41 protein-coding genes (1 of these 41 running past the window's edge) are annotated in these 57,671 nt (G+C 58.5%); 4 read left to right on the plus strand and 37 right to left on the minus strand.

The window, feature by feature from the left end:
• Positions 1 to 225: 225 nt before the first annotated feature.
• The 6 genes from HXS66_RS00010 to HXS66_RS00035 form a co-directional block, all read right to left on the minus strand.
• Positions 226 to 570: a hypothetical protein gene (locus tag HXS66_RS00010; protein WP_084208860.1), complete on the minus strand. Its 345-nt coding sequence runs from the start codon at positions 568 to 570 to the stop codon at positions 226 to 228.
• A gap of 838 nt (positions 571 to 1,408) precedes the next feature.
• Positions 1,409 to 2,503, minus strand: a complete 1,095-nt coding sequence (locus HXS66_RS00015; protein WP_255303004.1) for an ADP-ribosylglycohydrolase family protein — start codon at positions 2,501 to 2,503, stop codon at positions 1,409 to 1,411.
• Positions 2,504 to 2,808: 305 nt separating this feature from the next.
• The gene (locus tag HXS66_RS00020; RefSeq protein WP_255303005.1) at positions 2,809 to 3,849 is read right to left on the minus strand and encodes an Ldh family oxidoreductase; all 1,041 of its coding nucleotides are present in this window, start codon (positions 3,847 to 3,849) and stop codon (positions 2,809 to 2,811) included.
• A gap of 31 nt (positions 3,850 to 3,880) precedes the next feature.
• Positions 3,881 to 5,209 (minus strand): TRAP transporter large permease subunit, encoded by a 1,329-nt coding sequence (locus HXS66_RS00025; protein ID WP_084208862.1) that lies wholly within the window; start codon positions 5,207 to 5,209, stop codon positions 3,881 to 3,883.
• Complete coding sequence (locus HXS66_RS00030) at positions 5,206 to 5,721, minus strand: TRAP transporter small permease subunit (RefSeq protein WP_084208863.1); 516 nt, start codon at positions 5,719 to 5,721, stop codon at positions 5,206 to 5,208. Before HXS66_RS00030 ends, HXS66_RS00025 begins: the two co-directional genes overlap by 4 nt.
• Positions 5,722 to 5,800: 79 nt before the next feature.
• The gene (locus tag HXS66_RS00035) at positions 5,801 to 6,859 is read right to left on the minus strand and encodes a C4-dicarboxylate ABC transporter substrate-binding protein (RefSeq protein ID WP_176493149.1); all 1,059 of its coding nucleotides are present in this window, start codon (positions 6,857 to 6,859) and stop codon (positions 5,801 to 5,803) included.
• Between the two features lie 402 nt (positions 6,860 to 7,261).
• On the opposite strand from HXS66_RS00035, the gene HXS66_RS00040 reads away from it, so the two are divergent.
• Positions 7,262 to 7,870 carry a helix-turn-helix domain-containing protein gene (locus HXS66_RS00040; RefSeq protein WP_176502569.1) on the plus strand — a complete coding sequence of 203 codons (609 nt, stop codon included), beginning with the start codon at positions 7,262 to 7,264 and terminating at the stop codon, positions 7,868 to 7,870.
• A gap of 95 nt (positions 7,871 to 7,965) precedes the next feature.
• Here HXS66_RS00040 and HXS66_RS00045 read toward each other — a convergent pair whose 3' ends face one another.
• Positions 7,966 to 8,346 carry an RcnB family protein gene (locus HXS66_RS00045; protein WP_176502570.1) on the minus strand — a complete coding sequence of 127 codons (381 nt, stop codon included), beginning with the start codon at positions 8,344 to 8,346 and terminating at the stop codon, positions 7,966 to 7,968.
• A gap of 755 nt (positions 8,347 to 9,101) precedes the next feature.
• Between HXS66_RS00045 and HXS66_RS00050 the strand changes: the two genes are divergently transcribed.
• Positions 9,102 to 10,862, plus strand: coding sequence for a cytosine permease (locus HXS66_RS00050; protein ID WP_084208867.1), 1,761 nt, complete (start codon positions 9,102 to 9,104; stop codon positions 10,860 to 10,862).
• Between the two features lie 147 nt (positions 10,863 to 11,009).
• Complete coding sequence (locus HXS66_RS00055) at positions 11,010 to 12,491, plus strand: mannitol dehydrogenase family protein (RefSeq protein WP_176502571.1); 1,482 nt, start codon at positions 11,010 to 11,012, stop codon at positions 12,489 to 12,491.
• A 132-nt stretch (positions 12,492 to 12,623) separates the two neighbouring features.
• Here HXS66_RS00055 and HXS66_RS00060 read toward each other — a convergent pair whose 3' ends face one another.
• Entirely contained in the window at positions 12,624 to 13,520 is an 897-nt protein-coding gene (locus HXS66_RS00060; RefSeq protein WP_176502572.1) for a drug/metabolite transporter, read from the minus strand.
• 493 nt (positions 13,521 to 14,013) lie between these two features.
• Here HXS66_RS00060 and HXS66_RS00065 point away from each other — a divergent pair, with 493 nt between their 5' ends.
• Positions 14,014 to 14,778, plus strand: a complete 765-nt coding sequence (locus tag HXS66_RS00065; protein ID WP_176502573.1) for an SDR family NAD(P)-dependent oxidoreductase — start codon at positions 14,014 to 14,016, stop codon at positions 14,776 to 14,778.
• A gap of 106 nt (positions 14,779 to 14,884) precedes the next feature.
• On the opposite strand, the gene HXS66_RS00070 is transcribed toward HXS66_RS00065, so the two are convergent.
• The 29 genes from HXS66_RS00070 to HXS66_RS00210 all read right to left on the minus strand — a co-directional run.
• Entirely contained in the window at positions 14,885 to 15,517 is a 633-nt protein-coding gene (locus tag HXS66_RS00070) for a putative quinol monooxygenase (RefSeq protein WP_176502574.1), read from the minus strand.
• A gap of 297 nt (positions 15,518 to 15,814) precedes the next feature.
• Complete coding sequence (locus HXS66_RS00075; RefSeq protein ID WP_077377206.1) at positions 15,815 to 16,093, minus strand: PAAR domain-containing protein; 279 nt, start codon at positions 16,091 to 16,093, stop codon at positions 15,815 to 15,817.
• 50 nt (positions 16,094 to 16,143) lie between these two features.
• On the minus strand, positions 16,144 to 17,184 hold the full coding sequence (locus tag HXS66_RS00080) for a DUF6708 domain-containing protein (RefSeq protein WP_176502575.1): 1,041 nt from the start codon (positions 17,182 to 17,184) through the stop codon (positions 16,144 to 16,146).
• Positions 17,185 to 17,193: 9 nt separating this feature from the next.
• On the minus strand, positions 17,194 to 19,884 hold the full coding sequence (locus tag HXS66_RS00085) for a T6SS effector BTH_I2691 family protein (RefSeq protein WP_176502576.1): 2,691 nt from the start codon (positions 19,882 to 19,884) through the stop codon (positions 17,194 to 17,196).
• Positions 19,881 to 20,801 (minus strand): DUF4123 domain-containing protein, encoded by a 921-nt coding sequence (locus HXS66_RS00090; protein WP_176502577.1) that lies wholly within the window; start codon positions 20,799 to 20,801, stop codon positions 19,881 to 19,883. The genes HXS66_RS00085 and HXS66_RS00090 overlap by 4 nt, the downstream gene beginning before the upstream one ends.
• Positions 20,802 to 20,811: 10 nt before the next feature.
• A complete protein-coding gene (locus HXS66_RS00095; protein WP_176502578.1) occupies positions 20,812 to 23,409 on the minus strand; it encodes a type VI secretion system Vgr family protein in 2,598 nt (865 codons plus the stop codon).
• Between the two features lie 166 nt (positions 23,410 to 23,575).
• Positions 23,576 to 24,733: a hypothetical protein gene (locus tag HXS66_RS00100; protein ID WP_176502579.1), complete on the minus strand. Its 1,158-nt coding sequence runs from the start codon at positions 24,731 to 24,733 to the stop codon at positions 23,576 to 23,578.
• Positions 24,733 to 25,845 (minus strand): type VI secretion system protein TssA, encoded by a 1,113-nt coding sequence (tssA, locus tag HXS66_RS00105; RefSeq protein WP_084208877.1) that lies wholly within the window; start codon positions 25,843 to 25,845, stop codon positions 24,733 to 24,735. The genes HXS66_RS00100 and tssA overlap by 1 nt, the downstream gene beginning before the upstream one ends.
• A gap of 345 nt (positions 25,846 to 26,190) precedes the next feature.
• Entirely contained in the window at positions 26,191 to 26,736 is a 546-nt protein-coding gene (locus tag HXS66_RS00110) for a type VI secretion system tube protein Hcp (RefSeq protein ID WP_084208878.1), read from the minus strand.
• A 275-nt stretch (positions 26,737 to 27,011) separates the two neighbouring features.
• Entirely contained in the window at positions 27,012 to 29,504 is a 2,493-nt protein-coding gene (gene tssM, locus HXS66_RS00115) for a type VI secretion system membrane subunit TssM (protein ID WP_176502580.1), read from the minus strand.
• Positions 29,501 to 30,520, minus strand: a complete 1,020-nt coding sequence (gene tagF, locus HXS66_RS00120; protein ID WP_176502581.1) for a type VI secretion system-associated protein TagF — start codon at positions 30,518 to 30,520, stop codon at positions 29,501 to 29,503. The genes tssM and tagF overlap by 4 nt, the downstream gene beginning before the upstream one ends.
• 4 nt (positions 30,521 to 30,524) lie before the next feature.
• Complete coding sequence (locus tag HXS66_RS00125) at positions 30,525 to 34,553, minus strand: type VI secretion protein IcmF/TssM N-terminal domain-containing protein (RefSeq protein WP_176502582.1); 4,029 nt, start codon at positions 34,551 to 34,553, stop codon at positions 30,525 to 30,527.
• Positions 34,554 to 34,564: 11 nt separating this feature from the next.
• Positions 34,565 to 35,347, minus strand: coding sequence for a type IVB secretion system protein IcmH/DotU (gene icmH / locus HXS66_RS00130; RefSeq protein ID WP_176493131.1), 783 nt, complete (start codon positions 35,345 to 35,347; stop codon positions 34,565 to 34,567).
• Positions 35,344 to 36,687 carry a type VI secretion system baseplate subunit TssK gene (tssK, locus tag HXS66_RS00135; protein WP_136938001.1) on the minus strand — a complete coding sequence of 448 codons (1,344 nt, stop codon included), beginning with the start codon at positions 36,685 to 36,687 and terminating at the stop codon, positions 35,344 to 35,346. The genes icmH and tssK overlap by 4 nt, the downstream gene beginning before the upstream one ends.
• 72 nt (positions 36,688 to 36,759) lie before the next feature.
• On the minus strand, positions 36,760 to 37,368 hold the full coding sequence (tssJ, locus tag HXS66_RS00140) for a type VI secretion system lipoprotein TssJ (RefSeq protein ID WP_164850341.1): 609 nt from the start codon (positions 37,366 to 37,368) through the stop codon (positions 36,760 to 36,762).
• A 10-nt stretch (positions 37,369 to 37,378) separates the two neighbouring features.
• Complete coding sequence (gene tssH / locus HXS66_RS00145; RefSeq protein WP_176502583.1) at positions 37,379 to 40,075, minus strand: type VI secretion system ATPase TssH; 2,697 nt, start codon at positions 40,073 to 40,075, stop codon at positions 37,379 to 37,381.
• Entirely contained in the window at positions 40,072 to 41,199 is a 1,128-nt protein-coding gene (gene tssG, locus HXS66_RS00150) for a type VI secretion system baseplate subunit TssG (protein ID WP_176502584.1), read from the minus strand. Before tssG ends, tssH begins: the two co-directional genes overlap by 4 nt.
• Positions 41,163 to 42,998 carry a type VI secretion system baseplate subunit TssF gene (tssF, locus tag HXS66_RS00155; RefSeq protein WP_084208887.1) on the minus strand — a complete coding sequence of 612 codons (1,836 nt, stop codon included), beginning with the start codon at positions 42,996 to 42,998 and terminating at the stop codon, positions 41,163 to 41,165. Before tssF ends, tssG begins: the two co-directional genes overlap by 37 nt.
• Complete coding sequence (tssE, locus tag HXS66_RS00160) at positions 42,998 to 43,486, minus strand: type VI secretion system baseplate subunit TssE (protein WP_176502585.1); 489 nt, start codon at positions 43,484 to 43,486, stop codon at positions 42,998 to 43,000. Before tssE ends, tssF begins: the two co-directional genes overlap by 1 nt.
• A 116-nt stretch (positions 43,487 to 43,602) precedes the next feature.
• The gene (tssC, locus tag HXS66_RS00165; protein WP_077377255.1) at positions 43,603 to 45,102 is read right to left on the minus strand and encodes a type VI secretion system contractile sheath large subunit; all 1,500 of its coding nucleotides are present in this window, start codon (positions 45,100 to 45,102) and stop codon (positions 43,603 to 43,605) included.
• Positions 45,103 to 45,117: 15 nt separating this feature from the next.
• Positions 45,118 to 45,645: a type VI secretion system contractile sheath small subunit gene (gene tssB / locus HXS66_RS00170; protein WP_077377258.1), complete on the minus strand. Its 528-nt coding sequence runs from the start codon at positions 45,643 to 45,645 to the stop codon at positions 45,118 to 45,120.
• Positions 45,646 to 45,738: 93 nt separating this feature from the next.
• Complete coding sequence (locus HXS66_RS00175) at positions 45,739 to 46,488, minus strand: hypothetical protein (protein WP_084208888.1); 750 nt, start codon at positions 46,486 to 46,488, stop codon at positions 45,739 to 45,741.
• A gap of 46 nt (positions 46,489 to 46,534) precedes the next feature.
• On the minus strand, positions 46,535 to 46,969 hold the full coding sequence (locus tag HXS66_RS00180) for a copper resistance protein NlpE N-terminal domain-containing protein (protein ID WP_176502586.1): 435 nt from the start codon (positions 46,967 to 46,969) through the stop codon (positions 46,535 to 46,537).
• 975 nt (positions 46,970 to 47,944) lie between these two features.
• Complete coding sequence (locus HXS66_RS00185; RefSeq protein ID WP_176502587.1) at positions 47,945 to 48,823, minus strand: tetratricopeptide repeat protein; 879 nt, start codon at positions 48,821 to 48,823, stop codon at positions 47,945 to 47,947.
• A 274-nt stretch (positions 48,824 to 49,097) separates the two neighbouring features.
• Positions 49,098 to 49,970: a tetratricopeptide repeat protein gene (locus HXS66_RS00190; protein ID WP_176502588.1), complete on the minus strand. Its 873-nt coding sequence runs from the start codon at positions 49,968 to 49,970 to the stop codon at positions 49,098 to 49,100.
• Between the two features lie 159 nt (positions 49,971 to 50,129).
• Entirely contained in the window at positions 50,130 to 51,002 is an 873-nt protein-coding gene (locus tag HXS66_RS00195) for a tetratricopeptide repeat protein (RefSeq protein ID WP_176502589.1), read from the minus strand.
• Between the two features lie 3 nt (positions 51,003 to 51,005).
• A complete protein-coding gene (locus tag HXS66_RS00200; protein ID WP_176502590.1) occupies positions 51,006 to 54,230 on the minus strand; it encodes a T6SS effector BTH_I2691 family protein in 3,225 nt (1,074 codons plus the stop codon).
• A 4-nt stretch (positions 54,231 to 54,234) separates the two neighbouring features.
• Positions 54,235 to 55,125: a DUF4123 domain-containing protein gene (locus tag HXS66_RS00205; RefSeq protein WP_176502591.1), complete on the minus strand. Its 891-nt coding sequence runs from the start codon at positions 55,123 to 55,125 to the stop codon at positions 54,235 to 54,237.
• A 1-nt stretch (position 55,126) separates the two neighbouring features.
• On the minus strand, positions 55,127 to 57,671 hold the 3' portion of the coding sequence (locus tag HXS66_RS00210) for a type VI secretion system Vgr family protein (protein WP_176502592.1). The gene runs 62 nt beyond the window's last position; the window shows 2,545 of its 2,607 coding nt (coding positions 63-2,607); its start codon lies off the right edge, out of view; its stop codon occupies positions 55,127 to 55,129.

A 57,671-nucleotide genomic window follows, 5' to 3' on the forward strand; every position in this document is an offset into this window, starting at 1 on the left:
GCCTGAGCCGTCGGGGCCTGCTGGGCGGTGCCGACGACGACGTCCTGGCTGACGGACTGCTGGACACGCTGGGCGGCCGGGCTGTCATCCGCCGCGAAGGTGGCGGTGCTGACGGTGGCGAGAGCGGCGGCGGCGATCAGGGTCTTGATGGTGTTCATGATGATTTCCTCGATGAAGATGAAGTGATGATCAGTCCTGGAAATGCAGGTCAGGGATGATGGTCAATCAGACGTTGCTGTCGCTCAGGGCGTGCTGAACGCGGGTCGCGGCGACGCTCTTGCCAGCGTCATTGTCGAAGGCCTGTTCACGACTGGCGGTAGCGCTGCCTTGCCCTTCAATGGAGGACTGGGTCAGGGCGGTCTCGACACGACCTGCCGCGACGCTCTTGCCGGTCTCCGCGAAGGTGGCCTGAGCCGTCGGGGCCTGCTGGGCGGTGCCGACGACGACGTCCTGGCTGACGGACTGCTGGACACGCTGGGCGGCCGGGCTGTCATCCGCCGCGAAGGTGGCGGTGCTGACGGTGGCGAGAGCGGCGGCGGCGATCAGAGTCTTGAGATTCAGAGTTTTCATTGGGTTTTCCTTTCTATGTCCTGGGCAATATTGCCCTTGTGATGTCGTATGCAGTCTTGGCTGCATCCGTCTAGCTTGTTAACAGACTAATGATTATTGCGCTATCACACTAGCCGTGCTGCTGGCAGCTCACTGTTTCCATCAAAGAACCAGATTGCATTGCCTGGGCATTGCCCTGCTCCTGAGGAGTGTTGGTGAACCTCAAGATGTACAACCTTCAATCCTCTTCTGCATCACTTCTGTACAATCTTGAAGGTGCGGACATCCCATGATCGAGAGCGGATCAGATGCTTGGCACTGTCCAGGACACTGCCGTATGACGTTTAAACTTTGGTCGCAATCATCAGAAAGGCATTCATCAGCAACTTGTCCTCTTACCCTGCTGAAACCCTCACCGTTGTGCTTGATGAGTATTACGCTTGAGCAAACGGGTTGGATGCATGCCATCTTCAAAAAAGTCGCAGGCGTCTTGACAGATGCCTGCCGTCGACCAGATCCAGACTGCCGTTTCGTGCAATGTGGAGTGAGCGCATTGTGGACGAATCCCGCATCGGCACATATCCCCCCACTGGAACAGCATTGATTCCACTGGCGAACCAATAAAAGCCTGTATTGAACGTCTGGTCAGGCAGCAGTCTACGACTTTGGTAATAACCTCAGCGTTATCAATCGCTTACGAAACCCTCTGATGCTGTCCTCGGATCGCCCACTTGAGGCATGCCCTCACCTTTGCGCTACCGACGTTTCGTGACAGCCGGCAAAAAGGCATCGTCAGACACGAAAACGCGGGGCAATCCAAGGATTGCCCCGCGTTCAGTCAGCTAGCGTTGCGCGTATCTCAATAGCCCGGGTATTTCTCCCAGACCCACCGCTCGTCCTTGCCACCCCCGTCGGTATAGAGCTCCCAGCGAGCGCAATCGTGCAGGTCCTTGGCGACCTCGCCGATGACCTCTCGCAGTTCAAGCGGCTCCAGCCAATCAGCAGGTATCGCCTCTTCTCCCCATTGTGCCCCGAGCAGGTTGCCCGTGATGGCCCCCGTGGAATCCGAATCCCCATCATGATTGACCGCGATCTGGATCGCGGAGCGGAAATCCCGCGCGGTGAGTGCGCAATACACGGACATCGCCAGGGCCTCTTCCGCGATCCAGCCCAATCCCAGCATCACGACAGCCACCTGCGGCGCAGTGTCGGACTCGGCAAGCTCGCAGGCTTGCTTCAGGGCCTGCATGGTCTCTTCGCAACCTGATTTGCGCTCGAGAATGCGCATGGCGTGCGCAAGTGCCTGTGTCATCGAGTCACCCGCCACCAGGCATTGGGTCATCACCGCCAGCACCCCGCCCGTCAGCTGACCGGTCACGTGGCCATGGGTCAGCGCGCAGACCTCTTCCCCGAGCGCGAAGCACATCTCATGGGAGGCTCCCATCACATGCGCGAACAAGCCGACGGGTGCCACGCGCATCACACCCCCACAGCCCTTGCTGTCGTTCTGCGCGGTGTCACTGTAGGTGCACACCTGCTTGAGCGCGGACAGACACGTCATGCCCGGGGCGCGGCGCGAATGCAGTGCCGGCTGCTTGATCAACCAGCCACTGTCCAGCCATTCCTGTTCCGTTGCCTTTTGCGTGCGTTCCCCTTGGGTGTACAGCCAACGTTCATAGGCACTGTTGACCAGGCTACCTTGCGTCGTGATGCCTCTCAGACAGCCGCGTACGTGGCTACGCAACAGACCCTCGGCGGTAAACAGTGTCATCTGCGTATCATCGGTAATCCGCCCCAGCCCGCCATAGGCCGGTGCGTAATCGCGTATTCCTTCACTTCCGAAGCGCGCCTGGATCTCCTCGTGCGACAGGAACTCCACTGCCGCCCCCAGCGCATCTCCCACCGCACCACCCAACAGGCAACCCCGAAACCGCGATGTCGTTTCAAGCGTCATGTCCCTTTCCCCTTCAATGGCCATCAAGATGGCATCAACGACCCTCAACACGGCTTACGCTAGCAGCAACGGCACCTTTGCGGAAAAACGCCCACATCCGGTGGTGCACATAATCAGGCAGAACTGGATAGGCCCCCAGTATCGGTGAGCACTGAGGATGACAGCGACGACGATGGACACCTTATATAGAAGAACGGCCGCCCAGGGGCGGCCGTTCTTCTTGCGGCAGTCATGACCTCATGCCCTCATGACGTCCTGCCGCGTGCCTGTCAGCGATGACTCGGCTGCTCGGCGCAGGCAAATTCTCAGGAGGCAAGCTCGAGAATGTCGTCATACAGCGCCCGGGAGAGTGTGACGCCCTCCTCCAGATGCTTCTGGCGAGCCTGATAGCGACGCTCGGAGGAAAGACGCGCGCCCTGCTGCTTGACCAGGTCGAACAGCCGTTCAGAGCGCAGCATGTGCTGCTGGGGGCTACCCCCCGTGAGACGCGCCGGGTCCATCGCGATGATCATCTCCCCATGATACGGCAGGCTGCCCTTGCCTTGATCATGCTCGCTGGATTCGATACTGAGCATGTCACCGATCAGCGGCCCTGCGATCAGCTCGATCATGATCGCCAGCGCAGAGCCCTTGTGCTCACCGAACGGCAGCATCGCGCCATGATCCAGCACCTCGGCCGGGTCACGGGACGGCGTACCGTCTCGATCAACCCCCCAGCCCAGCGGAATCTCGTCCCCCTGACGACGATGCAGCTCGATATCGCCACGTGCGATGGCACTGGTCGCGAAGTCGAACACGTAGGGATTGCCATCCCCGCGCGGCCAGCCGAAGGCAATGGGGTTGGTGCCCAGCAGGGGCTGGCTGCCTCCATGCGGCGCCATGTACGACTGGGTCGGGTTGCAGGCGATGGCTACCAGCCCTTCCCGCGTCAGCCGCTCGATCTCGACCCACAATGCCGTGCCATGCACGCAATGGTTGATGGCCAGAATGGCAATCCCATTGGCTCTCGCCTTGCTGAGCAACTCAGGCACGCCCTGCTGGAAGGCCAGCGATGAGAAACCACCCTTGGCATCCACCTTGACGACGGAGGGCGCCGTATCCTCGACCACCGGCACGGCGTCCGGCACCACTCCTCCATTGTTCAGCGTGGCCACGAACCCCATCAGGCGATAGAGCCCATGGGAGCGACAGCCATCCATCTCGGCCGCGACCAGCGCATCACTCATGGCCTCGACATTCGATTCGCTGAAGCCATGGCGTGTCAGCACCTTGTGGCATAGCGAGGTGAGCGCCTCTCGATCGAGATTGATGTCCATTTCAGTATCTTCGTGCTTTGCATCACTCATGCGAACGCGTTCCTTTTCGATAAGGCGACCATCATTTCCAGGACGGCCCGCTGATGGCATCAGGCAACCACAGCGCAAGCCCCGGGAATGTGAGAATCAACGCCAGTACCACCAGCTGCAGGACGATGAAAGGCACGACCCCCTTGTACATGTGCTTGAGCGTCACTTCGGCAGGCGTGATGGCGCGTAGATAGAAGATGGAGGGGGCAAGCGGCGGGGTCAGATAGCTCGTCTGCATCACGATGAGGAAGGCCACGCAGAACCAGATCTCATCAAACCCGAGCAGACCGATGACCGGCATGGCCACGGGGATGACGATCAGCACCACCGAGATCATGTCGAGCACGAAACCGGCCAGGAAGGCGATCAGCAGGATGGCACCGAGAATGAACCATGGGCTCATGCCGGTATCCAGCAGCAGCGACTGAACGGTCGCCATGCCACCGGAGGCGAAGAAGACACCGGCGAACATGTTGCCACCCAGCACGATCAGCAGAATCATGGCGGTGATGTTGAGCGTGCGTATCGCGGCATTCCACAGGATGGACAGCGTGAGGTTGCGATAGCCCAGCGCCAGCAAGACAGAGCCTAGTGCACCACAGGCTGCCGCTTCCGTCGGCGTGGCGATGCCCATCAGAATCGTGCCCAACACCACCATGATCAGACTCATGGTCGGCAGCAATGCACTCAGGGTGATGGTGAGCAGCTTGCCCCAGCCCGGATGTTGCTCATCTTCCTTGAGTCGCGGCGCAAGCGCAGGCTTCAGCGCACAGACCACGACGATATAGACGAGGAACAACAGCGCCATCAGAAGCCCCGGAATCAGCAGACCACTGAACAGTGAACCGACGGAGACACCCGCGACAGGCCCGAGAATGACCACGGTAATGGAAGGCGGAATCGCCGTGCCCAATGAGCCACTGGCGCAGATGGTGCCGGAGATGAGTGACTTGTCATACTGATGCTTGAGCATGACCGGCACTGCCAGCATGCCGATCACTGCCTCGGTCGCCCCGACGACGCCGCTGGCAGCCGCGAAGATGGTCCCCATGATGACCGCACCGACCCCCAGCCCACCCGGCAACCGGCGCGTCCACAGATGGATGGCACCGAACAGCCGCTCGGCGATGCCGGAATTCTCGAGCATCGCGCCCATGAAGATGAACAATGGCACGGCCGCCAGAATGGAGTTGGACGCCGTGTCTTCGATCTTGGTCAACAACTGATAGGCAGCGGCATCACCGAACTGAGCGACGCCGAAGACCGTCGCGACGACGATCATCGAGAAGGCGATCGGGAAGCCGAGCACGATCAGCGCGATGAGGGCCGGGAACATGATCAGGGCAAGGAAATCGCTCATGAGGACACCTCCGCGCCATGATCATGGCCCAGCAACGTGCTCCAGAGTTTGAACATCTCCGCGATCACCTGCAGCGTCAGATAGACAAAGCCCAGCCACCACACCCCGAAGACTGGCCAGATCACCGGATTCCAGGCCGAGCGACCAGAGCGCTCATTGCTGGAGAAGGCCTCGATCGCATAGAACGAAAGCTCCCAGACCAGCCAGCCCAGTACGGGGAGCAATACGCCATAACAGGCCAGATGCACCCCGGCTTTCAGACGTGGCGAAAAATTCTGACTCAACACATCCACACTGACGTGCTGGCCCACGCGAAGTGCATTCGCCATGCCAAACATGAAGATGGCGCCCATCACCATGTAGCTGACCTCGAACGCCCACAGGGTGGGCCTTCCCAGCACATAGCGACTGAAGACCTCATAGACCAGCGCAAGCACCAGCGGCAGTATCAGGACAGCCCCCAGATACCCCGCCCAACGGGTTTGACGCTCAATGGCATCGACTATTTTCATGACAACCTACCGAATGACAGTCAGGGGGAAGCACAGGCAAGGGCCTTGCCTGTGCCGGAAACGTCAGTTCCTGCGGGGTTCAGCGCCCCATTTCCCCGATCGGCAGACGGTAATCCTGCCAGGTGGTCATGCTGTCCTTGAAGGCACGTTGTGACTCGAGCACGCGCGCGAACCACTCGTTCTCACCCGCCTTCTCATCTTCCCAGGCACGTGTCTCTTCGTAGATGGCATCGATGAAGGATTGATCCAGCTGCACGATTTCGTTGGGTCCCTCTTCCAGCTCCTTGAAGGCCTTGAGGTCGGCATAGGAGCTGTCGAGCCAGGATTCGAACACGCTCAACTTGCCGGCAAGACGCAACTGACTCTGCTGGGCTTCGCTCAGGCCATCCCAGGCATCGACATTCACTTCGCACTCGAGGATGCCACCGGACTGGTGGACGCCGGGCAGGATGACGTACTGCGCCACGTCCTGGAAGCCGGTCGGCTTGTTGAGCTCCGGGCTGCCCCACTCCGCGGCATCGATGACGCCACGATCCAGCGCCGTGTAGATGTCACTGCCCGCCATCACCACGGTAGAGGCCCCCAGGCGCGAGGCGATTTCCGCCCAGGCACCGGATGTTCTCAGTCTCAGTCCCTGGAAGTCTTCCAGCGTCTGTACCTTCTTGCTTGAGTGCAGGAATATCTCGGTGCCCAGGGTGGAGCACGGGAAGGCCACGACGCCGAAGACTTCACGACGGAACGCTTCATAGAGCTCGACACCGCCACCCTCGTACATCCACAACATGAACTCTTCCGGCGTCAGGCCACTGGAGTGCCCAGCCAACAGCGCCGCCGTCGGGTCCGTCCCGTAGTCATAGTTGATGTAGTTGTGGCTGACCTGCGCGACACCGGACTTCACGGTATTGGTCACGCGCAGCGCGCCACCCAGCGTACCGCCCGGGAACACCTGAATGCTCACGTCACCATTGGTCAGCTCATTGGCATAATCGGCAAACGTCTTGGCATCTCGCTCAAGCCAGGGGCCGCCCCCCCAGGGAGTTGCCATCTTCCACTCGATATCGGCGGCCTGGGTGGTCGCGGTGACCAGCAGACCGGCTGCGATGCCCATGCCGAGCACATTTTTCGTGAGGCTATGCATTCTTGTTTTCCTCGTATTGTTCCAGTCGAAGGTGATTCCGTCTCTGAGCGTCTTGCACCGCAGTACGGGCATCCCCCATCTCACGATGCCCGCGATCACACATTCTCTCGCAGGAAGACCTCCACCGGGCGCGACATGACGTCCACGAAGGCGAGCAGATCCACCACCAGCAATTTCACTTCAGGAACCAGAGTTGCATATACGCAACATTGCGTCAAATGTGAATATTGGCTCGACATTTTGCACGAGGAAGCTCTAAATGAACCCTATCAAGACCTACGAGCACGCCGCTTCCCCATGACTCGGCACGCGGTGGCAAGCGCTTTTCAGTCGACAGGCGCTGCGCACTGACAACGCTCAGGGACCCGACAATTGCAGACGATCACGATGGAGCACGCTGACATGACATCTCACCAGGAAACGCCGATCGCTCTGAAGCACAGAGAACGCAAGGCAGGCGCCATTGGTGACAACCTCAAGGCGCTACGCAAGGAGAAGGGACTGACCATCGCGGCCGTGGCCAGCGCGTCAGGAATCTCGGCGGCCAGCGTGTCGAGAATCGAGAATGGACGTATCTCACCGACCTTCGAGGCGATCGTGAATCTCGCCAAGGGCCTGAAGGTGGATGTCAGCGAGCTGTTCTATCACACGGAAGACACGTCATTTCGGGGGTGGCTCGCCCTGACGCGAGCGCAGGAGGGAGACGTCATCGAGACGCCCAACTACCGGTATCGGCCGCTTTGCAACAATGTGGCGTCCAAGGAGTACATGGTATTGGAGACCACGGTGCTCAATCGCAGTCTCGAGGAATTCGGCGGCCTGCAGAAACACTCCGGCCAGGAACAGATCATCGTGACCAGCGGCGAGGTGACCGTCTGGACCGAGCTTTACGACCCCATCCATCTCAAGGTCGGCGATAGCCTGGCCTTCGACAGCACCCTCGGACACGCCATCACCTACAACGGCGACACCCCGGCGACCATGACCTGGGTATGCAGCGCCTACGCCTGAAGCCACTGCCGGCAAACGGCGCATGCAAAAAGGGCCTCATGAGAGGCCCTTTTCTTGAAGCTGGCTTGAGCAGCCGAGAACAACGATCCGAGTGATCAGCGATTGAGGATGATCGCAGTGATCGCGCCCCCGGCAACGGCCGCCAGGACATAGCGCCCATCAATGTTCAACCAGCGATGTCCGCGCGGCGGCTTGGACAGGTGACGGTGATGCCAGTCCTTTACCCAATAACGCTGATCGGAATAATAGTGACGCGGCAGGTGGTCGCCACGACGCCAATGATGATCACGGCGCGCCTCGTGGCGGCGTTCTTGATGCTTGTGATGTTTCTTGTAGTGCTTCTTGTGATGGTGCTTGTCGTGATGACCATGTCCATGTCCATGGCCATGACCACGATCATGCGGCCCGGCCTGCGCCAGGGGAGCGCCCATCAGGGAAACGATCATCATCAGAATGGTCAGTGTGCGTGTTCGCATGGCTGGCCTCCTCGCAATGCCCCGCCGCCCTGTCGGCGCCGGGTGTCAATAAGGGCATTTCCTGATTAGGAAACAGTGTTGCATAACCTTATCGACATCCCGAGGAGGCCGCAAGATGTCTCAATTTTCGCGATCTTTGTCGTTATTTCGTGCATATTCCGTCGCCTGGCGCCGAAGTTGATGTCGCTTCTACCCAACACCCTACTGCCTTGCACCATCTCTCTCGGTGAGCGGTCACGGTACCGCCATGCCTGTCTTGCGCACTTCGCTCGCTCCTCCATTGCCTCCCCCATTGCCTCCTCAGTGCCCGAGTACCTGCCAGGGAATCGATAGCGAGTCATGCACCACATTGGTTCACCCAAACCCTGCTCGACCCGGTCTCTCATCACCTTCTCTATAGGCAGGTTTCGCCAGGACACCAGGTTTCCATCGCCGGACAGAGCGTGAGAACGGAAAAATCCACTTTGCTGAATCGTGTCATTGAACACCGACATTTCCCCGTAACCCCACGTTTCATGAGGCCTTCAGCCCCTTCGAGACCAGAATCTCCGAGATCACCCGGGGACATAGCCCAAAGTTCAAGCACGCGGGCTTTGCGTTTTGATGACCATTCATCGATCATTTGCACCACACCTGAGTCATTTGATCGATAAAAGACGATCTACCCCTGTCATCGCCGATAGGAACGCCAAGGCGGCTGCGTGACACCTCGGGTAGGAGCAGCAAGACAAGCCGTAAAAAAACAGGAGCCAATCATGGCCAGTACTGCGCCAGATTTGGATCGGCAGATCGCCCATATGGACGACGAGCTACTGCCGGTACCACGTCACAAACTGCACCGGTGGCCGCACTTTGCCGGTCTCTATGCCGCCGAGCACGTTGCCGCGACCGAGTTCGTCATCGGTGCCACCTTCGTGGCACTCGGTGCCGGTATCTGGGATATCCTGCTGGGCCTGCTGATCGGTAATGGTCTGGCGGTACTCAGTTTCTGGTTGATCACCACACCGATCGCCATCGAGACTCGCCTCAGCCTCTTCACCTATCTCCACCGCATCGCCGGGGATTCGATGTCTCGGCTGTACAACTGGGCCAACGTGATCATATTCACCGCCATCTCGGCGGCCATGATCACCGTCTCCGCCACGGCGGTCAGGCTGTTGTTCGACATACCCGCCCAGACCCAGGCCTACCCCACCAGCTTCGAGTTCATCCTGCTGGCGCTGGCCGTTGCCGCCATCGTAGTACTGGTTGCCGTCTATGGCTTCAATGCCCTGACGGAATTTGCCAGCATCTGCGCTCCCTGGCTGATGCTGATGTTCACCGTCGGCGGCCTGGTGCTGCTGCCGGAACTGGCCGAGTCCGTCACCGGCAACACCAGCCTGGACAGTTTCTCGAGTTTCATTGATGTCGCTGGCAGTACCGTCTTCACCGGGATCAATTCCCAGGGCGAGGCAGGCATCGGTATCTGGGAAGTCATCGGTTTCTCCTGGGCGGCCAACACCTTCTCCCACTTCGGTCTGATCGACATGGCGCTGCTGCGTTATGCCAAGCGCATGCGCTCCGGCCTTGCGACCAGCACCGGCATGATGTTCGGTCACTACGTCGCCTGGATCTCCGCCGGTCTGATGGGCGCCGCTACCGCTGCCGTCGCGGGTATCAGCATCGATGTGCTGGAGCCGGGTGAAGTGGCACTGCACGCCCTTGGCGCCGCCGGCTTCGTGATCGTGGTCGTCGCAGGCTGGACCACCGCCAACGCCAACCTGTATCGCGCGGGCCTTGCCGCACAGTCGGCCATGCCGAACCTGTCGCGCAACAAGGCGACGCTGGCCGTGGGTATCTGCGTTGCGGTACTCAGCTGCTTCCCGTTCGTCTATCGCAGCATGCTGCCGCTGCTGACCTACGCCGGTCTGGTACTGGTGCCGGTCGGCGGGATCATCTTCGCTGAGCATCACCTGTTCCCGAAACTCGGCTTCAGCCGTTACTGGGCGCGCTACAAGGGGGTGAAGCACAACACGCCGGCGCTGGCGACCTGGGCGCTGTCTCTGATCTTCGGCTTCGGTCTCGAGATGGTCGACGTGATCCCGTTCTATTATCTGTTCCTGCCGACCTGGTTCGTCTCCATCATTCTCTACACCCTGATGGCCAAGTCCGCCGGCGCCGCTGAGTCCTATCCGGAAGCTGAAGCCACCGAAAAGCACTTCCAGGAGCGAGTCGATGCCTTCCACGCCAAGCAGGCCGACACGACCAATCATGCCCCGGTCAAGGACACATCAGGTCTGACCAAGGTCATCCGAGCCATCTGGATGGTGATCGGTCTCGTCATTCCCCTGGTGCTGGCGCTGCGCGTGCTGTTCGGCAGCCCGGACCTGGCAAGCTACGAAGCGAACCGCGAGCTGTTCTATGACGTGACCATCTGGTCGACGATCATCTACTTCATCTTCGCGTACTGGGAACTGCAGCGCAGCAAGGCGCTGTTTAACAAGCAGTCCCCGAAGCAAGCGGCCACCGCTGGCTGAGTCGGCAGGGGACACGCAAGTCCCCTGCCTGGTCCGCGGCGAAGGTAGCCTGACTCATGAGGGCAACCTTCGCCGCTGGCCGTTACGACCTACCCTTTCTTTACCCATCTTGACCCGACCGCGATATGCGGCAGGAGACCTCCCCCCATGACTCGTCTCTCCAATGCCAGTCTGACTCAGCTGGACGCCAAGGTTGCCACCCCGAACTATGATCGTGCTGCGGTCAGCGCCGGCATCGTCCACTTCGGCGTGGGCGGCTTCCATCGTGCACACCAGGCCATGTATCTCGACGAGCTGATGAACCAGGGCAAGGCACTGGACTGGGGCATCGTCGGTGTCGGCGTGATGCCGGGCGATCGCCGCATGCAGGAAGCCCTGTCCTCTCAGGACCACCTCTACACCGTCGTGCTCAAGCACCCGGACGGCAACTACGAGCCGCGCGTGGTGGGCTCCATCATCGATTATCGCTTTGCCCCGGACTCCCCGGATGCCGTGATCGAGCTGATGGCCGACCCGGCGATCCGCATCGTCTCGCTGACCGTCACCGAAGGTGGCTACAACTTCCACCCGGTCAGCGGCGAATTCAATCTCGAGAACGCCGACGTCCAGCACGACCTGGCCAACCCGGGTGAGGCCAAGACCAGCTTCGGCCTGATCACCGAAGCCCTGGCACGTCGTCGCGAGCGCGGCGTTGCCCCGTTCACCGTGATGTCCTGTGACAACATCGAAGGCAACGGCAACGTCGCCCACAAGATGTTCACCGCCTACGCGCGTGCACGCGATGCCGAACTGGCCGCCTGGATCGAAGCCGAAGTGCCCTTCCCCAACTCCATGGTCGACCGCATCACGCCGGTGACCACCCCGGATGACATCGAAGAGCTGTCCTCACGCTTCGGCGTGGAAGACGCCTGGCCGGTGGTCTGCGAGCCTTTCACCCAGTGGGTGCTGGAAGACCACTTCGCCAATGGCCGCCCGGCCTTTGAAGATGCCGGCGTGCAGCCGGTGGAAGACGTCGAACCCTATGAGCTGATGAAGCTGCGCCTGCTCAACGCCGGCCACCAGGCACTGTGCTACTTCGGCTATCTGGCCGGCTATCGCTACGCCCACGAAGCCTGCAACGACCCGCTGATCGTCGACTTCCTGCTCGGCTACATGAACGAGGAAGCTCGCCCGACGCTGGCCCAGCTGCCGGGTATCGATCTCGATGCCCACTGCCAGACGCTGATCGAGCGTTTCGCCAACCCGGAAGTGAAAGACACCCTCGCGCGCCTGTGCGCCGAGACCTCCGACCGCATTCCGAAGTTCCTGATCCCGGTGGCCCACGCACAGCTCAAGACCGACGGTGAACTGCGTCGTACCGCGGCTGTCGTGGCCAGCTGGGCACGTTATGCCGAAGGCGTCGACGAGCACGGCGAGACCATCGACGTGGTCGACCCGCTGAAGGACGAGCTGATGGAACGCGCCAGCCGTCAGCGCGAAGAGCCGACCGCCTTCCTGGACAACCGTGAACTGTTCGGTGATCTGGTCGATCAGCCGCGCTTCCGCGATGCCTACCTCAAGGCCCTGAAGAGCCTGCACGACAACGGTGCCCGCGCCACGCTGGAAATGCTGGTGGCAGACGCCAAGTAAGCTTCACGCGAAGTGAACTGGCCTGTGGGGGATGACGAGACTGTCATCCCCCACAGGCGTCAGCAGAAAGACAAAAAGCGAGACAGGCCACCGCCTGTCTCGCTTTTTTTGTGCCTCATGCCACGCCTTTCCTCACACCAGCGCGACGGTCCACAACCCTGCCAGCATGACGCCGATGCCGACCCACTTGACCATGGCCGCACGCTCGCGCAACCAGACCACGCCGAGCACCACCCCAAGCGGGATCGACAACTGACGCATGGCGACCACAAGGCTGACCTCTTCCGTCAGCGTCATGGCGATCAATACCAGCCCATAGGTCGCCATCACCATCACGCCGGTCAGCAACATGCTGCCCCGCTCGCCCCGCCACAGCATCGGCAGGCGACGACGCTCAGTCGGCAACAGCATCACCATAGGTGCGCCCCAGGCGACCGTCATCATGGCCTGTAACACCAGAAAGACAGCGCCTGCAGACGTCGGCGAATATCCGACACTCAGCATGATGTCGAGCGCCTGCTTGTCGATCAGCGAATAGCCGGTGGTCCCCAGCGCTGCCAGCAACGCGAACCCCAGCGCGGGGGTCAGATAGGTTCTCGCTCGCAAGCTCTGCGGACTGCTCAAGGGCAACATGAGCGCACCGAGCACGATCAGCCCCATGCCGGTGAAATCCGACACTGTCAGCGCCTGGCTATCCAGCAGGCTCAAGGAGACCAGCGGCACCAGCACTACGGGCAAGGCACGCGCGATGGGATATAGCACACTGACCTCGCCGCGCGCATACGCCCAGGCGAGCCCGCCCATGTAGAGCGCCTGACACAGCCCCGTGGCCACCAGCCAACCCCAGAATTCAGCGGGCAGCACGGCAAACGACGGCCCCAGCCCCAGCAACGGCGCAAAGATCAGCGCACCACTGGCCATGGCCAGCATGAAGAAGGCCAGCGACGGCGCTCGGCCCTTGCCCAGCAGGTTCCAGCCGGCATGCAAACAGACCGAGATCAGGATGAGTCCCAAAGCCAATGAACTCATGAGACACGCATTGCGTTCAGGATTCCCCAGGCATGGGTAATCGCCTGAACACTGTGACGTGAGCGGCAAGCCAGGCGGCGATTATGATTACGCATGTCTTCTTCCTTGTACGAGAAAAACGCCATCAGCTCGCAGAGACTGGCTCCCACGTGACGGCAAGGATGAGGCGCTTTCTGACGGAATGCCGTCAGCACAGCTCGTCCCCAGGCAGTGGACAGGTGATCGCGGAAGACACCAGCGCGAGCCATCATCAGGCAAGGTCACCAGCCAGAGTGCGTTACCAGCCTTCAGCTGTGGCGTACTGGGGGCATCGGGCCGCCGAGGAGTTGGATTTGCCAAGACGCTATCACATTCGCAAGGTTCGCACTGATCGGGCATAGCTTGGCCTCACGGCTTTCTGGCTCGCCTAGCAAGCGCTCCCCCGCGGGCATTCGTGGTCGCCCTCTTTCTGCAGTAGGCTTGCGTGAGACTTTACTGATATGGGAGCCGCGACATGCATGACGTCAAACCCTTCGACCTCAGTCATCAGACCGCCGTGGTGACCGGTGCCAGTCGCGGTATCGGGGCCGCCATGGCGATCGCCCTCGCCGAGGCCGGCGCCGATATCATTGCCATCAGTGCCAGCATGACCGCCGACGGTGGTGATGTAGGTGAACGCATCCGCGCCCTCGGGCGCACCTTCCAGGGCATCGCATGCGACGTTTCCGACCGCAGCGCCATCCAGCAACTGGCTGTGCAGTTGAGTTCGACTCGGGTGGATATCCTGATCAATAACGCCGGCACCATCGAGCGCGCACCGTCCACCGAGCACACGGACGCGCAATGGGATCGCGTCATTGATACCAACCTCTCCGCCCCGTTCATCCTGACCCGCGAGATCGGCAAACAGATGGTCACGCGCGGCAGCGGCAAGATCATCTTCACCGCCTCACTGCTCTCCTTCCAGGGCGGCATCACCGTGCCGGGCTACGCGGCCAGCAAAGGCGGCATCGCTCAGCTCACCAAGGCTTTCGCCAATGAGTGGGCCGCTCATGGCGTCAGCGTCAACGCCATCGCACCGGGCTATATCGCTACCGACAATACCGAAGCCCTGCGACAGGATGCACAGCGCTCCCGCGACATCCTCGCGCGCATCCCCGCCGGGCGCTGGGGATCACCAGACGACTTCAAGGGCCCGGTAGTGTTCCTCGCATCATCCGCCTCGGACTATGTGCATGGCACCGTCCTGACGGTCGATGGCGGCTGGATGGCACGCTGACGCTCATGTCGACTGGAAACTACTGAAACAGACAAGGCGCAGCCTGAGATGGCTGCGCCTTGTCTTCAAGATGGAGATGTAGAGAGCGCAGGTCCTGCCAGTCAGCTCAGAACTCGCTGACGATGTTCAGGTACTGCTTCATGTCCCCAACCATGGCCTGCTCCAACAGCTTGCCTGTCTCGATGGCATAGGGCTGATGGAAGTGAATGTCCCACAGGTCTGACTCCGTGCGCCAATGCTCGTATATCACCAGCGTGTCGTCCTGCCCGTCGAGGGTATACAGATCAAACACGAGATTGCCCGGCTCCTCACTGCGCGTCTTCGCCACATGCGTGGTGAATTGCTGCAGCAACCGAGCGCGATATTCTTCCTTGATCTTGAAGATGAAGAAGATACTGAATACCTCATCTCCCGGCTGCACGTGCCTGGGGTTCGCCTCATGCAATGGCGCCGGGTCAGTATCGTTCAAGGGCATCACCTCGAATGGCGATGCCAACGCCGTGTCAGCCAGTTTCAGCAGGGCTCGCGCGTAGGGCTGATTCACATGTGCCTGATGCGCCTCAGCACTTGCCCAGCGCTCGTAGGCGAAGATGGTGGTGGGAGAATCCTTGGCCGCGAAGAAACGCATTTCCAGCATCCCCGGTTCAGCCGCTGAGCCCAGCTTGTTGTCAGCCAAGGCCTGCTTGAAGGTATCGAGTTGTTCGGGCTTGACGTCAAATTTCACGATCAAGGTGAGCATGGGAGATGCCCCTTATAGTCAATGGTTATCATCGGCCCAACGGCAAGAGCTGTTGCGTCACGTGGCAGCAGGCCTGTCTCGGGAAGTGACTGACACTATCTTTCGCTGCCTGGCTGAAAAACCCGCGGCGCGGAGAAAGACTTTCAATGAAACCTTGAACGTGAATGCAGCCCCTCCTCTGCAATGCGCCGCTTGAAACATGAAACCACGGTACTTGTGCAGATCCAGAACGAAAAATCCCGCAGCCAGGGCTACGGGATCATCGAACACAGATAATTCATCGACCAGCTCACGCCCTCACCCCAGGCCGTGCTTGCCACTCGCCGCAGAGATCAAGGCCGCCCCACATGCCGTATGGCAGCCGTGAAACGCTACCGGCTTCCCATTCAAGCTGATGGTGGGATGCCCCTCGATAATGCTGCAGGTGCTGTGGCCATCCTTGGGGCACGTCACCATGTCCCCCACCACTGCCACCGGCTTGCCCTCCAGCAGATAGTTGGACTGGGCAGACACCACCTTGCCGCCATGTGTCGTGCTATCACCGAGCACGATAACGCCATCGCCGGAACTGAACATTGATGATACCTATGCTTTACTGAAAATTAATATTGTCAAACAGAATACAATTATTGATACATTATCCAATATTTATATCCAGCCCATAAAACTAAAGCGAGCGACACTAAACTACCGACAACAAAACAAATCGTTGGCCACGTTTCTTCCCAAAAATTATTATCTGCATTGTCTTTGGATTGTTTACTATATTCGTCGTATGCAACATTTTTATGTTGCATATTAATCCATTCGGGCCAAACTGGAAGCTGGCTAGTTTTAACTGATAATATTCTACACCAGATAAACAATACCATGATCGGAGAAGATAGTAATTGCAATACATAGTTTGGAGCTAGTAATGACATGCCTCTTATAATACTAAATTTAACGCTTTCTTTTTTATGCTTTATAGGCATGCATACTTTTATAATCTTTGAGCATTTCTTATATCCATCACCATCCTCCATATACATGCGAATGAATTCCCATAAAGCTAAGGCTTCTTCATAACCACCCCACGGTGGATAACCTAAAGTTACACAATGCTTTATTTCCCCACTTTCTTTATCTAATATATAGCCACGAATTTCATAAAAAAAACCAGATATCATTGATATCTTATTCTTAGCGACATGTATGACCAGATCATCCCAGTCAGCTTTTAAAAAACCTCCCTTGGGAAGAACAACATAAATTTCTTTCTTAATTCTATCTAACCTTATAGGGTAATATGTTTTTTGAAACCCCTCTAATAAAAAACCCTTTATACCCATGTACAAAAACGGAGTGGTGATGACAACCATGGCAGAATAGAAAAACCAAGCTTCAACTTGGTTTTTAGAAATAGTAGCAAATAGAAAGAGCAAAAGTCCAAACATTAAAGCACCAAGTAAACATATAGCATATAGCAAAGTATGACCTTTATGCGCATACCATCTATCTACTAACTCCATGTAAGTATTGTTAACTTCAACTACAGAAAGAAGATCACTTGGGGTATCATGTCCTTTGCTAGACTTAGATAAAATATTACTTAACTCGTACGCATTCATCTTTCTATCACTAGGCATTCTCAAATACTTAGATTCACTTAATCCTTTGATATCCATAAACCCCCCCTATATTTTTTTTAGTTCTTTGCTTTGAATTTCGAGGCTTAAATATGGCTCATCTGAATCTCCAAAATAAGATCGGCTGATCCAACTCTGTACGTCATCATCGAAGAACTTACCAATTGCCCAATTAATGCCAATCACAATGGCCGCAGCAAGTAAACTCAACCAAAGAAATGAACCACCTAAGCTAAGTAGGTAAATAGAGCCTAGACCCAACACGGCAGACGAGAAGTAAGCTAAACTCAACATATATTTGTCTTTTGTATACGCTTTATATGCAGACTTAAAATCAAGTGCCGCAAACAATACACCAGAAATAATGCCAAGTGCTCTACCTAACATTTCTGAGTATCGGTATAGTCTTGTTTCTTTAAAAGTAGAGAATTTGTTTAAAGAAATAGATCTTTTTGTAAACACAGCCTTAACAACATCAGCCATAGCACCAATTATACCGAAGCCAATAGCTGCCAACTTAGTATATAGTAATATTTTTTTCTCTCCAGGCTGCGTTTCAGACAATGCCCTCAGTTGAGTACCTAAAGACAATGAACCTATAATCAAAGAAACAGCACTTAAGCCTACGTCGTGGCTTTTTATATAATCCGAAAAAGCGCCGTTCTTACGCTCAGAAGCCATATAATCAACGCCATTACTGTCTATCATATTTTGAGAGATACTTTTTAAAGAACTCCCTGAATGAATATCCATATTTACTAAGGCGTAGTGCTCGTAAGTTATATGGTAATCCCACCTGCCATTTCCTACATGTTTCGCACCACGTCCCTCTCTACGTGTCAACAAATCCATTTCTCTATAAAACTGTTTAGCCGGTATTTTTTCTATATCTGGATTTGCTGAAATCATACTTCTCCGTAACACCTTGTACAACTCGCGCTTGTTACTAGCAGAGACTTTAACATTAACGATTGCTTTTTTAGAGATTGCACCAAGGAGAAGAAAGATAGGCCTCTTAAATTTATTTATATTCTTTTCTGATAAACTATGCACGCATGAAGAAGATATTATACCAATCAACTTTGAGCTTACCTCGCGAGCATCTGTTATTTTATCTAAAATAGCTGATGTTCCATCAAGTACACCGGCCCAAGGTAAATTGACAGCATCCTCACCTGATATTGTCGTTTTTTCAATTCCAGACTGAATTATATCTTTCAATTCAGACTGATCTAAAACCAAAGATCTTAGCAAGAGATTACTGTGCGATATTTTTTCTGACTGCAACCAATCGACATATTGCTGGCTAATATTAGAGTATTTTTGCGTATCTGAAACGCACCTTAATATAATCAATCCAAAAGATATCCCTGAATAAATATCTTTATTATCATGATTAGAATCTATGCATAATAGTAGACTCCTTGAATTTATCCAAGCTAAATGCACCATAGAAAGAGGCTGTATCAGCTTACTCTCTAACTCTTTTGTCTTCCTGCTTAATATGTCTCTCTCCCAAACTTCTTTCTTGGTATTTCCGTCTTTATCATCCGCCATGCGATCACTATAACTTTTCCAAACGCTATCTGAGTTGTATTCAGCAGAGTCCCCTAGGTAAGTATCAATTACTCTTTGCTCAAGATACTCATCAAAACCAATATCAACATTGCTTTCTGAATATTGCTCACCTATATATTCTATAGCTCTAGTTTTTTTTACACTTGTCACCGCTGCTTCAACTGTAGAGTCTAAATATGCACTCCTTGCAGCACCCTTTACGGCTCTTTCAATTGAATCAATTTGTATGGATGTTGAGAGAGGCCACTTTATATCAGGCTGTTCATTAAATTCATCCAATAACTTGTTCATCAACATTGCGACATCTGAGGTGATTCCAACAGGATCATCTAAAGCAATCATCACAGCAGGGACGTCATCTACAGATTTACTATCGGCCCAGCTCACCAAATTATCGACATCACCAGCTATCCCATTGACTGGATCCAAGCTAAATTCGAGACCAGTCTCATCAATGGAGTCTTTCACTTGTTTATTTGTCAGCTCCTCAATCGATGCTTCAGCAACATATTGGGATACTGTACTAATTGATGAAGCATGACTGGCTTGTCCGCCACGCCATTCAGAAAGAGAGAGTTGGCGCATCTGATCACGTCGATGAGTCGATGTTCCTTCTATCTCCGCATTTGTTGCATGTTCGTGCCAGACCCGATTTGTCCAGGCAGTATCAGAAAAAGCAAGATAGATATTATCGGCGTTGGCAGCATCCGGTATGGTGATACAGCGCCCTGGGTATTGATGTGCTGAGTTATCCGTAGCACAAGAAAACTCTACTTCATTGGAAGGGGACTTGAGCTTATTGCTGACACCTTGTGTTGGATTTTCAGGATCCATTGCCACCAGCAATGAATGCTCTATCTCTTTGACATAGGCATAGAGATATCCCTTCTCTGTGACCACATAACCCGACCATGTCCCCGCCGCTTCGTTGTAGACGTAAAGGAAGCCAGCACGCATCAAGCGTAGCGTGTAGTCCTGCCCATCGGGCAACGTCGCGACATCTGTTACTCCTTCACCAAAGGGGCCATTGACGACTGGTGCGCGTGGCGCAGGGATCTTGCTGTCAGTGCGTGCGATGGCGTAGCGCACTGGCAAAATGGGCAGGCCTTCTCCACGGCAGAATGAACAATTGGCGATGGATGTCGTGTCGTCGGCGCTCATGGGGCCTCCTTGCGGGTAATGCGGGAATTCATGTCGGCTGCCAGGCGTTCCAGCACGGCAGCGTCGAGATCTTTGCAGGCTGTGATATAGCTGCCGCCTTGCTCACGAATGCGCTCAAGACGGGCGCGCAGTTCTGGATGGGCGTGAATATCGGGATGGTGGCAAACAGCCTGTTCTACGTAGCGCTGGCAGTCTCTATCGCTGGCCAGCGGAATGTTTCTGGCGCGGACGATCAGCTCATCGACCCAGCGCCACAATCTGGGCGTCTGAGGTTGCTGTGGCGCGAAGACTTGCAGATTCATCAGGCAGGCATTCAACAGGGTGATGCGGTCAATCTTTGCCCAGTGCTGCGGCTCCAGGAACAGATAACAGAACCGTGGAGGCGTCTCTGCTTGATAGCGCCGTCGCTGCCATTGACCGCCCTCGCCCTGCCAGCACCATGCAGAAATTGGCCCTAGCAGGCGATCCAGGTGCTCGTCTTGCCATTGCCAGCACAGGTGGCGAAACACGAGTGGATCGTAGAAGCGCAGCCACCAGCGCCGTGAGTCACCCTTGCGTCGTTGGACGAGGTGTTCTTGAAGATGCCTCGCCACACGTTCAGCCGAGGCTTGGGTCTCGAGAAGCGCACAGAAGAACGCACTACCCCGCTTTTGATAACGCTCGATGCGCGCTATCAGCGCGAGGCGTTGTTCCTTGTTGAGTTCATGGAGCCGAACCAGGCGCGGCATCAGATGCGAGCGTATCTTGGCAGCGGGATTCTCCAATGGCTGAGATGGCAGATCGCTCCAGTCCACCTCTTCCACCGTCAGCGGATTGAGCAAGGCGAATCGCTGCCGGGTCAGCAAATCTGCCAACGGCTCGCTGACCGTCTCGGTCGCAGGTTCGGCGAGAGTGCCGTCTCTCATCACTTGCGTCATGACAACTTCCTCATAACTCGACAGCGCCGGCGTTATCGTCATCGGCCCCTATCATCTGTGTCTCGCAGCCACCTTCGGGTAACTCAGGCATGGTGCCCTCCAGACTCGCAGGCCCCCCAAAACTGTGCTGTGCGCCTTTGACATCGACCTTGCCCGGCCCGTGCACTTCGATATTGCCGCCGCTCAGGCGGATATAGCCGCCACCACTGGTGAGCAGAATCTCGTTCTTGGCCTGGATGGTGACGGTGCCTTCGGTGGAGGTGATGGTCATGTCCTTCTCGGACGTGAGTTCCATGGCGTCACTCTGCGCCTGCACTTCCACCTTGCCCTTGGCGGCGAATAGCTTGATGCCGGCGCGCTGCACGAATAGCGAGAACTTTTCGGAGAGCGAGGCAATGAGGCTGCGGCCGGTGGCCAGATTGATGTCTTCGCCGCTGGTGATGCTGAGTGACTTGCCCTGCGCCAGATGGGTGGATTCCGGCGTACTCAGCGCGATGCCTGCCGGTGAGCTGACATGCAGCCAGGGGGCATCGAGACGTGCGGCTTCACCACGCCCGCCCGCGCTGGCGCTTGCGGCAGAGCTGCCATCGAAGTTGGTGCCGCTATCTGCCGCACCGTAACGCCCCTGGGCATCGTCACTGGCCTGCTTGAGGTTGATGCGCGACTCTAGCGCTTCTGCGTTGTGGCTGGTGGCACTCTCGCTGAGCGTATTGGAGAGCTGATAGGCGCTGGCCAATTGTTGCTGAGCGGGCGTGAGATCGAGCTGCTCGCCACTGGCGGCGATCTGTCCCCAGCTAGTCAGCAGCAGGCCCTGGTGCGCGCGGATGGCCCCATAGGCATCCGAACGCAGCTCGAAGCCGGTGCCGCGGAAGCTGCCGCGCGTATTGCCCTGCTGGTGGATCAAGTAGCCGAGGTTGAGCTGGGATTTCTCGTGTTCCGAGTTCAGGCGCACACGCTCCTGATCGGTGGCGTCATCGAACACCAGCTCGTTGTACTTGTTGCCGCGGTAGGTCTTGCTCTTGAGGCCGGAGAGCAGGCCGTTGGAGTGCCATTGTGGCGTCTGGTCGCCGTTGTAGACCCGCCCGGTGATCAGCGGTCGATCCACGTCGCCTTCGAGGAAGTCGACGATGACCTCCTGACCGATACGCGGCACGAACACGCTACCCCAGCCGGCACCGGCGTTGGGTTGCGCGACACGCAGCCAGCAGCTGGCGTCAGCGGCACCCTTCTCGCTGCGGTCCCAGTGGAACTGCACGCGCACGCGGTTGAGCGAGTCGGTGTGGATCTCTTCGTTCTCGGGGCCGACGACAATCGCCGTCTGCGGGCCACCCAGATTGGGGCGCGGATGATCGAGAGGCGGTCGGTACGGCTGACTGAGGCGCTGGCTCTCAAAGTCGATCAGATACTGGCCGGTGCCGACATCGGCGTAGTCTTCGTGGGCGCTTTCATTGAGGCCATGCGCCTTGCGTGCCTCGGCCATGCGCGCCTGCAGGCTACCCGGTAGCGCCTTGAGGTGTGCCGACACCGGCAGAGCATTCTCGGCACAAACGGTCAGGCCCAGCACCAGAAATTCGCGCTCACTGGAATCGCCGTCTTCATGGCGGGCGTGCTGGCTGAGTTCGAACCAGCGGCCGACCTTCAACTGGCGGGTCCCGCCGGCGCCGTAGAAGCGCTTGGCGCGGGATTCATGCGCCTCGAGGCGATTGACGGTCAGACGTTCGCCGCGCGAGTGATCATCAAAGTAGTACTCGCCGGGGTAGTCGTAGACTTCCTGCTCGCTGAGGTTGCCCTGATCGCTACGCGTGTCCTGGCCGGAACGTTTTTCCAGGCCCGGCTGCTTGTAATCGAAGGTGCCGAGGCTGACGCGGGTCGGTTGCTGCTGACGGCGGCCGCTCCACTGGGTGATGGAGTCTTCCAGTTCAGTGGCGTCCTGGCGATGGAAGCGGATGACTTGTGGCTCGACCGGTGCGCAGGTCGCGACATCGTCGGTGATGACGAGGCGGTGGCCATTGAAGTCGCTATCGTCAGTGGCATGTTCGAAGTAGTAGAACAGCCCTTCCTGCTCCATCAGGCGATTGACGAACTGGAAGTCGCTCTCGCGATACTGCACGCAGTAGCTGCGCGCCGGATATTCGCGGCGCAGGTCCAGCCGCCAGCCACCCTGGGCTTCGCCTTGCGCGATGGCGTGCTTCGAGAACACCGACTCGATCACCTCAACCGCAGTGAGGTCCTGGAAGATGCGGCTGTCGCGCCCGAGCTTGAGCATCGCCATCCACGGCACCAGCGTCAGCTGGTAATAGAAGACGCCGCCATCCTCACCGAGCAGTGCGGCGGACTCGACCAGCCCCGAGAGCTTGCGGTAACTGCCGTCGGCCTGACGCACCGAGAGCGCCGCCGGCTGGGCCATCAGGGTCTTGAGTTCGATATCACCGTTCTGGGAGATGCAGTCGAGGGTATAGGCGAAGGGACGCGACATGCGCTCTTCCCCCACCAGGCGATGCGGGATGAAGTCCGCGCCGCTCATCTCAAGCATGAGCAGGCGCTCGTTCTGATCCAGTGAAATCTCGAACGACTCCAGCAGGCTATCCAGCCAGGAATTCTCTGCCATCCTTAACATCCTCACGGTGCGCGCGCTTGTTCGCTCGGCAAGCGAGTGCACCGGCTTGTTCAGTTCGGGTCATGCGTCTCAAGACGCAGCGATGTTCAACATAGGACGAGCACAGTCAACACAGGACGAGCACAGTCAGCACAGGGCAAATGCAGCGCCGTCAGCGCTAACCGGCACAGGGCATGAGTGCCAGTACCTGAGTCTGAGTATCGTCTCGCAGCGACACGACCAGGGCGCTGTCGTTGTCTTCCAGTTCCGCGATCGCCAGCACCAGCGCCAATGCCAGCCAGGCATCGCCCGGCCAGCCGCAGAAGCTGTCGAGCGTGGTGCCATCCTCGATCATGTCCAGTCCCGGCCAGCGGTTCATCAGGCTGGTGCCGGCTTCCACCGCGCGGCCAGGCAGCCCGAGGCTATCCATCACCACACGCATGGGCTCGAACGGCTCGCGGGTAGAGGCATGCTCGTCATTTTCCGCCTGCACGGGCCACTGGCGCTCGATCAGCTGCATCAGCGGTGCCGGCGAGCGGCGCAGCTCGCGGCTACCCCGCGCCGCATGGGTCAGCGTTGCCGCCAGCGGCACCTGCCAGCCCTGCAAGGGAGCCGGTGAGTCAGGCGCGAGGCGCTCGAAGAGCAGCGCCGCGACAGCCTCACCGGGAAACAGACCGCTCGGGCGAGAGGCATACGCCAGCTGTCCGCGCCGCGACAGTTCCGAGACGCTGCTGTCGAACAACAGCGAGTCGACACTGAGCCAGATGACATGCGGCATGCCACCCGACGCTTCGGCGGCCAGCAGTTCATGCAGGTCCTGCTCGGCCGCCGCGCGATGCGTGACGCTGCCCAGCGCGTCGGCGAAAGGCGTGGCCGCCACCGTCTCGCGCAGGCGTGCGATGAACCCCTCCACCAGGCTGGCATGACGGATCGGCGCACTCAGCACGATATCGAAGGGCGCGCCCTCCGGCAGCGCTTCCAGCATCAGCAGCGCGTCGATGATCAGGGCCTGGATCAAGGTCTCGAGCCGTTGATGGCGGCGATCGAGACGTGCCACCTGCTCGCCGGAGGCAGGCGATGCGCCCGCCTGCCCCAGCGCGATTTCGTGTACCAGCAGGCCATAGCCATCCGGGCCACGCAGGGTCGCGGAGATCTCGGCCGCCGCCGATGACGGCAGCTGCCCCTTGGCCACCGCCCCTGCCGAGGTCAGCGCCACGCCATCCAGCAGACACAGGGTGTCGGTGCGGTAGTCGCTGCGCACCTTGACGACCGGCGCCTCGGGCTCTGCCGGGCGCACCTGCTGCAGGCGGTCATAGATCGAGCTCTTGAACATCATCAGTGATCATCACGCCGCTGAGTGCCCAGGGTTTCACGGATGCCATCCACGACATGTTCCTCGCGGATGACATCACGCAGCCATTCCTCCAGCGGCATGCGACCCCAGCGCACGGCGCGTTCGACCAGATACGGCACCGGGCTGTGCGGCTCGCTGCCCTTGAAGTACTGGGCGACGCCATTGAGCATGTCGAAGGCTTCCTCGCGGGTCTGCGGCGTGGTGCGCAGTGCCGCCGGTGCCATGCCCGCCTGAGCGGACGGCGTGACACTCGCATCCCCGGTGGAGGCATCACCACTTGCGGCATCCGTCACTTCTGCATCGCTCTCGGCAGATGCCTGGGCCTCATCGTCCAGACTGACCCCGCGCTCGCCCAGCAGTCGCTCGATCAACTGGGTGCAATCCGCCAGACCACGCTGCAACTGGCTGAAGGTCGGCGCGCTCACCCCCAGTTGGGCATTGAGCTGCGCCACCAGACCGGCCAGCGCCTGCTGGCACTTGACGATCTGCTGATGACGCTCGCGAAAGGTCGCCGTCTCGGTCAGCACCACGGAGCGCTGGAAGATATCGGCGTTGATCTTGCCATCCGCCAGCGCGCTTTCCATGGCATCCACGTCGGTACGCGCCAGGTTCTCGACCTGACGCGACTCCTCATAGCGGTCGAGCCCGTAGAGCTGCCCTTCCACCAGCGGCAAGGTGCCGATCATGCCGGCGAGGGTGTCATCCAGCCAGGTCAGACGGGCGACACGCTCTTCATCACCTTCCTCGAGCGTCGGGTAAAGCGTCTCCCAGTACTGCTCACACAGCGCCGTCATCAGCTCCAGCCCCCAGGCCAGACCCATGAAATGATCCCGGTGCGCCAGGCCTTCGCAAAGCCAGCCCGCCAGCGACAGGTCCTTGCTCTGCTCGGCCAGACCGTCGGCAGTCAACGAGATGACGGCATTCCAGTCGGACTTCTTGAGATCGGCCTGCCATTCGCCCTGACTGAGGTAGGCCGGGTCTGCGCGACGCGCTTCCTTGATCTCGTCAAAGAGCAGCGAAAAGCCCAGGTCCTCTCCTGTCCCATGAGCGCCGATTGGCGCGAGCAGTTCGTCGCGGTCCCATTCGTCGGCCATCTTGTCTCTCCTGAATCACGTGTTGATCGCGTTGCGAGGCAACGCCTGCGAAATCACTGTGGCGCAGTGTTGTCGGCAATGAGCCTGTTGGCGCAGAGCTGTTGGCAAAGAGCTGTTGGCATAGAACTGACAGCACAATGATTTCGCAGGCGCTCATCGAAGCAAACGGGGATGCACAAGGGGAAAACAGACATGCCGGAAGAGCCTTTCGCTCCCCCAGCATGTCTTCTACCCGGACGTGATATCCCCTGAAAACGAGCTCACGCCAGCACGCTGGCCAAGCCCCGGGATGCCACCCTCCTGTTCATGGACGACGGCTCACGCCGCCGCGCCATGAGCCGATACTCAGGAGTAGACGCGGTTGCGCGTGCGGTCCCAACCACCGGTGATGTTGCCGCCACCCTGGCCATCGCTGCGCTTCTGCTGGGTGTAGGTGACCTTGATACGCGCGAAGTTCAGCTTGATCTCTTCAGACGGCAGATCGTGACGCGCATCGTGCACGGAATCGGTCGCACCGCCACCGCCGGCCTGGGAGAAGGACGCCATGCCTTCCAGGTCCACGGAAGACACGATGACTTCCTCAAGCTTCACTTCCATGTAACGCACCTGCTCGCCACCGGCACGGTGAACCTGCAGGGTGATTTCCTTGATGTGCTGGCCGCGGCAGCACGCTTCGAACAGCTTCGGAGAAGCCTTGTCGATGAACTTCTTGATCGCGAACTCACTCAGGTTGACGCGCTCGGCAGACGCACCACCGGCGGAGCTGGCAGTCGCGGAAGTCGCCTGGCTGGCGCCGAATTCGAAGCTCAGCAGCTCGATCCAGTCCTTGTGGTTGGTATCCAGACTCTCGCCCGGGATGCCGTCGATCTTGAGGTAGGCGTCAAAAGCCATGGTAAAACTCCATTTCCGTCATGTGATGGGTGGGCATCACGGGTAGCAGCCCTCCCTGGCTGCCACCTGCAACGCGTGTTCGGACACGCTACCGCCAGGAGATGCCATCCAGGCACCCCCACTGCGTATGTCCATGCTTCTCCGCTCTCTTGCGCCGGGCCTGCCTTCAGGCCTGTCATCCAAGAGCTCGACTCCTCCGTGAGTCGGCAAAATGAAACCGGTTGGGCGCTGCCCGTCAGTTCTGTTGTGTTCTGTTCAGGTCAGGTCTGGACTGATCAGTTCAGTGCACGCACTTCAATCTCGACACGACGATTGGGGGCCAGACAGGCGATTCTCTCCGCTCGTGACATCTGGCCATCGCACTTGACCAGCGGACGATCGCTGCCGGCCCCTTCCGCACCGATCAGCTCACCCGGCAGCCCCTTGCCCACCAGATAGGTGCGCACGGTCTCGGCACGTTGCAGCGAGAGCTGGCGATTGACCACGGCCGAGCCGATCGGGTCGGCGTGGCCGGTGATGGTGATGCGGCCCAGATTCGGCGTGTTGGAAAGCCGCTCGGCGATGGCATTCAGCTGACGCTGCCCCTCGCCCTGCAGGCCCGAGTAATCCGCACGCCCGAAGGCGAACAGGGTGTCGGATTCCAGCGTGATGGTCTCGACGGTGCTCAGGGAGCGGTCCAGCAGACCATCGATGTAGTTGCGACTGGATGACACCAGGAAGGTGTTGTCTTCCAGACGCGGCACGTCCGGGCGCACCACCTGCTCGGCATAGAAGTTGACCTGACGGCTGGCATATTCCAGATCACGGCTATCGCGCGGCACATCCTCTCCCTGGGTGATGGCCGGGTACCAGTAGACCGGCATCTCGCTGCGCAACCAGTCCGCCTCGATGTCCTCGCGCGGCGTGCGCGACAGGGACAGGTAGGTCTTCAGGGTGTTGTTGCCGAAGTCCGCCAGCGCCTGGGCCGAGTTGTCACGCGGCTGAGCGTGGTCCTCGACTCCCGGGACATGGATATCCGTCTCGCGCGGCCCGTCCTCGCGGTCATGCACGCTGATGGTCGGCAGCATGAACAGCGACTGGTTGAGGTTGCTGGCGATCGGCACCAGCATCATCTGACGCAGCGCGCCGAAATAGACATCGCGCAGCGCGGGTTCCAGCGTCTCGCCTTCATAGAGCCCGAAACCGAGCGACCAGGGCACGCCATGCTCGTGATGGCGAGCATCGTAGCGGGCCGCGCTGTCACGCAGGGCATCCAGCGTCGCCCACTGGGCATAGGCATCGGGCTCGCCGGCATCTTCCTCGTAGGCGGCATCCAGGGCCTGATCCAGCGCCCCGAGCTCGTGGGTGTTGGCGGTGAAGGACACCGCCCAGGCCAGACACATCGCTCCGGCAAGTGCCAGCGCCAGCCACACCCAGCGCAGCTGACGCCGACGCTGCAGGTTGGCGCCGCCATACAGGCCGACCAGATGCTGATCCGGCAGCAATACCCGCGAGAACAGCCCCGAGACGAACAGCGGCTTGCCATCCTGATGGCCCGGCGCATGACGCTCGGTGACGGCAAAGCGTGACGCCACGTTACGCCCATGGGCTGCCGTGCTGGCCTGCCCCTCGGAGAGCGCACTGGTGAAGTAGAACCCGCGCAGCAGCGGCGCTGCCTGATAGGGATTGACCTTGAGCAGCTCGGTGACGAAATCGGTCAGATGCGGTGCCAGCGCTTCAAGCTCACGCGGGAATTCCACCGCCGCCGGGGCCTCGCGGGTGCGCACGATGTCGCCCTCCACCAGACAGCGCTCACCGGTGCCCGCACAACGTGCCACCAGGCGAGTCATCGCCTCACTGAAACGAGTACGCCAATCCGCCTCGGCATAGCCCTGGTGCGGGAAGCTCATGCCCAGCACTTCATCGCGCTGCGCCGGTGCCAGCTGGGCATGGAACTCGCGGAAGCCCGGGATGTGGTCACTCTTGGTGAACACCAGATAGATGGGCAGCGCGGCGCCCAGACGCTCGTAGCTTTCCTGGATACGCTCGCGCAGCTGATGGGCCAGGGCCTCGACGTCATGGCGGTTCTGGAGCACCTCATCGATGCTGACCGCGACGATCAACCCGTTGAGCGGCTGACGCGGACGATAGCGACGCAGCATGTCGAGGAAGGCACGCCACTTGCCGACTTCCTCCTCGGAGCTGACATAACGCCCCGCGGTATCCAGCAGCACGGCCTCACTGCTGAAGAACCAGTCACAGTGACGGGTGCCGCCGATGCCCGCGACACGTGCGCTTTCCCGCTCCGCGAAGGGGAAATCGAGTCCGGAGCGCGACACCAGCGTGCTCTTGCCCACGGCCGGCTGACCGATCACCAGATACCAGGGCAGCGTATAGAGCAGATCACCCTGACGAGTGAACCAGCCACCGCGTTTCTCGCTGGCACTCTTGCGCATGCGATCCAGCGCGGCCAGCAGGCGCTCGCGCAGCAGGCTGACTTCCTCGCGGTCCTGGGGTGCGGCGCTGAGCACGGCGTCATCGGCGTTCTGGATCAACAGCGACTCGACATCCTTGCGCTCTCCCACCCCGCGATAGAGCAGCAGCAGATACAGGGCTGAGGCCACCAGAAACGCCAGAATGCCGACCAGCAGACTGTCCAGTGACGAGAAGCCGAGTCCGACACCGGCGCCCCAGACCACGAAGATGCCAAGGAAGAACAGCACGCCCAGCCAATACGGGCGGTACTTGAGGAGGTAGTACTTGAGAACGTGAAGCTTGAACTTGTTCATGTCGGTGCCGATTCATCCTTGGGTATGTCGCCGAATACCGTGTCGTCACTGCCCGCCCTTGTCCCCTGCGGCCCCGGGTCATCTTTCCGGTCATCTGACAGAGCGGCGATGTAGGCTCCCATGCCCAGTGTCGAGGCGTGAGACGCCTCCAGCGGGCCAGCGTGAGGCTCCCCGCTGCCAAGCAGGCGCCAGGGCCCGAGCACCTCGAAGGCGGAGCCCGCCAGAATGCGCAGTGCGTCATGATCGTCACGCGTGAAGCGCATCAATGTCGGGCGCATGAAGTCATCGACGATCACGCTGATCTGCCCCGGCGCGCCATTGTCATGCTCCAGCCAGTGCAGCCACAGGTCCGCCGCGGGACGCTTCAGCGCGCGCTCCGGTGGCAGTGGCAATGCCGCCTGCCCCCGGGTGTCATCACGCGCGCCCCCTGTCGCCAGCTGCCGGCGCGATGCCTGCATGTCCTGCGTCAGTCGCTGGGCGCTCACGTCGGGGAAGCCACTGGCCAGCGCCCGCGTGAGGTCCCCATAGCGCACGTCTTCCAGAAAGCGCGCGAACAGACGCCGATGCAGCTTGAGATCGGAATCATCCAGCGGGCGTAGCGCCTCGATTCCCGTGAGCAGACGCTCCTGTGCCTTCAGGGGGTCTGCGCAATGCATCACATCGCGCAGCAACTCCCGCACCTGCCCGGCGAAGGTCTCGCCGAGGGTATGCACCCCGACACTGCCCTCCACCACCGGCGAGACGGCCAGCCGCTGGAAGACCAGCAGCGGGTAGCGTCGCCCGGAGGCGTCCTGCGAGGGCGACATGGCGCCCATCAACCAGGCCCCACCGCTGGCGCGGTAGTGAAAGAAGCACAGCGGCAAGGCATCGAAACGTGCCTGCCAGTCTTCGTCGCGCTCGGCCATGCGATTCAGCGCCCGCTGCCACCAGCCATCCAGTTCCCGGATGTCCTTGTGGCCCGCGTGATGGGCGATGAAGTCAGCGCTGCCGGGCAGCTTGCCGAAGAAGCCGATCATGCGGTCATCTCCCGGCGACCGAGGGCATGGACAGGTTGCGCACCTGCTTCAGGTCCGTCAGTTTCACGCCACCGAAGTTGCGCGCCTCGAAGCTCACCGGGCCCACCGGGGTGTACCAGGTGAAGCGCTGACGGGCGGTATCCAGGTCTGTCACGTCCGCGGACTCGATCAGCTTCAACAGGCTCCAGCGATTGGGGAAGTTGAAGACGGTGATGCGGCGGCCGTCACGTGTCACCACCTCCAGTCGGGCGCCGGAGACTTCCGGATCACCCGGCCAGACGAAGCGCTGCCAGTGCTGACGACCATTGCGATAGGTCTGCTGCTGACCGTCCAGCGTCAGCTCGATCGAGATCAGCCGGGAGGAAGGCCGGATCATGATCTCGAAGCCGTTCTCCACATCCGCCAGACTCTCCAGCACCCGGCCCACTGCCGTGCCCTTGGTGATGGTGGCGGTGATCTTGGGGTCCACCAGCGGCGTACCGTCCTGCTCACCCTCTTCCAGGTTGCCGACTTCTTCATTGTCGAAGCGGGTCAGCAGACCGCTATCGGGGTCGATGAACTGACGCAGGTCACGCACCGAGGTCTCGTTGGCGGAATCGCTGACCGGATAGCGGCCACTGACCATGCGATGCCAGGGTGAGACGACCTGCTCACCCCAGGCGGCGGCCAGCTGTGAGGCCACCGGTCCCTGCAGACTGGCCACGGAGTAATCGATGGGCGCAAGGAACAGACGTTGCAGTGACTGCACCAGCGGCTCCTGCGAGGTATCGACATTGGCGGCCACATAATCACGCGCCGCCGAGATCTCATTGGGCTTGCCGCCGATCATCTCCGCCAGCAGCTGCTTGGTACGCTTGCCGACATCGCCACGCTCCAGTCCGTCGAGACGTACCTTGAGCTGACGCAGGCGCAGCTGGTAGCGGTTCATGACCGAGGCATCGCCATCCTGCCCCTCATCCTGGGCAAACAGGCTGGCGACCGGCGCGAAGTGGTCCGCCAGCTTCCCGTCGTGCACGTGCGGCAGGCCCTGCAATGCGCCGGTACGCTGTGCCAGCTGACTGCCATCCTCCTCGACCCACGCCAGCGCCTGATCCCACAGGCCCGCCGACTCGGCCGCCGGGGCCGGTGCGTCACCCTCGGCTTCGCGTGGCTGGGGCGTCTTGCGGGCCTCGGCATCGCGGCTGTCCCAGCGGGTGTTGTCATCCACCACGGCCAGCAGTGTCTTGAGCGGTGAGCGCTGATAGTCGCTGAAGCGCGCCAGACGCTGACGCGAGAGCGCCAGACCTTCGAAGCGACGCACGCCGACATCGGCCAGGAAGCGCTCCCAGGCCTCGGCATAGTCACGCTTGTAATGCGCCAGAATCGCCTCGGCGAATTCGGTCTTGCCCTGCTCGGCATCCGGGTTCTCGTCTTCCAGCACCCAGTCATGCTCCACCGGCAGGTCAGAACTCAGCGTCTTGAGCAACTCGGGACGCACGAACTCTTCCCACACGCGACGCGTGAAGAAGGCCGGCACGGATTCGCCGGCGTACAGCAAGCCACGTGCGCCCTCTTCGGGCAGCATCACCGAGAGCGTCATCGACGGGAAACGGGCTTCGGCCGCCAGACGCAGACGCAGGTATTCCCGCTCCGCCGGCGAGTTGTCGAGCAGGAAGGCCTTGAGGTCACGGCGGGAACGCGCGACGCGATCCTCATCCCGCACCAGAGCAGGAGCCTTGCCCTGCGCCAGATATTCGCTGTAGAGCGCGACATTGTCGGCGATGCGTTGATCTCCCCCCGGCACACGGCGGTGACTGTCCGCCAGCTGATGCCAGGCGCGCGGCAGGGCTTCGCGCACGAAGGCGACGTCCGGATGTTCCGCAGGCTCGCTCAGGATCAGATAGAGCTTGAGCGCATCGTAGGCATCGATCAGCCCGGCGACCTGCTCCGGCGTCAGCTGGTTGAGCACTTCACTGGAGAAGGCCGGACCGCCCGGCATGCCGCCGTCCGGGCTGCCCCCCTCACCCGCCACGGTGCCATCGCCGCCCAGTTCCGCGGACGAGCCACGGAAATTCTCGGCCTTGTCACGCAGCGCTTCACGCCCCTGCTGTCGGGTGCTCCAGTAGGCGTCATTGACGCCGCCGCGCAGGCGGTAATCCGCCTCGCCCTTGAGCTGACTGGCCAGTTCGCCCGGTGAGCGCGGCACGCTGCCCAGCGTCGGGCGCTCGGTGAGACGCTGACGCAGGCGCTCGCCGCTCGAGGTCAGCAGTGACTTGCCATCGGCGACCAATGTCCGCGAGGCATCGCCCCCGGATCCAGCGCCCTCACCTACGTCCTCGCCACGGGTGCGCCGCGAAGCGGACTCGGAGACGATGCCCAGCGAGACCGCCAGACGCCCGACCGCCCGCAGGCGAGCGTCGAGATCTTCCGCCAGCGGTGCCAGAATCTGCTGCTTGAGGGTCGCGAAGTACTGTGCTTCAAGCGTCGCGCTCAGACGCTCTCCGCCATCCAGTCCCATGTGCTGATACCAGGGCAGACCGCCCTCTTCGCGGGCCTGACGCACACGCGACAGCTCAGCGTGGAGCAGGTCGAGCTGCACGCTGGGGGTCACGGCGCCATCAAGCGATGTCAGCTGCGCATCGACGGCCTCGAGACTGGTGCGACTCTGGTAATAGGCGTTGCCGAGCAGGCCCAGCGTCACCGCACCTGCCACCCCGCCCACGCCGATCAACAGCGGGTTCAGGGAACGCCGCTGACCATCGCGCGCGTAGTGACGCACCAGGTTGCGGTCCGGAATCATCACGTCACGGAAGACACCGCCGACGAAATAGGGGCGATCACTGACCGTCGCCGTCGCTGAGGCTGGCGTCGCCGCCTGGGTGCCCGCCGGTTCCTTGAGCGCAAAGCCCTGACGGACCTGCTCATCGAGAATCGCCGGCATCGCACTGCCGTCCTGCAGCGCACTGGTGAAATAGACGCCACGCGTCAGCGGCCCGCGGGCACTGTTGCGACGCAGATCGAAGGGCTCCAGGAAGTCGGCCAGCAGGCCTTCCATCTCGGCGATGTATTCCGGGAAGTGCAAAAGCTCGCTGTCCGCCTGCTGGCCACGCTCACGCAGGGCGGCTTCCACATGACCACGCAGCCCCGCCACCATCTTGGGGAAATGCCGGGAGAAGGCTGCCACGACACCCTCGCGACGCGCCTCGGCCACCGAGAACGTCATGCCCCACGGCGCATGGCGGGCATCGCTGTCCAGCGTATTGAACGCGGCGGTGAAGCCCGGCAGCTGATCCGCCTTGGTGAACATCAGATAGACCGGCGGCGAGGCATCCAGCGCATCACGGAAGTCATTGATGCGCTCGATCAGCTGGCGTGCCAGCGCATGATTCTCGTCACGCGGCGCATGCAGCAGTGCCGGCAGATCCACCACCACCACCAGGCCATTGATGGGCGCACTCCGCCGACGGCGTGCCAGCAGACGCAGGAAGTCGGCGAAGGCACGCGCCGGCTGCTCTTCGGCCACATAACGCCCGGCGGTGTCGATCATCAGGGCGTCGTTGCCGAAGTACCAGTCGCAGTACTGGGTGCCGGAATCCCCGCCTAGCCCCGCCACGCTGGAGCTCAGGCCGGAGCGCGTCAGCAGCGAGGTCTTGCCGGAGGACGACAGACCCAGCACCAGATACCAGGGCAGATCGCTGAGCGAGGCACTGCCACCCTTGTGCAGACCACGCTGGGCACGCAGCATGCGCAGCGCCGACTTGAGACGCTCACGCAGCACTTCGTAATCGCCGGCTTCGGTGGCAGCATCCGCGGCTTCGCGGTCCACTTCCAGCTGGACGAGGTCTTCCAGATCCCGCTCGGCGCGCACCTTGCGATACTTGCGCAGCACGATGGCCAGCAGCCACACCGCGGTCAGCAGCGCCACGGCGATGGCCAGGCGCTCCAGCGAGCCACCCAGACGTGGCACCCACCAGACGCACAGCACGACACCGGCCAGCCACAGCAGTGACGACGCCAACCAGAAACTCTTGAGGAACCCCAGCACCCGTTTCATTCCGTCACGCCTCATGTCGTTGCGAACAGGGACGACAGTCGCTCGATGAGCGCCGTGACCTGAGTATCCAGCAGGTTGTCGAGCACCAGATAGACCGCCCCGCAGCACAGCGCGATCACCAGCAGATAGACCCAGACCGGAATTTCATAACGCAGCAGCTGACCGACCTGGTCCGGCAATTGCCAGCCCGGTGCCAGCACGTCGGATGTCTGACGGTAGCGCGCGATGTCCTGGCCCAGCGTGCTGGCCACGTAGCGCAGCTGATCACGGTGTTCGAGGCGGAACTTGCCCTCGAAGCCCAGCGCCAGACACAGGTGATAGACCTCCAGCACATCCAGGTTGGCCTTGACGTCGGTGCGCAGTGCCTCGAGACGCTCGAAGAAGCCCTCACCCGCCAGATGCACGCCGAAGTAGGTGTACTGCAGCGGATGCAGCTCCAGATGCTGGCGAATGTTGCTGGCACCGGCCCCCAGCACGCTTTCATCGAGGAAGGCGCACAGCGCGTACTGGGCGTCACGCACCTGATCCATGCTGTAACCGACCGCCAGTGCCTGGGCTTCCAGCTCGCGGAAGTAGTCGGCGACCCGGGTCAGGAACTCATCGACGTTGCGCGCTTCACTGCCGCGACGAATCATCAGGATCAGCGAGAAGAAATCCTGGGACAGCGTGCGCAGACGCGTGTCCGCCGGGACCGATGCGCCGGATCTACCCGCGCCGCCACTTCCTTGGGAAGGCGCCCGGGAAGGATGATGTGCCGCCGTGTCGCTCGGCTGGGTTGCCGTGGTCTGGGTCATTTCAGCACCGCCATCAATTCAATCTTGAGGTTGTGGAAACCGCCGGGCACGTAGAAGGCGATGGCCTGCGCGGCCATCATGCGTTCATACATGCGGCCCTGGGGTTCCAGCGCGAAATAGTGGTTATCGAGGCGCGAGGGAATCGCGGTGGGCAGACGCGAGGCGTGTACCAGCGAGCCGCCGGGCATGGCGCTGTTGACCACCACCTCGATGTCATCCGGCGAGCCGACCTTGAAGGCACGCGGCACCAGCTCCAGCAACTTGGCGCCGGGCATGTCGGCATGCACGCTGATGTAGAAGTCGGCATCCACCAGACGCGCATCGTGCAGGTGAGCGATGTAGTAGGACGGCTTGGTCTGTTCCAGCGCGATGGGGATGTACTGGTTGGGCACCACGGTGTCCAGCAGCTCGCGCGCCATGGTTTCCAGCGTCGTCAATGACTGGACCGGGTCTTCATGGCGGTACGGCGGCAGGTCACTCAGGCGGTAATCCATCGAGAAGGTCATCAGGCTGGCGACCAGATCCGACAGGAAGGTGTAGAGCTTCTCAGGATGCTGCTGCGGGTGTTGCAGCAGATGCGCCAGCGCCGGGTAGGCACGGTTGACCGTATGCAGCAGCCAGAACAGCGCCACGTCGCTTGAGCCGAATTCCGCGACCTGATCGGCGCGCTCGCGGCGACGTCCGGACAGCGTCTCGTGCTTGGCCTGCAGCATGCCGGCCAGGCGCTGGCCCATGGCCATCAGCGTCTCGCTGCTCGAGAGGTGAAGCGCAGGCGGCACGAAGCGCGGCGAGACCGAGAAGCCACCGGCGGCATTGCGCGTCAGCACGGCCAGCGGACAATGCGTGCTGCCCTCCAGGTCATCGCCTTCCAGCAACAGACGCACATTGAGTTCCAGCAGGCTCAGCTCGTTCTCGCCATCGCCGTCCAGCAGGTCCGGCAGGGAATCGAAGCGCTGACGGAAGCGACGACGGGCACCGCGCTGCTGCTCATCTTCCTGCACATTGCCGGCGTAGGGTTGTACCAGGCTCAGCGCAGCATGCACCTTGATCTCGCTGTGGCCGGCCAGCTCTCCCAGGTCACGCGCCCGCGGCAGGCTATCGTGCTGGGGGGCATCGAACAGCGTGCCATCCGGGAAGACCAGTTTGAGGCGACTCAGTTGCAGGCGGCCCTGGGCCAGCGCGCTTTCATCGATCTCAAGCTGCTGTACGCCAAAGGCAAAGGGCCCGCTGCGCGTGCTGGCCTCGCCGAGCTGCCACTGGTGATACTCGTCCTGATACTGGAAGTGCTGGGGCAGCAGGAACATGCCCTCGGACCACCTCACGCGATTATGCTTGCTCACGAATCCATCCTTTATAAAGTCCGTCCGGTGTCGCCAGTGACGTGCCGCCCGTCAGGCGGAATGGCTCACGCCTCATGGCGGTGTCGTCGTCGCCAGCAGGTCTTCGCTGTCGGGCGCCACCGTGATGTAGTGATCGGCCAGCGTCAGTTCGACGCCGTCCGGTGAGGTGAACAGGCCGTCCTTGCGCATCGCATCGGCATCGAACAGCACGCGCCAGCGCGCGTCCGGGGTCTGGCGGAAATAGGCCGCGACCGCCACGTACCGCGCGCCCGGCTTCAGCGGCGCCTCATCGACGACATGCCCGCCCGGCACCATCACCACTTCGCGGGTATCCAGCAGGGAGTCGCCCAGTACCTTGTCGGCGTGATCCCAGAGGCCATCGGGCGAGGCGCTGGTGAAGGCCTCACTCGCATCCAGTTGGTAGATGCGCACCACCACCGACAGTGACGCCTCATCGACATCCGGATTGAGCGAGTCATCGGCATCGAGGGTGAAGGCGACCGTCTCGTCCTGACGGAACAGGATGTCCCCCACCGTGCCATCCATCTGCTGGCCAAGACGGCTGCCGACCCCGCAGCCGCCGAGCAGCAGGCTGGCGCACAACATGACGGGCAGCCAATGGCGCGGACGCAGAGACGTGGTGCGCCGCTCAGCCTTCACGTGATATCCCCGGAATGACATGTGGGCTTCCTCACTGCATCTCGTAGGTGAACTGGCCGGCGTCATCCAGCGCGATGCTGACATCGCCCACCGGCTGCTGATCGGCCATGCGTTCCAGCACCCACTCCACCAGCGGCGGCATCAGCGAGCCACTCAGCAGGTGATCGATGCTGCGCGCACCGCTGTCGGTCTGGGTGCAGCGCTCGGCGATATGCGTCGCCAGCGACGGGGCGAAGCTCAGGTGGGCGCCGTGGTTGCGCGTGAAGCGTTCCGCCAGACGCGACAGCTTGAGGTCGACGATGCGCGCCAGGATGTCGCTGTGGACCGGGTAGTACGGCACGACCTTGAGGCGGCCGAGGAAGGCCGGCTTGAAGACGCCATTGAGGGTGTCGCGCAGCTCCTCGACCAGCGCTTCCGGTGCCGGCGGCGGCGCCACGCCCAGGCAGCGGTTCATGATCTCGTCGGTGCCGACGTTGGAGGTCAGCAGGATGACGCAGTTGCGGAAGTCGATCTCGCGCCCTTCGCCATCCTCCATCACGCCCTTGTCGAACACCTGGAAGAAGACTTCCAGCACGTCCGGATGCGCCTTCTCGACCTCATCGAGCAGCACCACGCTGTACGGCTTGCGACGCACGGCCTCGGTCAGCACGCCGCCTTCGCCATAGCCGACATAGCCGGGCGGCGAGCCTTTCAGCGAGGAGACGGTGTGGGCTTCCTGGTACTCGGACATGTTGATGGTGATGAGATTGCGCTCACCGCCGTACAGGCTGTCGGCGAGGGCCAGCGCGGTTTCGGTCTTGCCGACACCACTCGGGCCGAGCAGCATGAAGACACCGATCGGCTTGTCGGGGTCTTCGAGCCTGGCGCGCGACAGGCTGATGCGCTGGCCGATCTCTTCCAGGGCGTGGTCCTGCCCGAGCACGCGCTCGCCCAACAGTGCCGGCAGACGACGCACGGTGTCGATCTCGTCACGCTGCATCTTGCCCAGCGGGATGCCGGTCCAGGCGGCGACGACCTCGCCGATGGCGTTGCCATCGACACAGGCGTGCACCAGCGGCGCCTCGCCACCGGCGGCTTCCAATACCTCACGCGCGGCACGCAGCTCGGCCAAGGCAGCGTCACGCCCGGTGGCATCATCGGATTCGTTGGCCGCGTTCAGGGCGGCATCAGCCTTGAGCACCGCCTCGACGGCCTCACGCTGACGTGTCCAGTCGGCTTCCAGCGCCGTCACCTGCGCGGTGATCGCCAGCACTTCACTGTCGATCTCGTCCAGACGCGGGGCATGGCGGTCATCGCCGCGCTCGTGCTCGCGAGCCAGTGCCGCACGTTCGGCCTCGAGATCGCGCAGGCGCTGACGGGCATCTTCCAGCGGTGCCGGCGTGGTCTGCTGGCCCAGCGCAACACGCGCACAGGCGGTATCCAGCACGCTGACCGCCTTGTCCGGCAGCTGACGGCCGGTGATATAGCGGCTGGAGAGACGCACCGCCTGCACGATGGCGTCATCGAGAATCTCGACCTTGTGGTGATCGCGCATGCGCGTCGCCAGCCCGCGCAGCATGTCGATGGCCTGCGGCTCGGCCGGCTCCTCGACCTTGATCACCTGGAAGCGACGCGCCAGGGCAGCGTCCTTCTCGAAGTACTTCTTGTACTCGGCCCAGGTGGTGGCGGCGATGGTGCGCAGCTCGCCACGCGCCAGCGCGGGCTTGAGCAGGTTGGCGGCATCGTTCTGGCCCGCCTGACCGCCACTGCCGATCAGGGTGTGGGCTTCATCGATGAACAGAATGATCGGGTGCAGGCTGCGCTTCACTTCCTCGATCACGTCCTTGAGGCGCTGCTCGAATTCGCCCTTCACGCTGGCGCCGGCCTGCAGCAGGCCGAGATCCAGGGTGCGCAGCTCGACACGTGCCAGCGGCGCAGGCACTTCCCCGGCGACGATCTTCTGTGCCAGCCCTTCGACCACGGCGGTCTTGCCGACCCCCGCCTCACCGGTGAGGATCGGGTTGTTCTGACGACGACGCGTCAGGATGTCGATCATCTGGCGCACTTCGTCATCGCGCCCCAGAATCGGGTCGATGTTGCCGGCGCGCGCACTGGCGGTCAGGTCGATGGTGTATTGATCCAGCGCCGGGGTCTTGTGACTGCCCGGGCGTGCAGCGCCACCGCCCTCGCCTGCCGTCTGCTCGCCGCTGCTCGCGGCGGATGGCGTCGGCTGCGAGCGCTCGGCCTCGGGACTTGCGGCCAAGAGGCTGGTGAAATGCAGGCGCAGGTCTGCGGCATCGATACGCGCCAGCGGAGTGTCGTGACGTGGCTCGAACGAACGCTCCAGCGCGGAAGCTCCCAGGCCTGCGCGCTGGGCCAGTTCCGGGTCTTCCAGCAGGGCCAGCAGCAGGTGCCCGCTGCGGATATGCGCGACTTCGTGGTCGATGGAGGCGATCAACCAGGCCTTCTCGATCAGCCGCGTGATATGCGGTGAGAGTGCCGGCGTCGCGGTGCTGCCCGTCTTCAGACGCTCCAGCGAGCGGTCCAGCTGATCGGCGAGTTGATCCAGCCCCAGCGAGTAGTGACGCACGATGCGCAGCAGGTCGTTGTCGTCACCGTCCAGCAGCTTGATCAGCAGATGCTCGACATCGACTTCATACTGGCGCTTGGCCAGGCACAGGCCAGCGGCCTCTTCCATGGCACCGCGGCTGACATCATTGAGCTTGGCGAATAGCGTCTTGAGACTCACGGGGTCACTCCATCGAAGGGGATTCGTAGCAGCACATTGCCTGTGGTACTGCGGGGTGTCTGGCCCAGCCAGCCGAGGCGGCCCAGCGAGATGCCACCGGCATCTCCCAGGCGGGCCGGCGGCACTTCACTGGGCTCGAGCTGCAGTTCCAGCTCGAAATCGAGCTCCGGCCCGACATAGAAACGGATCAGTTCCGTCATGCGCAGGTGGTCCTCACCGCCGGGCAGAAAGCGGCGGAAGTCCGCCAGGCGCAAGGGGCCGACCGCGATGCGCACGCAGGACTGGTAATCCCAGGCGCGCTTGCCGGCCACGGCGCTCTGTCCCAGCCGGGCATTGGCCTGCCCCAGGCGCGTCAGCTCCGGCTCGCTGATCTCGAGCCAACGCCCCTGAAAGGGCTTCACCTCACACGGCACGCCGAAGAAGCTGCCCAGCAAGGTGGTCAGGTTCTGCTGATTGCGGGGCCGCTGACCGAGCAGCCCGGCGAAGAAGGAGAACAGCTCGCGCGGCAGTTCTCGGCCGTCCTGATTGCCGAGCCCCCGGCTGGGTGCCGCGTTGTCGCGATTCTCGTCGACAAGGGCATCGTCCCCCGCGAACAGCAGCTGCGCGGAGCGCCCGGAGACACCGCTGAGCGCGAGCAGCTGGCGCTCGAAGTCCGTCTCGCCGCGACGCTCATACTCGATGTGGAAGCGATACTTCTGCCACGCCTGATAGAACAGCGCCGTCATGCGGTGCGAGAACAGATCGAAGAAGGCATGAGCCCCGTCATCGCGCAGCTGCACGTGGCGGTCGATCAACGTCTCGGTGTACGGACGCGGCAGGACACCGGACGGGCCCACCAGCCCCATGAAGGTGACCTGCACCTGGGTCAGCGGCTGGTCGGTCGGCGAGCGCGATGTCTCGCTCTCGAACACGAGATCACTCACTTCGCTGGCCGGGAAGTTCAGCGACAGCTGGCTGCGAAAGCGCAGCGGGTCCTCGTGGGGGCGCAGCTCGGGTTCGAGGCGTCCGGCACGGCTATAGTGCAACCGGAGCAATCGCACCAGCTGGAAGAAGCTGAACCGGTAAGGCTCAGCGCGCGCCTGGTCGATCAGACCAGGGGCTGAGTGCCGGTTCTGGCGGGCCATGTCACGACGTCCTTTTCGCGCTGGCGGCTGCGCAATGTCAGCCGGGTGAAACTGTTGAGCGAGCAGTACTGCCCGAAGAAGTGATCCAGCACCATGCCGAACACGAAGATGCCGCTGCCGATGAACTCCTGTTCATCCAGCTCCAGCGTGATGCCGGTTCCGCGCACGAAGGCCGGGCGTGGATGCCCGATACGTGTCATCGCCGGTGCGCTCTGGATGCTGGCGATGCCGTTGATCTGGCGACGCGTGGCCTCGAGATCGCGATAGTTGTAGAGCGAGAGCATTTCCAGCAGCACATCGCGGCCACGCTCCACCAATGACAGATGGTTGAGCGAGAGATGCGAGATCAGGCGCCAGATGACGCCCTTGCCCATCGGCGGCCGCGCCGAGGGCGTGGGCTTGCGCAGGCAGCGAATAGCCTTGACCACCTGCTCGCGCGGCAGCGTGAAGTCACCGCGCGGATGGCCGAAGCTCAGTCGCTGCGGCAGGTCACGATTGCTGCAGGTCAGCTTGAGGCTAAGCACGTCACTGGTGGCGTCGATGGCATTGAGCTCACGATCCGCCAGGCGCAGCAGCAGCTCGGTGCCGGCATCCCGCTCACGGGCGGACGGCACCCGCCGCGACAGCCAGTAGCTGGTCTCGCGTGACGGCGCACTGCCCTGCGGCTCGAAGAACGGCGGGCAATAGCGCACGTGATCGCGTTCGGCGGTCTTCTGTACGCGCGTGACGCGGTCGATCGAGATCACCTCGGCGCCGTGCGGATTGCGCACATCGGCCACCACCGGATATTCCGCCTGGGTATGGGTGAGCAGGATCGGCTCGGCCTGACGCTCGAACAGGTTGATCACCGGCGTGCAGCCGAGGCGGAAATGATTGCGCCCCAGACTCTGGGACAGCCGCGACAGACGCTCGTCCAGCGCATAGTCCGCGAAGTGGAAGTGCAGCTCGAAACGCGTGCCGCTGGCGCGTGCCAGCAGACGTGTCAGCCCTTCGACATCGAAGAACATGAACTTGTCGGGGAAGGTGAAATACTCGTGCAGCAGGCGATAGCCGAGGAAGGAGCGCTCGGGGTAATCGATCAATCCTTCCTCGGGCGCGAACCCGACCGGCGTGAGCGAATCCGTCGGCAGCGCGACTTCTCGGCGCTGGCCGCCCTCATCGAAGCTGACGCTCAGGCGGGTCAGATTGTTGAACAGCAGTTCGTACATCGGGTGCATCAAGGCACCCTCGCCGTCCAGGAACAGGCGCAGGCGGTCGATCCCGAAGCTGCCCACCGACTGGTCGTTCAAGGCCTCGAAGGCCAGATCCAGTCGCGCGACGCTGTCCTTGTCGCGACCATTGAAGGCCGAGCGTTCCAGCAGCGAGAAGCCGGCGCTTTCCACGCGCAGCGGCCACACATCCACCGGATAGCAGGTACGGAAACGGCAGGCTACGCCTTCCACCGGACGCGAGAACATCTCGGTGTGCCGCGCGACCTGATAGCGCCCGGTCAGCGAGGTCTGCTCGCCGGGGTCGAGCTGTGCGATCGACAGCGAAGGCGTCGGTCGCAGGTAATGGGGGTAGAGCACATCGAGGAAGGCCTCGACGATTTCCGGCAGATCATCATCCAGCTTCTTGTGAACCCGTGCCGACAGGAACGCGAAGGACTCGACCAGACGCTCGGTGTGCGGGTCTTCGCAGTGGTCGCCTTCCAATTGCAGTCGTGCGGCAATCTTGGGGTACTCTCGTGCGAACTCCCGGCCCAGAAAGCGCAGGTGCGAGATCTCTTGTTCGTAATAAGGCAGCAGTTCATCAAGCATCAGGAAAGGTTCTGCACTTTGTATTGCTGAGTGTCGGCATGCAGCACGGCATCGAAGGCCACTTGCCGCGTTGCATCCTTGAGGACGAGGAGCGTCTCGACGCGAAAGCGCAGGAGTCGATCCTGACCATCCTGGTCCAGCAGCTTGACCTGCACGTTGCGAAAGCGACGGTCATTGCTTTCGATGGCGTACTCCAGCTGACGCTGGATCAAGCGGCGGTCTTCACTGCTGTGCAGGCCTCGGCCGAGAAAGTCCGGCAGACCGAAGCCCAGCACCGTGCCGCGCAACCCGGGAAAGTCATTCAAGCGCCCTCCCAGCAATTCGCTGCGCGTGTTCACCAGAATCTCGAGGTCACGCACGATGGTGCGCTTGTACTCGTCGAGACTGACGAAGCGTTGCTCCTCGGCGGCTTCTCCCTGATGCGGAGCATCGTCCTGCAACCGATCCCACAAGGTGGGAATGAGGCGGCGGGTGCCATTCGTGCGCATGTCGCCTCCTTCATGGCGATAAGCCGCACCGTCAGGCCGGCGTTGGCCAGTCTGACGATGCGGGCGTGCAGGACACGCAGGGAAAAGAGCGAGGGGTCTTCAGTGACGAGACGTCATCAGCTACGAGTGGACTGCGGCAGCTCTGCGACCAGGCGCAGCGAGGCGGTCAGTTCATCCAGCTGGTAGTGCGGCCGCAGGAAGGTCACGGCCTTGAAGACACCCGGCTTGCCCGGGACTTCCGCGACTTCGACACGTGCTTCACGCAGCGGGAACTGCGCCTTGGCTTCCTGGCTGGCGTTGTCGTCCAGCAGCACGTACTGGGACAGCCAGTCGTTCAGGTAGCGCTCGACACTGGTGCGCGAGGCGAAACTGCCGACCTTGTCACGCATGATCGCCTTCATGTAATGCGCGATGCGTGAGGTGGCGAAGATGTACTGCATCTGCGAGGACAGCCGCGCGTTGGCGTTGGCCACGTCGGTGTTGTACGTCTTCTGCTTCTGGGCGGACTGAGTGCCGAAGAAGGCGGCGTAGTCCGTGCCCTTGCAGTGCACCAGCGGGATGAAGCCCAGGTCTGCCAGCTCCTTCTCGCGACGGTCGGTCACGGCGATCTCGGTCGGGCACTTCAGTGCCACTTCACCATCGTCGGTCTGGAAGGTGTGGGTCGGCAGGTTCTCGACCAGGCCACCGCCCTCGACACCGCGAATGGCGACACACCAGCCATAGTTGGCGAAGGCGTCAGTCACGCGCGAGCCCATGGCGTAAGCCGCGTTCATCCACAGATACTTGTTGTGCTCACGGCCATCGACGTTCTCGACGAAGTTGAATTCCTCGACCGGCGTGGTGTCCGGGCCATACGGCAGACGGCCCAGCACGTGCGGCAGCGTCAGACCGACATAGCGCGCATCTTCGGAGTTGCGGAACGACTTCCACTTGGCGTATTCGACGGTGTCGAAGATCTTGGACAGATCACGCGGACCGCTCATCTCGGTGAAGGAGTCCCAGCCGAACAGCTCCGGAGACGCCGCGGAGATGAAGGGTGCGTGCGCCGAGGCGGCCACGTGGGAGATCTGCTCCAGCAGATAGATGTCTTCCGGACTGCGCGAGAATTCGTAATCGCCGACCAGCATGCCGAACGGCGCGCCACCGAAGGTACCGTACTCTTCTTCGTAGACCTTCTTGAACAGCGCGCTCTGATCGAATTCCGGCGCCGATTTCAGGTCACGCACCAATTCCTTCTTGGTGGCGTTGAGCATCTGGATCTTCATGTTGCTGCCGGTCTCGGTCTGATCGACCAGATAGCGCAGACCGCGCCAGGAGGATTCCAGCTTCTGGAACTCACTGGCGTGCATGACTTCGTTCATCTGCTCGGAGAGCATCGCGTCGATCTCGGCGATACGCGCATCCAGCACGGCGATGAGGTCCTTACTGGGCATGACTTCGCCATCCAGCACCTGGGCGACCAGCTCTTCGATCAGGTCGCGCGCACGGGTGCGCTCGGTCTCGGAGCGCGCCACGCGGCTCTCGGAGATGATGCTGTCGAGCAAGGAAGACTGCGGCGCGAAGACGGTATCCTGTGCCTGCGGTGCCACTGCTGATTCACTACGATTGTCACTCATGGTCTGACTCCGCAATCAGTTGTCGTCTTTGCGCACGGCTTGCTCGCGACCGAACTCGTCGCCCAGCGTCTTGAGCTTCTCGCTGTTCTGGAGCACGTCCATCAGCAGCTCTTCCAGCTTGTCGTTGCCGCCCATCTTGTTGCGCAGATCGGCGAGCTTGTTGCGCACGTCCAGAAGCTTGCGCAGCGGCTCGACCTGCTTGACGACATTCTGCGGCTCGAAGTCTTCCAGCGAGTTGAAATTCAGCTCGACCGGCAGCTGGGTACCATCCTTGCTCAGCGTGTTGTCGACGCGATAGGCAAGGCGCGGCTTCAAGCCCTTGAGGACGCCATTGAAGTTGTCGCGGTCGATGGCGACGAACTTGCGGTCCTTGAGCTTGGGCGGCGGGCTGAGCGGGTTGCCGGTGTAATCACCGACGGCACCGACCACAAACGGCAGTTCCTTCTGCTCCTGGCTGTCACCGATCTCGACGTCATAGGTGATCTGGACACGGGGTGCGCGAATGCGTCCCAGCTTGTGTTGTGTGCTATCCCTCTCCGCCATGGGGCATTTCCTTATGTGCAGTTGTAAAGTGGTTGCGCGAAGCAAAAATGGGGTCCCGCTGAATCAGCCGGAACATCGCCGCTGACACGCCACTCAGACAGCGGCGATCGCCCTGAGCAGCCGCTGCTTGACGGCGTCATCCATTGACTCGATGTCCGCGACATCGATCAGTTCTTCAAAGGTGTCATTGCCGGCGATTTCGGTGCTGCGCAGGATGGTGTCCTGCTCCGGCAGGTGCGAGGTGATGGGAGACCCCACCACGCAGAACGGCATGCTGCCGAACTCGCCGAGCTTCTCGAAACTGACCGGGAAGCGCAGCCCCAGCAACAGTCGCCCGAGGCCCGGGGCACGATTGACGCAATAGAACAGCATCAGATAGTGCACCACGTAGCGCAGCAGCTCGGCGGTGCTGCGATTGGGGTCCTTGATGATGTGACGGAAGCGTTGCAGCGAGAAGCCATCGAAACCCACCACCCAGCGGGTCGGGCTGGTGACGCGAATCACCTTGCCAGTGGACTCGAGACGTACATCATATTCATGCGGATAGAGACGCGGGGCCGTGCTCAGAAGCTCCAGCGGCACATCCAGCTCCTGCAGCAAGCGGAAAGGCTCGGCATTGGCCGTGGAGTCATAGAGAGCGGTGAATTCCTTGAAGGCATGCTGGGCCTCACGGCCGCTACCGCGCGGTGCCCCTTGCAGGTATTCGCCAAAGATCATCTGCGGGCGAATCAAGGCCCCCAGGGTCGTCAGATAATCCGAGGCGTTCTCATACAACAGGTCACTGACCACACGCGTCTGCTTGCGCTGTCGAATGAAGGCTTCAATGTCAAAAGACGAATCCATGTCAGATACTCTCCGTGCGCAGGTCCTGCGCAACGCGTGGTGAACCTCAGCCAAGCGGCTCGGCACGGGTGAACTCGTAATCGCTGTCAGCGCCCTTCTGCCCCATCAACTCCAGGGTATCGCCGCCCTCCTGCATCTTCAGGTTCAAGGGCGTATCCCGCTCGAGATGCAGATAGGTGGTGCTGTCGGATGTCTCGGCCTCGAAGTCGCCCCACTGCGTGGTCACGAAGTCTCCACCCACGGCATCTACATGCGCTTCCTGCAGGAAGAACGCCGTGGGCTCGCCACTTTCGGGATCACGGTGCAGGGTCAGATCCGCACGGATGAGGCGGCAGTCCTGGCAGGGAAGCGTGCCGACGAAACGCTCGATGGGCGGGGGCGTGTAGTCGGCAGGGCCTGTGTCCGGTGTAGAGCTGCAACCGCTCAGCAGCAGGAGCCCCACCATCAATGACCCGACAATGGCAATAAAAGGAGTCTTCAAGGTTTCACCGCCTGGTAAGGACATGCCGCCATTTCTTGACATCAATCTGCTTCCCTGTCAGATAAATCAAGACAACGTCTTGCCACCACTCCCCTCTGATTGACGTGCTCGATACCGTAAATAGGTGACATCTTGCGGCGGGCATACAGAAGGAAAAGCGTTGACGATACATAGAAGGTAAATCTGTATATTTGTTCTAGCGCAGACGCGAATATGGAAACATATTGCAGGTAGAGATTCCAGCAAGAAAAGCAACACAAGTATCGTTTAAATAACGATTAACACCATGTTTGCCACGCCGTAGAGCTAACGGCGCCATCTTCCATGGTGTCGCAATCATATGACGGTGAGGCCTGCCGTACCTACCCTGTAGCGATAGTAAGGACTCAATACTGCCCCGCCACTCCCGACTTACCACCACCTGGCACGCAGGTGGGGAAAACACCATCAGAACAATGACATGCTGCCCTATACCATACTGGAACAAAAGTGTTACAAAAATACCGAGATTGGGTAACACAAATATGACAAGACAGTTGCCCATTACGCGACGCCATTTCTTCTGACACTTTCAATCAGCTTAAACTAATATTATAAACGATCCCTTCACTGAGTAAAATGACAGGGTCATCATGTTGATGAAAACCCTCATTATTGACCAGCGATGTCTTCTTTTTTCGCTTGCCGCACTTCCTGACCTCTCAGTCATGCAGGCGACCATTGCGCACCCATGCAGCCTCTTCACGCTCATTCATGGCGACCAGCGCTAGCAGAACCGCAACCAGCCTCTCTCGCCCATGCGCTAGCGAGTCATAGGCCATCCTGATCGCCTTGCTTTGCTACAAACTCATCCCCCCCTCCCTTTGGTCGGAACTGACTCACGATCATCAGCAAGCATTGAAAGCCCCAGCACGAAAAGCCCGAGACCTGGAAGGGCTCGGGCTGCCTGCACAACACTGGAGTCAAGAGAGTCTACTAGCGGTAGCTACCGTCGGATTGATGCTCAAGCCCGTTGTAGCCGGGATTGAAGCGACGATTTTCTTCTTGCCAGTGTTTAGATTGTTGCCTGGCTTCAACTATCTGCTCATTAGTCATTTTTTTAGAGACTCGTAAACGTCCTGCGCCACCGACACTACCGCTTAAATCATAATACTTATAGGCTTGTACCAAGTCGGCTTCAGTACCGTAACCATTTTCATAATAACGAGCCAAAGGCTGAAAGTATGCCATTGCAAATTCACCATATGGAAGACTACTTGCCTTTCGTCTCCATTTGAAAGCTAACTCTGGATATTCATCTCCGCCTAAGCCATGCTCATACAAATAGGAAAGTCCTATAGCAGAAGGAGCGTCACCATTATTAGCGGCTTTCTCCAGCCAATGCCTGGCTTTTACAGTATCCTTCGCAAAAAGGTCTCTGGCATTCTCTCCCCAATATGCTCGACCTAGTAATGCTTGAGCCTGCACATAACCACGACTTCCTGATAGTATTAGAAACTTTCTAGCTTTCTCTAAATTTCGATCAACACACAATCCATTGTAGTACATAATAGCCACAACATAAGAGGCATCTGCAACATCATTTTTTGAAGCAATTTTAAACCCATCCATCGCCTTGCAATAATCTATATCATCAAAGACATTATTTTTATTTCTAAGATATGCATAAGATAAGAAATATTCTTCTCTAGCTGCCCTTGCCTCCCCTTTTTCAATCAGGTCGCTATAGTTATAGGATGCATACTCTTCACTAAAAGCTTTCACATTATTAGTCTGATAGTAAACCTTTGCGCTAGCGGGATTCACGCTAAACAAAATAATACAAATAGAAAAGAAAATATGTTTGACAATCAAATCACTAGCCTCATAAAACTGTCACTCCTATAAAATATATTGGGACTTAAAATTAAATTATCAATAAACCTGATAGTAGAATAATCCGTAATATTGAGTTCTGAGCATAAAATAAGCTCAATACTCTACAAGTTAGCTAAAACATTACACCTAGGTTCCAAAAACTAACCCTTTCAAGTATTGAAGAGTATTAGTAATTAAATTTTAATTCATCACAAGTAACTCAGTAGAAGGGCACATTCGATATGCCCCCTTACTTTAAAACAATAATTTACTACCTAGGCATAACGTAAGTATTAGTTTCTTCCTGCAGCTCTAAAGATAGTCGCTTTGCTTTAGCTATTTCTTCATTAGTCATGCTTTTCATGATTCTAATTTTATCTTTATCTTTAGCAGGCTGCAATTGGTCATAATACTTATATGCTTGCACTAGATCAATATTAGTACCGATTCCTTTTTCATAATATCTACCTATGGCCATATAGACACTAGTATTACTACCTGCTGGCATCTTAGTAGCCTTAAGGAGCCATTCAAAGGCTTTTTTATCACTCTTCTTTACACCCACTCCGTTATATAACATATAAGCAACATTGACCGCTGATAACTTATCATTATTTTTTGCAGCTCTAACGAACCATGCAAAAGCTTTTTCTGAATCTTTAGTCAATAGATCATCTATATACGTATCATCTCCCGAATATAACAAGCCTAATTTCCTTTGAGATGCAAAATACCCTAACTCAGCTGACTTAATCAGGTAAGATAAAGCTTTTTGCTTGTTCTCATCCACTAACTCACCTTGATAGTATATGTTAAATAAATTAAACCCCGCATCTACCAACCCATTTTCCCACACGTCTCTAAGTACTTTTAGGCCCTTTTTTTTCTCATCTATGTCATTTTTGCTTTGAAGCAAAAGTAACGCATAAAAATAACCCTTAACCATATTTCCGCTAAGGTATTCCTTTCTTACGTATTCAATATCTCTCAATTTATCGTTTTTAAAAAAAGAAGGCCCTGTATTATCAATTTGAACCACAAAAGGCTCATGGATCATTTTTTCGGCTGTTGAACTTTTATTTTCTATATCGTTTGAACATCCTAACAATAGCGTCAAAAGCACAATAGAAATGAATAGTTTCACTATAACCTGCGCAAAATAAGTTGAATTATATGTTTTCAAGATAATATTGTATGAACTTTGTCACAATATCACCAATGATCTTAAAATATAGCATCTATAAAAGCCCGAGGCCTAGATAAACTCGGGCTTTATGTACAACACTAAAATGGAATTAGTCCACTAGCGGTAGCTACCGTCAGATTGACGCTGAAGGCCATTATAGCCGGGATTGAAACGACGATTTTCTTCTTGCCAGTGTCTAGATTGTTGCCTGGCATCAGCTATCTGCTCACTGGTCATTTTTTTAGAGACTCGAGAAAGTCCTGCGCCTCCGACACTACCGCTTAAATCATAATACTTATAGGCTTGAATCAAGTCGACTTCAGTACCGTAACCATTTTCATAGTAGCGTGCCAAAGGGAGAAAATAACCCATAGCAAATTCACCATAGGGTAAACTAGAAGCTTTGAGTCTCCATTTGAAAGCTAACTCCGGATTTTCACTCCCTCCCAAAGCATGTTCATATAAATAGGAAAGCCCTATAGCTGAAGGAGCATCGCCATTATTCGCTGCTTTTTCAAGCCATTTTCTGGCCGCTGCATTGTCAGTTTCATAAAGATCTTCAACATCCTCTCCCCAATAAGCACGCCCAAGTAGCGCTTGGGCTTGAACATACTGTTGTTCTGCTGCACGAGTTAGGAAACTACGTGTTTTATCTAAGTTACGCTCAACACACTGTCCATTATAATACATTATTGCAACATTAAAGGTCGCATCAACAATTCCACTTTTTGATGCGCTTTCGAAACCATGAAAAGCTTTACATACATTAGTTTCTTTAAGCACATTATTTTCGTTTATCAAGTACGCAAATGCTAGAAAATACTCTTCTCTAGGGGTTCTCTTTGAACCTTTATCGATGAGCTGATAGTAATTATAAGATGAATATTCTTGTCCAAAGCTGTCAGACAAATTATCTTGATAAAGAATATCGGCTTTAGCACAATTAATACCAGCCAATAATATAAAAATTGACACAGCCACTTTAAGCATCGCTTAGAGCTCCTCTCTTTTAATATAGATTGTATCTTCTAGCTGGGATTCACCCTGTGATAACACTACTCTAAGAGCTAGATCTTGAGCATCTAACTGACTATATATAGATTTAGAGCCAATCACATATCGATTGTTACTATTAGAAACATCTACCTTTATACCATTATCTGTAGATGATCTACTATTTGGAGTTAAGACTCTATTGTTATGACCTTTTACTTCCTCGATCGCATCCTCAGTGTACTCAAGATTTATACTTGCATAAGTTTTAGCTTTATCTAAAGAAATGTATTGAATACTCAGGGTAGAATCGTTCATATCAGGAGTTTTGATCACAAACTCAACAATATAATAAACCGATAACTCGCCACCCAATGTAACGGCTAGTTGATCTCTCACATCTTCATCTATGTCTGATGATATATCTTTTATGTAGAACTCGATTTCAATACCACTAAACACCATATTCAATCCGTTTAGCTCAGAACTTGCGTTCTCATACTTCTGAATACCGCCGGTATCATACCCGATGAAGCTTCTACTAATCCAAGTCTCAACAGCACCAGGGACATAGGTCTTATACCAATTAATACCGATGGCAATTACCGCGAACGCTATTACAGCCCCTACGAGCAAACTTGCCATAACTCCAGCGATAAGATAGCCTGCAATTAAACCGACAGCTGTAGCGCTTGCGGTTACTGAAGCCATCATATTATTATTTTCTTCGCTAATAGCTCTGCCATTATGTTTATCGGAGTTGGCTTGATCAAATTTATCGACTATATCATAAAGAGCAATCAAACCAGAAACACGCCCTAAAAAATTCCCAAGTACAGTCCATCGTGTACTCAATGAGAAGCTGGCCCAAGAATTAGCAGGAATATGGGCCGAAACACCTTCTGCCAACTTTATTGATGCAGCACCTATTGAGGCTATGTTTGATACTATCGCGTGAAACTTTATTTCTTCACCTTCCACCTTATTCTTACTGACAGATAATGCTACTCCGGCCATAGCGAGTACAGCAGGTATAATTTTGCCATAGCTACTAGAGGTTATTTTTTCTTCTGTTATGCCTTCTAATACAGTGGCCGCAGCCCCTGCATATTCAATATAATTTCCTGTATCATTAGATAGGCTATAGGCCTGATTGATATTATCTTTCTGTTTAAGCGTATGGGTTGGAATTACTACTTCTATACACTTACTTGTACCAGACATACATCTCAGAAGAGGAATATTAGACTTTCCACCATTGCTAGCTGGTTCTGATTTAAAATTCTCAGCTTTCTTTTTCGAACTATTTATAATCTTATCCTGATAATCATGCAACCATTCTTCATAGTTTGATAGTGTCACCGTCTTACGCTCAAGAAGAATAAATGAAACTTCTTTCGAAGAGGCATTTCCTCCTGCCATACATGACATTTGCACTAACTTCATGAATTTATCAAGTGCTTTTTCTTCTACTGTTTGATTAGCATTCGAATTAAAGAGATTAACGTTAACAGAGTGCTGCAGAAAATAGACAAACGAATACCCAATAGATTGGATATTTAAAACTTGAGAATTGATAATCGTCTCGTATAATTCTTCTTTATTTTTTGTCTGATATGAACAACTTTCAAAGATAGCATCGAAGACTGCAAGCCATTTCAGGAGCTTACTTTCATCCAAGTAGGTACCGTCACTCAGCTGCGAAGTATCCAACGAGGCATCAGCGATCAAATCCTTATCGAACATGAAAAGGACAGATATAACAAACGAATCATCTTTCAGTACATCTTCCGTTAGCTCTTTCCAACAGGATGCACTGGCAGGTGACAATATCCCACCCTTGATTAGCCGTGAGACTATATCTGTGTATAACCCTCCAATCTCCAAGTTATTGAAAAAACACCCGGGAACTAAGGATTGTGAATATTTGTACAACCACTGCGCATAATCATCATCATGCACACGCATCAAAAAATCACATTTCCGAGTATGATCTTTATACTTTCTATCAAACTCTATCAGCGCTTTAGAGTCATATATTCTATCAATCTGCTCGTTAAAGTTCTCATGGGTGCTCTCCTGCCTAGACTTCAGTATGTCATAATCTATTTGTTTGGCTACAGAAGCAGGACCAGTCACCTTAGGACGATTTTCATCCACAAGTTTATATGATGTAGCAAAACTATCCTTGAATTCCTTAATAGCATTGCTACACAACTTCATCCTACGACGCTCTTCATTTCCTTTCTCAGGATCAAAATATTCATCAATTGCAGCAAGCGCCTGGTGACGATAAGCGTTGAGCTCTTGGATAATACCTATTTCGTCATTGACCGCGAGGATCAAGCCTCTGCCCTCGTAGTCCGTCGAGGCATATCTGAGACGCTCGCTCATCGTCTGCTTCATTTCTTCTGGGCTATAGAGATCACGCTTTGGTCCACTGGACCAGAATTGCTCATCCAGCCCTGCTGCACCGGGACTATATTCAGCGACCTGATCCAGCTCTTCCAAGCTGAAAGCATGATCTTGTGCTACCCCTGCTTTCCAGTCAGGAACATTGAATTTCTGCAGATACTTGTCACACCAGGGATCACCGCTGAGAATTCTGGATTTCACCTCATCCAGAAACCCTTCAGGCCATGCATGTTCCGTATAGGCATAATACACATCACCGCTCTTGTCAGGAGTCGTGATAGTGACCAGAGAGGCTTGTAACGATTCATTCTTGACGCGTGTGACTTTTTCTTCATCACTCTCGCCATCTCTATTGCCTGACTCGAGCGTACACGGCATCGCCATCTTGTCCAGAGATGGGGGCTGCTTGACGGGGAACTGGTAATATTTTCCATCGGCGGTAATCGCAAATGCGGACCAATACATGCCATCGGGGTTGTCTTTATCGAACAAGTAAAGATAGCCGCTGCGCAATTGGCGAAGGATATATTTATTGACCTGACTGGAGGTGCTATGAGCTATCTCTTCCTTGACCTCAGAGGGAACCACGCGCGTGGTGCGCTTACCGTTTTCAAGTGTCTGATCCAGCTTTATGTCAGTAAAAGCCTTCACCCTATCTTCTGACAATTCAGGGATTTGCTGATTGGCATCATTACGTTGGCAGACAGCATATCGAACAGGCAGGATCGGAAAGCCAGTACGCTTGCAGAAACGACATTCGCCATTCACGACACTCATAGCGACATGCTGATTTACTATTTGACCTGACATGAGGTTATACCTTTTCCCTGCTTTCCATGATCTTGTCCCAATCGGCGCTCTCAAGCTTGCTGGTCAAGCTGATATAGCTGTGAGTGCTGCAATCAGGTATCGCTCTGGCGCTCAGTAACTGGCGCATGATCGGATGCTGATAGAACTTCGGATATGTGACCATCCCATGGAGCACGAAGACCGAGATATCCTGTCGCTCTTCCAGACCACACTCCTTTGCGGCGACCAATAACGCATCGGCAGTTGCGGCATCCACATAACCGGCCTTGCTCTCTTTCGGCAGCGTGCGATAGAGCTCCAGGCAATGATTCAGCATCCCTATCCGTCTAATGGCAGACCACTGCCGCAATGTCAGGTTCAATCTCCCGAGGTGACGCTGCTCACTGTGTGGTGCGATGCTCTGCAGCGCGTGGGCGTTATCCAGGTAGATCCACTGATCGACAGGCCCCAGCAATGCCGATAGCTGCTCGCGGTCAAGAATCGCCTCGAGGCGCTCCAATACCCTGGGGTCATGAAAGCGCAGCAGCGCCTTCTTGCCTTCCGGGGTCGTCTGCTCAAGTTGGCGCTGGAAATATGACACCACGCTGGAGAGCGGCTGGGCTGTGATGACCCAGCCACCGAACGCGACCGGAGTGCTGAGGCTTGCAGAGCGTTGCTGCCTCTCCTTCTCCAGCTCTTTGCCCAGGTGCGTTTCTGGCGGCACCGGTTGTAGATAGAGTTTCTGCGATGGCGTCTGGGCATAGAATCCGTTGCGTACCAGGCCCACGGATTTCTGGTCCTTCGCACTCAATGCGCGCTGCGGCGTATTGCTCGGATCTACCACGCGATATAGGCGTGACTCGGTAGCCGCTTGTCTTGCCACCTGCAGGAATTCCGCCTCATCCAGCATGGCCATATCAGGACTCCACCACACCGTCGCCATTGGCGGCAGCGCTTTGTCCTTTACTCGGACACAGCAAGTCTTCGCCTTCCGGCAATTCCGTCATCGCGGCATTCAGACTCGTCGGCCCACCGAAGCTGTGCTGCGCACCTTTGACATCTATCTTGCCCGGCGCGTGCAGTTCGATATTGCCGTCCTTGAGGCGGACATAGGCACCACCACAGGTGAGCAGAATCTCCTTGGCGGCATTGATATCGATGTCGTTCTCGGTGGAGGTGATGGTGACGTCCTTTTCCGCCGTCAGGTCCATCGCATCGCTTTGCGCCTGAACTTCGACCTTGCCCTTGCCGGCAAACAGCTTGATGCCGGAGCGCTGCACGAACAGCGAGAACTTCTCGACCACGGCGCCTACCAGACTGCGCCCGGTGGCCAGGTTGATGTCTTCGCCACTGGTGACGCTGAGCGAGCGGCCCTGTGCCAAGTGCGTCGATTCCGGCGTACTGGTGGCGATGCCGGCGGGGGATGTGAGATGCAGCCAGGGCGCATTCAGGCGCGCTGCCTGCCCTCGCCCGCCATTGGTGGCGCTCTGGGCTGAGCTACCGTCGAAGCGGCTACCGCTGTCATCGGCGCCATAAGTGCCTTGGGTATCGTCGCTGGCCTGCTTGATCTGCGTGCGCGCCGCGAGCGCCTCGGCGTTGTGGCTGGTGGCGCTGTCGCTGAGCGTATTGGCTAGCTGATAGGCGCTGGCGAGTTGCTGTTGTGCAGGAGAGAGATCCAGCTGCTCGCCACTGGCCGCGATCTGCCCCCAGCTACTGAGCATAAGCCCGCTGTTGGCGCGGATGGCGCCGTAGGCGTCCGAGCGCAGCTCGAAGCCAGTACCGCGGAAGCTGCCGCGTGTGTTGCCCTGCTGGTGGATCAGATAGCCGAGATTGAGCTGGGATTTCTCGTGCTCCGAGTTCAGGCGCACACGCTCCTGATCGGTGGCGTCATCGAACACCAGCTCGTTGTACTTGTTGCCGCGGTAGGTCTTGCTCTTGAGGCCCGAGAGCAGGCCGTTGGAGTGCCATTGCGGCGTCTGGTCGCCGTTGTAGACCCGCCCGGTGATCAACGGCCGATCCGCATCGCCTTCGAGGAAATCGACGATGACTTCCTGACCGATACGCGGCACGAACACACTGCCCCAGCCGGCACCGGCGTTGGGTTGCGCGACACGCAGCCAGCAGCTGGCGTCAGCGGCGCCCTTCTCGCTGCGATCCCAGTGGAACTGCACGCGCACGCGGTTGAGCGAGTCGGTGTGGATCTCTTCATTCGCGGGCCCGACGACGATCGCGGTCTGCGGGCCGCCGAGGTTGGGCCGCGGATGATCGAGCGACGGACGATACGGCTGACTGAGGCGCTGGGATTCGAAGTCGATCAGATATTGACCAGTGCCGACATCGGCATAGTCTTCGTGGGCACTTTCATTGAGGCCATGCGCCTGGCGCGCCTCGGCCATGCGCGCCTGCAGGCTGCCCGGCAGCGCCTTGAGGTGCGCGGAGACCGGCAGTGCATTCTCGGCACAGACGGTCAGGCCCAGCACGAGGAATTCGCGCTCACTTGAGTCGCCGTCTTCATGGCGGGCGTGCTGGCTGAGCTCGAACCAGCGGCCGACCTTCAACTGGCGGGTACCCCCGGCGCCGTAGAAGCGCTTGGCGCGCGATTCGTGAGCTTCAAGGCGATTGACGGTCAGACGCTCACCGCGCGAGTGATCGTCGAAATAGTACTCGCCGGGATAGTCGTAGACTTCCTGCTCGCTGAGGTTGCCCTGATCGCTGCGCGTGTCCTGGCCTGAGCGCTTTTCGAGGCCCGGCTGCTTGTAATCGAAGGTGCCGAGGCTGACGCGCGTCGGTTGCTGCTGACGGCGGCCGCTCCACTGGGTGATGGAGTCTTCCAGTTCAGTGGCGTCCTGGCGATGGAAGCGGATGACTTGTGGCTCGACCGGCGCGCAGGTCGCGACATCGTCGGTGATGACGAGGCGGTGGCCATTGAAGTCGCTGTCGTCAGAGGCGTGTTCGAAGTAGTAGAACAGCCCTTCCTGCTCCATCAGACGATTGACGAACTGGAAGTCGCTCTCGCGATACTGCACGCAGTAGCTGCGCGCCGGGTACTCGCGACGTAGATCCAGCCGCCAGCCACCCTGGGCTTCGCCTTGCGCGATGGCGTGATTCGAGAATACCGACTCGATCACCTCGACGGCGGTGAGGTCCTGGAAGATGCGGCTGTCACGGCCGAGCTTGAGCATCGCCATCCACGGCACCAGCGTCAGCTGGTAATAGAAGACGCCACCGTCCTCGCCGAGCAGTGCGGCCGACTCGACCAGCCCCGAGAGCTTGCGGTAATTGCCATCGGCCTGACGCACCGAGAGCGCCGCCGGCTGCGCCATCAGGGTCTTGAGCTCGATATCGCCATTCTGGGAAATGCAGTCGAGGGTATAGGCAAAGGGACGCGACATGCGCTCTTCCCCCACCAATCGATGCGGGATAAAGTCCGCACCACTCATCTCAAGCGTGAGCAGGCGCTCG

Source organism: Cobetia sp. 5-11-6-3 (genome assembly GCF_013374055.1).
GTDB lineage: Bacteria > Pseudomonadota > Gammaproteobacteria > Pseudomonadales > Halomonadaceae > Cobetia > Cobetia marina.

Bases quoted from the DNA above. Each gene is read 5' to 3' on its own strand.
- HXS66_RS00100 (WP_176502579.1), bottom strand. From the start codon at position 24,733: ATGATGTTCAAGAGCTCGATCTATGACCGCCTGCAGCAGGTGCGCCCG.
- tagF (WP_176502581.1), bottom strand. From the start codon at position 30,520: ATGATCGGCTTCTTCGGCAAGCTGCCCGGCAGCGCTGACTTCATCGCC.
- HXS66_RS00095 (WP_176502578.1), bottom strand. From the start codon at position 23,409: ATGGCAGAGAATTCCTGGCTGGATAGCCTGCTGGAGTCGTTCGAGATT.
- icmH (WP_176493131.1), bottom strand. From the start codon at position 35,347: ATGACCCAGACCACGGCAACCCAGCCGAGCGACACGGCGGCACATCAT.
- HXS66_RS00065 (WP_176502573.1), top strand. From the start codon at position 14,014: ATGCATGACGTCAAACCCTTCGACCTCAGTCATCAGACCGCCGTGGTG.
- tssM (WP_176502580.1), bottom strand. From the start codon at position 29,504: ATGAACAAGTTCAAGCTTCACGTTCTCAAGTACTACCTCCTCAAGTAC.
- tssJ (WP_164850341.1), bottom strand. From the start codon at position 37,368: ATGTCATTCCGGGGATATCACGTGAAGGCTGAGCGGCGCACCACGTCT.
- HXS66_RS00175 (WP_084208888.1), bottom strand. From the start codon at position 46,488: ATGGATTCGTCTTTTGACATTGAAGCCTTCATTCGACAGCGCAAGCAG.
- HXS66_RS00010 (WP_084208860.1), bottom strand. From the start codon at position 570: ATGAAAACTCTGAATCTCAAGACTCTGATCGCCGCCGCCGCTCTCGCC.
- tssC (WP_077377255.1), bottom strand. From the start codon at position 45,102: ATGAGTGACAATCGTAGTGAATCAGCAGTGGCACCGCAGGCACAGGAT.
- HXS66_RS00050 (WP_084208867.1), top strand. From the start codon at position 9,102: ATGGCCAGTACTGCGCCAGATTTGGATCGGCAGATCGCCCATATGGAC.
- HXS66_RS00070 (WP_176502574.1), bottom strand. From the start codon at position 15,517: ATGCTCACCTTGATCGTGAAATTTGACGTCAAGCCCGAACAACTCGAT.
- HXS66_RS00015 (WP_255303004.1), bottom strand. From the start codon at position 2,503: ATGACGCTTGAAACGACATCGCGGTTTCGGGGTTGCCTGTTGGGTGGT.
- HXS66_RS00030 (WP_084208863.1), bottom strand. From the start codon at position 5,721: ATGAAAATAGTCGATGCCATTGAGCGTCAAACCCGTTGGGCGGGGTAT.
- HXS66_RS00020 (WP_255303005.1), bottom strand. From the start codon at position 3,849: ATGAGTGATGCAAAGCACGAAGATACTGAAATGGACATCAATCTCGAT.
- HXS66_RS00040 (WP_176502569.1), top strand. From the start codon at position 7,262: ATGACATCTCACCAGGAAACGCCGATCGCTCTGAAGCACAGAGAACGC.
- tssA (WP_084208877.1), bottom strand. From the start codon at position 25,845: ATGGCCGACGAATGGGACCGCGACGAACTGCTCGCGCCAATCGGCGCT.
- HXS66_RS00085 (WP_176502576.1), bottom strand. From the start codon at position 19,884: ATGAGCGCCGACGACACGACATCCATCGCCAATTGTTCATTCTGCCGT.
- HXS66_RS00045 (WP_176502570.1), bottom strand. From the start codon at position 8,346: ATGCGAACACGCACACTGACCATTCTGATGATGATCGTTTCCCTGATG.
- HXS66_RS00090 (WP_176502577.1), bottom strand. From the start codon at position 20,801: ATGACGCAAGTGATGAGAGACGGCACTCTCGCCGAACCTGCGACCGAG.
- tssF (WP_084208887.1), bottom strand. From the start codon at position 42,998: ATGCTTGATGAACTGCTGCCTTATTACGAACAAGAGATCTCGCACCTG.
- HXS66_RS00200 (WP_176502590.1), bottom strand. From the start codon at position 54,230: ATGTCAGGTCAAATAGTAAATCAGCATGTCGCTATGAGTGTCGTGAAT.
- HXS66_RS00025 (WP_084208862.1), bottom strand. From the start codon at position 5,209: ATGAGCGATTTCCTTGCCCTGATCATGTTCCCGGCCCTCATCGCGCTG.
- HXS66_RS00080 (WP_176502575.1), bottom strand. From the start codon at position 17,184: ATGGATATCAAAGGATTAAGTGAATCTAAGTATTTGAGAATGCCTAGT.
- HXS66_RS00110 (WP_084208878.1), bottom strand. From the start codon at position 26,736: ATGGCTTTTGACGCCTACCTCAAGATCGACGGCATCCCGGGCGAGAGT.
- HXS66_RS00205 (WP_176502591.1), bottom strand. From the start codon at position 55,125: ATGGCCATGCTGGATGAGGCGGAATTCCTGCAGGTGGCAAGACAAGCG.
- HXS66_RS00035 (WP_176493149.1), bottom strand. From the start codon at position 6,859: ATGCATAGCCTCACGAAAAATGTGCTCGGCATGGGCATCGCAGCCGGT.
- HXS66_RS00075 (WP_077377206.1), bottom strand. From the start codon at position 16,093: ATGTTCAGTTCCGGCGATGGCGTTATCGTGCTCGGTGATAGCACGACA.
- HXS66_RS00125 (WP_176502582.1), bottom strand. From the start codon at position 34,553: ATGAAACGGGTGCTGGGGTTCCTCAAGAGTTTCTGGTTGGCGTCGTCA.
- tssB (WP_077377258.1), bottom strand. From the start codon at position 45,645: ATGGCGGAGAGGGATAGCACACAACACAAGCTGGGACGCATTCGCGCA.
- HXS66_RS00055 (WP_176502571.1), top strand. From the start codon at position 11,010: ATGACTCGTCTCTCCAATGCCAGTCTGACTCAGCTGGACGCCAAGGTT.
- HXS66_RS00060 (WP_176502572.1), bottom strand. From the start codon at position 13,520: ATGAGTTCATTGGCTTTGGGACTCATCCTGATCTCGGTCTGTTTGCAT.
- tssG (WP_176502584.1), bottom strand. From the start codon at position 41,199: ATGGCCCGCCAGAACCGGCACTCAGCCCCTGGTCTGATCGACCAGGCG.
- tssE (WP_176502585.1), bottom strand. From the start codon at position 43,486: ATGCGCACGAATGGCACCCGCCGCCTCATTCCCACCTTGTGGGATCGG.
- HXS66_RS00195 (WP_176502589.1), bottom strand. From the start codon at position 51,002: ATGCTTAAAGTGGCTGTGTCAATTTTTATATTATTGGCTGGTATTAAT.